Source organism: Martelella mediterranea (assembly GCF_021021415.1).
GTDB classification, from domain to species: domain Bacteria; phylum Pseudomonadota; class Alphaproteobacteria; order Rhizobiales; family Rhizobiaceae; genus Martelella; species Martelella mediterranea_C.
In genome coordinates, this window is the sequence record NZ_JAINWJ010000022.1 from 1 (window position 1) to 56,612 (window position 56,612).

A 56,612-nucleotide genomic window follows, 5' to 3' on the forward strand; every position below is an offset into this window, starting at 1 on the left:
CTTCTGCTGCCCGGATTTCTGTCTCATCTTTGCTTCCTTTGCGTGCGCTATGATGAGCCAAAACCCTCCCTTATCCGCTAAACCAAATCTGTCTCAAGGGCGTTGAGACGGAACAGGTTTCTACCGCATCAGCTCACTCTTCCGACGATCGCCGCCTGAAGCGCTCCAACGCGGCATTCAGATGGCAGGCGACCGCCGAGCGCGCCCAGTCACCATTATGCAGCTTGATGGCCTTGACGATCTCCCGATGCTGGCGGAGGCTTTCCTCGACATCGGCATCCTCGTAAATGAAGAAGCCGCCGATCACCTGCGGCACTTCGAGCAGATGTTTGCCCGATAGCCTCAGATAGGGGCTGCCCGAAGCTTCGTAGAGCATTTCGTGAATGACGCGATTGCCCTGATCCATCTTCTTGATCCAGTCGGCACCCTTGACGGAAAACTGCCTCTCCATTTCCTCGCAGGTCTGTTCCATCACCGCAATCTGCTCGTCACTTGCTTTCTTGGCGCAAAGATAGGCGCCGTGCCCTTCAAGAAGGACACGAAGCGCGAACACATCGGCAGTGTTCTCCATCCCCCAGGGTGTCACGAGCGCGCCGCGCTTTTCGCCGGGCATCAGAAGACCTTCGGATGTCAGCCGTGCGATGGCATTGCGAACGGGCGTACGGCTGACGTCGAAGTCCTGGGCAAGTGCCTCCTCCTTCAACTGGCTGCCGGGGAGATAGTATCCGGAAACCAGCCGCCGCCTGAGCTTGGAGTAGACAACCTCGGAAACTTTCATCTTCTCTTCCTTCTCCGCGCTCTCCGGCTTGCCGTCATCCCGAAAATCGGGGCCGGGCCGCGAAAGGCGCGATGCGCAAATCCAGTCGGTCGGAGCAACCCTTGTGCGCTCGAACGAACACACGGCGTCCAGCCTTGATCGGGAATGAGGTTAGCACAGTCTGGAAGCAAAATGGCCAAGTCTGCGCGTGGCCATTTACAGATCAGCCGTGTTCCTACTCTTGCGAACCGGCTGCGACAGCCTCGCGCTTCTTGCGCGACATCAGCCGGTTAAGGATCGGCAGGACAGTCGTTGCGAGGATCAGCACGATCAGGATGATCGAGATCGTTCCCTGGAAAATGCCGATAACGCCGTTGTTGGAAATCAGCAAGGCGCGCCGCAGATTTTCCTCTGCGATGGGGCCGAGGATCACAGCCAGAACCGCAGGCGCGGTCGGGATGTTCAGCTTTTCCATGAAATAGCCCAGAATGCCGAAGCCGAGCATCATCCAGACCTCGAACATGCTGTTATGGATGGCATAGACGCCAACCGTGGCGAGGATGAAGATCATCGGCGCAAGCAGCTGGGGCGGCATCTTCAGCACGTTGACGAAGGCGCGCGCGCCAAAGCGGCCGAGAAGCAGCATCAATCCCGATGTCACGAGCATGGCAAGCATGAATCCGTAAGTAATGTCGGCATTTTCCCGGAACAGCTGGGGGCCGGGCACCAGACCATGCACCAGAAGTGCCCCGAGGATGACGGCTGCAACCGAACTGCCGGGAATGCCGAGTGTCAGCGCCGGAATGAGTGTTGCGGCGGTATCGGCATTGTTGGCACATTCGGGCGCGGCGATGCCTTCAGGCGCGCCCTTGCCGTATTTTTCCTTGTCAGGGTCGCTGCGCCGCTGCTCGTTCCAGGCAAAAAGGGCTGCGACATTGCCGCCGAGCGCGGGGATGATGCCTGTAATCACGCCGATCAGCGATGCCTTGATCCAGACCGGAATGAGGCTCGACCAGCGAAAGCGCACCGTATCACCCTGCTGCACAGGCCTGACGTCCGTATCCGTCTTGATCGGGCTCAGCGCCAGATCGATCGCGGGCGGAATGGCATAAAGGCCCGTCAGCAGGACGATGATGTCAACGCCGCTGAGCAGTTCCAGCCTGTTGAAGGCGAACCGCTCGATGCCGGTCAGCATGTCGATGCCGATCATGCCCACGAACAGCCCAAAACCGGCGGAAAGAAGTCCCTTGATCGGATTGGACGACAACAGGACCGCGATGGTCATCATGCCGAAGATCGCCAGCCAGAAATAATTGGCGGCGCTGAACTTCAGGGCGATCATCGACAATGGCGGCGCAAGTACAAGCAGCGCGACGGCGCTGACGGCGGAGCCGATGCTGGACGATACGAGCGATATGCGAAGGGCAAGGTTTGCCTGCCCCTTCTGCGCCATCGGATAGCCGTCAAACACGGTGGCGACACCGGCCGGCGTGCCCGGAATGCGCAAGAGGATGGCGGGGATCGAACCGCCATACATCGCGCCGTTATAGATACCGGCGATCATGCCGAGGGCGGCCACCGGAGACATGGTGAAGGTCAGCGGAATGAGAACGGCAATACCCATGGTCGCCGACAGACCCGGCAATGCGCCGACCGCAATCCCGATCGCCGTGCCGCCAATCATCGCCAGGATGGTCATGGGCGCAAGCAGAAGGGGAATCGCGTCGAGGATGTGCTGGAAAACCTGACCCATCCTAGCCTCCGAAAGTCGAGAGCAGGCGTTCCGCAGGCAGCGGAACAGCAAGGAAGATGCGGAATACGACGATCAGCAGCGCGATGAACAGCACCGTGGCAATCACGAGGCCCTTCGGCTCCCGGTAGCCGAGGCCATACGCCACTGCCGGCAAGATGACGATCGCCGTCGAGTAGAAGCCGAGATACTGCATGCCGAACACGAGTCCGAGGCCCGCGACCGTCAACAGGACGGCGCCGCGAAATTGCTGCGGCGTAATCGAGATGACCCGGTCGGGATGACGCCCCAGAGAGGCGACGGATTGCAGACACCAGATTGCCGAAAGCGCAACCATCAGCGCCATAATGGCGCGCGGCATCATTCCGCCTTCGCCGGAATAACCCCAGGCCTCGAACAGGCCGAGCGCACTGAAGAGAAGCGAAACCAGGGCTGCCCCGGTTTCGACCTTAGCTCTTTCCATGACATCCTCCCGGAAGAAATGCTGCGGGGCGCAGAGGCCCCGCAGAGATGTTTACTGCTGTACCCAGGGTTCTGTTTTCCACAGTTCCTCGAAGGTTGCATTCAGAGACTGGAGTTCGGCCAGAAAATCCTTGGAGTCGAGGTAGGACAGAGCCAGATGCTGCTGTTTTGCCTTCTCCTGGAATTCCGGATCTTCGACGGCGGCCTTCACCGCGGCTTCCAGCTTGGCCTTGACATCATCAGGCAGGTTGGCCGGCGCGCCGATGCCGCGCATCGAGCCCATAATGATATCATAACCCTGTTCGCGGAAGGTCGGGACATCAGGAGCCCCGTCCCAGCGCTCGGCCGCCATCTGGCCGAGGACAACCAGATTGCCTTCGTGGACGTCGGCAATCGTCTCGGAAATGTTCATGCTGGCCATCATCACATGACCGCCAAGCACTGCCGTGCGCACATCGGCATTACCCGGAAACGGAATATGCTTCAGCTTGACACCTGTTTTTCGCTCGAACTCGAGAGCGGAAAGATGGTCGTCAGAGCCGAGACCGGTGGTGCCGTAGGTGACTTCGCCCGGATGCTCCTTGGCGTAGGCGATCAACTCTTCGAGCGAACTGATATTGCTGCTTGGCAGGAAGCTGAAGGCATCCGGATCGTCGATCACATTGGCGATCGGCGTGAGGCTCTCCAGCGAATAGCGGGCCTTGCGCTGGATGGGAATTGTCAGGAGGTTCGGCGTGTTGATGAAGCCGATCGTGTAACCGTCGGGCTTGGACTGCGCCAGTTCGGTGAAACCGATCTCGCCGCCAGCACCCGGCTTGTTCAGAACCACGATGGACGCGTCGTCGCCCAGGTATTTTTCGATAAAGGGTGCAAGCGTGCGCGCCGCGATGTCAGTACCGCCGCCAGCGCTGTAGGACACGATCATACTGATCGGGCGGTCGGGGTATTCCGCATGGGCCGCAGAGATACCCAAAGCCAGAATCGCGGATGCGATAGCGAGTGTCTTCATTCTTTTTCCTCCTTGTCGCCCGGCTCCTCCCGGGCATTTCTGGATACAATTCAACCTACTTGAAGCGACGAGAACTGGGAAGATTTTTTTGAATCTATCCGATAAAATTATAATATGTAATTGTTATTATTTGATATTTTTTATGTTTCCGTTCACACACGATAGTGCTCCTCAGATAAACGGGAGAAATTCGTATTGATTTTTGTCTCGATTTTTGTTCTTTCGTGAACCAAAGAGTACGAGGTTCAGGAGGAGGCTCGCTTGACTGATCTGCAGCCATCAAACACCGTGCGGTTATTGATTGCGGGCTATGGTGCCGCAGGTAGGGCCTATGCCGTCGGCTTTCGCCAGGCAGGCGCCGACGTCACCGCCATGGATCCCTTTGCCGATGGCGAATCACAAAAGACCGCCCTTGCAGCCGGCATTGTTCTGGATACGAAACTGCCGGACGATTTCGGCGCATTCGATCTGGTGATCATCCTTTCTCCTGCCGCCGCCACTCTCGGTATCATTCGGGAGCTGGCCGCCCGCACCGGAACCTGCCCCGTTCTGGATCTGACCTCATCTGCCCCCGGCGCCATGCAGGAAGGCGCGCTTATCCTTGGCGAGCGGTTCATCGATGGCACGGTTCTGGGCGCGGTCGGACTGGGCGGACTGGCAACGCCGATGGTTTTCGCCGGAAAGCAGGCAGAAACCGCCGCCGCCATGCTGCGGCCGCTTGGCTGCCGGATCTCGTGCATTGACGGAGCGCCCGGAAGCGCGAGCCAGTTGAAACTGCTGCGCAGCTTGTTCATGAAGGGGCTGGAAGCGCTTTTTGTCGAAACCCGGCTTGCCGCAGCCGCGCTCGGCCAGACCGACGGGCTGAGCATTGCGCTCGCCGACCTCGCAGGTATCGACATGCCGGCATTTCTTGATGAAATGATGCGCACCCACCCCAAACATGCCGGCAGGCGGACCCATGAGGTCGCAGCCGTGGAAGAAATGATGCAGGAGGCGGGATTCACATCCTACATGCTTCCTGCAACCCGACAGATGTTCACACGAACCGCAGCCGCTGGCACAGGTCCCGACATATCGCCGGAAGAGGCACTCTCCTGGCTGAGCCTTCATTTCACGCCCAAAACGGAAAACGCCGATGCAAAGGCGTAACGTCATCTGGGTAACCGAGCCTATCCATCCCGATGCCATGGCGATGCTCAAAGGCGCGGCCGACGTGATCGGACCCGGCCCCCTCCCTGAAGCACGCCGCGACGATGTCACCGCAATCGTCGTGCGCGCCCACAAGGTCGACAGACCGCTGCTCGAAAACCTGCCCGGTCTGAAAGTGATCGGCAAGCACGGTGCGGGCACCGACAATATCGACATGGATGTGGCAAGGGGGCGCAATCTGCAGGTCTTCCGCGCCGATGGCGCGAATGCGGAATCCGTTGCAGACCTGGCGGTGCTGTTCGCGATGCTGCTGTTGCGCTCGCCGGACCTGCATGATCAGTCGCTGAGGCACGACGCGCCGAAACGCTCCGACATTCCGCAGGGTTTCGAGGTATCGGAGCGCAAGATCGGCATTCTCGGGATGGGCGCCATCGGCCGAGCGGTGGCAGCGCGGCTGGTTGGCGGATTCGGCGCCGATGTGGCGGGCTATGACCCGGTCTTGACGCAGGAGACGTGGCCTGCGGGCGTGCGGCGCGAGGCCGACATTCCGGCCCTTCTGCAGCGAACGGATCTTCTGTTCCTGCACCTGCCATTGCTGCCTGAAACCCGAAACCTGATCGACAGGTCGCAGCTGTCCATGCTCCTGCCCGACGCGGTGATCGTCAACTGCGCGCGCGGCGGGATCGTCAACGAACAGGCGCTGGCAGACGCGCTGGCCTCGGGACAGGTCGCCGCCGCCGCCTCCGACGTGTTCGAAGTGGAACCGCCGGCGCGCGACAACCCGCTGCTTGCCGGCTCCGGCCGCTTCATCGCCACCCCTCATATCGGCGCGTCCACGAATGCCGGTTTGCGCCGCACCGGACTGATCATCGTCCAGAAGGTTCTGGACGCTCTCAACGCTTTGGAAGGAGAAAACGCATGACCATCGGGTTTTGTGTAAAGAAACGGCGCCGCGCGGTCAGCGCCGCGCTCGCGGAAGAATTCAGCAAGCTGCCCGTCGCCAATGCCAGCGACTGCATGTCGCGCATGTTTGCCGGCGGCTCCAGGTTGCGCCCCATCCATGATCCCAACGGTGTTCTGGCGGGCCCGGCGCTTACGGTGCGCGCGCGTCCCGGCGACAATCTCATGCTGCATCACGCGCTCGATATCGCCGAGCCGGGCGATGTCATCGTCGTCGATGCAGGCGGCGACCTCACCACCGCGACGATGGGCGAGATCATGGTCGGGATCGCCCAGCGCAACAAGGTTGCCGGCATCATCATCTATGGTGCCATTCGCGATGCCGAGGAAATCAACCGGATGAAGTTCCCGGTTTACGCCGCAGGCGTCACACATCGCGGGCCCTACAAGGACGGTCCCGGCGAAATCAACACGGCGATCGCCATCGAGGGCATGGTCATCGAGCCGGGCGACCTGATCATCGCCGATGGCGATGGCGTGCTCAGCATTCCCTATGACGAGGTCGAAACCGTCCTGGCCGCCACGAAGAAGAAGTTTGCCGCGGAGCAGGAAGAAATCGCCCGCATCGCCGCGCGAACCGACGACCGTAGCTGGGTGTTGAACACGCTCAACGCCCGTGGCTGCGAATTCGAATAGATGACGCCGTCATCGATCGGCATCGCCCAACGCAAGGCGGACCGGACGCCGAGACGACTGCGCCGCGCACTTTCACTTGATGATTTCGAAGTGCGCGCGCGCCGCCTGCTGCCATTGTCGATGTTCGGTTATGTCAGTGGCGGCGTTGAAACCGACAGCAGTCTTCGCGCCAACCGCGCGGCGTTTCAGGCTATAAGCTTCGAACCCCGGATCATGCGGGATGTGTCGACGCGCAGCCAGAAGACCCGGCTGTTCGGCAACAGCTACGGCGTGCCTTTCGGCATTGCGCCCATGGGCTTCAGCGCGCTCGTGGCGTATGATGGCGATGTCGCTCTCGCCAGGGGAGCGCGGAGCGCGGGCAGTTTCGCGATCTGCTCCGCCGCGTCGCTGACGCCATTGGAACGGGTGGCGCGCGAAGCCGGGAGCCGCTGGTTTCAGGCCTATGTTCCGGGCGACGACGACCGTATCCTTGCGCTGGTGGATCGGGTCGCGGCCGCTGGCTTCGATCATCTGGTGATAACCGGCGATGTCCCCGTGACAGGCAACCGGGAAAACAATGCCCGTAATGGATTTGACGCCCCCTTCCGCATCACCCCGCAACTGATCTGGCAGGGCATGACCCATCCCCGCTGGACGATCGGAACGCTCGGGCGCGAGCTTTTCAAGCGCGGTATGCCGCATTTCGAAAACATGGAATCGGTGCAGGGGCCGCCACTCTTTTCCCGCAATCTGGTGCGCTCGACGATCGCGCGCGACAAGCTCACATGGGAACACCTGAAGCTGATCCGCGCACGCTTTTCGGGCAAGCTCATTGTCAAAGGCGTGCTCTCGCCGGAAGATGCGAGACTGGCACGGCAAACCGGTTGTGACGGCATCATCGTCTCCAATCATGGCGGGCGACAGCTCGACGGCGCCATGGCCCCCATCGTGGCTTTGCCGGCGATCAGAAAGGCCGTTCCCGACATGACAGTGATGCTGGATAGCGGTATCCGGCGGGGCACCGATGTACTCCGGGCAATCATGCTGGGAGCGGATTTCGTCTTCGTCGGCCGGCCCTTGCTGTATGCCGCCGCAACCGATGGCGAGGCGGGCGTCAGCCATGCCATGGGGCTGCTGCGAGACGAGATCGATCGAGACATGGCCCTTATGGGGGTCGTGTCGCCGCATGACCTGCGCGCGCCATCAGCTTAGAGTATTCAGCAGTTAGGGTGGAGTCCGTGCAAATTGCCGATATTGGCGTAAAATTCTATTGCGGCCGCGTTCTTTGTCAGCACTTCGCCCTGAATGTGGGAGACCAAGCCGCCGCGTTCAGCGAATATGTGAGAAGGCCCGCGGATATTCTTCTTGGTGGTCGCTGCGTTGAATTGACGATCGCTGAATGTGGCACCTGATGTGCGGGCTACGAGCCTTTACGAACCCGCGGGTGGTTTCAGCCCCAGCGCCTGCAGCTGCATCACGACCAGCCCGAGGACGATCAGGCCGAGGCCGGCAAGGCGCGACCACGAGACGGGCTTTTGAGGAAGGCCGACAAGCCCCCACTGGTCGATGATCATCGATGCCAGCATCTGCCCGGCGATGACCGCCATGATGAAGCCGGCAGCGCCGAGCTTCGGCGCAAGCATGAGCGCGCCGGTGATATAGACGACGCCGACAACGCCGCCGATCCATATCCAGCGGGGCGCTTGTGCAAGGTTCGCAAGCGTTGGCGCCTGTACCTTCGCCAGCAGCATGACGGGCACGATGCAGGCGAAGCTCACGCAAAGAGATATGAGCGTACCCCATAGCGGATGGCCGAGCGTGCGCCCGAGGGCCGCATTGGCCCCGGCCTGAAACGGCACGACAGCGCCGGTGATGATGGCGGCAATGATGAGAAGCAGTGCATTGGTTTGCATTGTGATCAACCTCCGATGCACACCGGATGCACTATTTGCTTTGTGGATGGAAATTCCGATGTAATATATCAAATATGCATAGAGTGAATAATCTTCGCGGCATCGACCTCAATCTTCTCGTGGTCCTCGATGCCCTCCTGGCCGAGCGACATGTGTCGCGGACGGCCACCCGGCTGAACATGAGCCAGCCCGCCGTGAGCCATGCGCTGGCGCGCCTGCGCGTGCTTTTCGATGATTCCCTGCTGATCCGCCGCGGCGGGCAGCTTGTCCCTAGCTCGAAGGCACTTGAGATCATGCCCGCGCTGAGCGCAGCCCTGCGGCAGATGCGGGAGGTTCTTGGCCCGGGCGGCTTCGACCCTGCTGAGGAAAAACGGACCTTTCGCCTCGCCATGTCGGATTATGGTTCTGCCGTTATCCTTCCCGGTCTGCTGAAAATGCTGCGGCTTGAAGCGCCAGGCATCGACCTGGTGATCACCCAGTCGAGCCGGGAAGCCATGCTGCGTCTGGTGCTGGACGGGGAGTGCGATCTTGCCTTTGGCGTTTTTCCCGATCTGCCTGAACGACTGGAAGCCGGTCAGCTTGCCGTCGAGCGCTTCGCCTGCCTTGCGGATCGGGAGAGTATGGCGGGCAGGGAATGCCTCGAGATGGAAGACTATCTTTCCCGTCCCCATGTTCTCCTGGCGATGAAGGACGGCGCAAACACCGAAATCGACACGGCGCTGCGCGCCGTCGGCCAGCAACGGCGCATCGCGGTCACGCTGCCGCATTGGGGAAACGCGCCGCGTCTGATCCACGGAACGGATCTGGTTCTGACCGTCGCGCGCAATGCCCTCGTCCCTTATGAAAATGACCCGCGCCTCATTGTCTTCGAGCCACCGTTTACGATACCGCCCTTTCCCTTCGTTCAGGTCTGGCATGAAAGGCGGGGCGGGGATCCGGCCCATCTGTGGCTGCGCAACGCCGTCGCGGGCGTCGCGTTTCCACCGGGGCATTAAACGAGACCGCGCCACGGTCGATAACGGTTACCTCATGACCGCGGTTGCAGGAATGACGAAGAAGCCTGCCGGTGGCCGATGATCATGGCGCCAGAGAGGCGCTGCCCCGCATCGAACGCCCGATTTGTTCAACCGACGTCTCGTCTTCTGCAGAGTCGTCCAACGATGCCTGGCACGATGTCTTGCCCATACTGGACGCGCCGGCGTCGGTCGCATAACCTGAACCCAAACGGAAACCCGCCATCCGGTGTGGTTCAATCCTGCGCCTGTCGGCGCTTTATTCATGACCAGCTTACGCGAGAAGGAATTGTCGTGCGTTCATCAGCAGGCACGCCGGAAGGCGGACAGAAGGTCAAGCGGTCGCTCGAGGCTCGGATCTACGCGATCTACTCGACGCTGACGCCCGCGGAAAAGCGGCTTGCCGATATTCTGCTGCAATATCAGATGGACCTGCCGAGCTATACAGCCGGCGAACTGGCGGAGCGGGCGCATGTCTCGAAGGCGACGGCGGCGCGCCTGATCCGCACGCTCGGCTACAAGACCTATCCGGATGCCAAGCGCCAGATACGGGAAGATCAGCACTGGGGCTCGCCGCGCGCAGGTCTGGAAGGCGAGAACGAGGCATTCGCGAAAAAGCCGTCCATCGCCACAACGGTTCAGATGGATCTCGACAATATCCGCGCCACCGCCGAGGGGCTGCCGCCGGAAACGCTTGCGGCGGTCAGCAATGCCATCGTCTCGGCGCGCCGCGTCTGGATCATGGGGCTTCGGAGCGGCTATGGACTCGCCCATCAGGCCGCCCACTATTTCACGCTCATGAAGAATGATGTTCAGGTGATCCCGGTCGGCGGCGGCAGCTATTCCCATGAGATCGCCTCGATCGACAAGGGCGATGTCCTGCTTGTCATCGCCTTCCGGCGCCGGCCGCGGCTTCTGCCGACAATCCTCAAGGAAGCGCGGGCGGCCGGCGCGACCACCGTCCTGATCACCGATCTCAGCGCTTCGGCCAGCGCCAAGGCAGCCGAACACGTGCTGCGCTGCCGGTGCCAGTCGCCATCGCCGTTCAATTCCTTTTCGGCCGCCCTCACGATCATCAACTATCTCGCTTGGAGCGTGGCGACCGCGATGGGCGATGCCAGCTTGAAGCGCTATGAGCGGATCGACTGGCTGGTCAAGAGGCTGGACGACGTATCGACCCCGCAGACGCCGGGCGGCCCTGTGTAGGGGTAGCCGGGCGCCTTATTCGGCCGCGAGCAGATGCGTTCGGGACGGCGAAGCCCATATGCCGCCGCGCGAGGTGGAGAGGCCGCAGCGTACCAGCATTTCGGCGAGGCCGACCGCCGCGGTGACGCCGTCGACGACGGGAATGCCATGGCGCGCCTGAAGCTCTTTTGCAAAGCCCGTCATCCCGGCGCAGCCGAGCGCGACGCCTTCCGCGCCGGCGGCGATACCTTTTTCAATAAAGGCCGAAATGGTGTCAAAGGCTCCGCTTTCAGGGTCTTCCAGAGCAAGGACGGGGATGTCCGAGGCGAAAACCCGACGGCAACGCCCGGCAAAGCCATAGCGCAGGATGTTGTCCTCGATGACCGGTGCGGAACGGGTGAGCGTCGTCACCACGCAGAAGCTGTGGGCGAGAAGCGTCACGGCGTGAAAGGCGGCTTCGCCGATGCCGATCACCGGCCGTGTGGCGATGGCGCGCGCGGCGTCGAGACCGGTGTCGTCGAAGCAGGCGATCACATGCGCGTCGGCGCCTTCGGCCTCGGCGGCGGTGATCGCCTTCAAGAGGCCCGGCACGGCGAGCGCCCCGTCGAACGGACCCTCGATGGCATCCGGGCCATGGCGGGACTGGCGCTCCAGGATGTCCGTTCCGGAGCTGGCCACGGTGCGCGCTGCCTCGGCAATGCGGGCGGTCATGGCGGTCGTGGTATTGGGGTTGATGACGGCGATGCGCATCGTTTTCTGCTCTCTCGAACGTGTTCAGGCTGCTGTCGGCCGCGGGTCGATCAGCGCTTCGTAGGGGATCGGGGCGTCGGTGAGGTGGCCGTCGCAGATACCGCGTTGCCAGCGGGCAGAGGCATCGGCATCGATGCGGGGCGTGGTCCACATGCCGTTGGCGCGATAGATATTGGTGAGTTTCACCAGCAGGTCTGGCGCGAAACGCGGGAAGGTTGCCGCCAGGAAGGCGCGATAGTCCTCCGCATCGTGGGCGAGGATCCAGTCCATGCCGCGAGCGAGCGCGCGGGCAAAACGGGTATGGGTTTCGCGCCGTTCATCGTCCGGTTCGCCATCGCTATAGTAGACGCTCCACGGGATATTGCCGCCGGTGACGGGAAGCGGCTGGACCACATGGCCGCCGCCGGCCGCCTCGAGCGTCACGGCCGAGGGGAAATCGATCACCAGATAATCGCCCATGCCGCCGGTGAAGAGGTCGGTCAGCATCTTGCCGTCCAGATCCTGCACGAAATTGACCGTCCGGGGATCGACGCCGTTTTCGCGCAGCAGCATCTTGATGAACAGACCGACGCTGGCGCCGTTGCTGCCTTTCATGGACACGGTGCGGCCGGCAAGGGCCGCCCATTCGAAATCCGCCGGCCGCTCCCTCCCGACGATTGCCAGCGGCGCGCGGGCCGCGACCTGGGCGAAGGGGACATAGCGCTTGCCGCGTCCGTGAAACATCGACGGTACCCAGATGCCGCCAAGGGCTGCCTGCGCCTTGCCCGTGCCGATATCATCGAGCACACGGTCCCAGGGGGAGGGGACCTCGGCGGTGACCTTGAGGCCTTCCTCCTCGAAGAAGCCCTGATCGACCGCGACATATTCGGGCAGATAGTTGAGGCTGTGGCCGGTCGCGCAAATGTGGAATGTCTGCATGATCTTCTCTTTGTCGGTGCCGTCAGGCCAGGCGTCGGCCGCCTTCGGTGTCGAAGAGCAGGGCGTCCTCGCCGCGGTAGTTGAGCGAGCAGGCTTCCCCGATCGCCATTTTGAGATGGCCGGAAACACGCACGAAAACGAGATCGGTTTCCAGCAGCCGGTCGTGATCTTCCTCGCCGGTCATCAGCCGGCAGCCGATCACGGTCTCGGCGCCGAGGCGCTCGACCACCGAAACGCGGGCGGGGAGCTGTCCCTCGCCGACGGCATGGATCGACAGCTTTTCCGGACGGATGCCGAAGGTCACCTCGCGCCGTTTCGGCAAGGGGCCCGGATGGTCGACGGCGAGGCGGCCGGACAGCCGCAATTCGTCCTCCCTGATCGTTGCCGGGATGAGGTTCATCGGCGGCGAGCCGACGAACTGGGCGACGAAGGTATTGGCGGGCTCATCATAGATCTCGTCGGGCGTGCCGACCTGCTGGACGATGCCCTTGTTCATGATGATGATCCGCGTCGCCATGGTCATGGCTTCGACCTGGTCATGCGTCACATAGACGAACGTCTTGCCGACCTTGTGATGCAGCGCCGAGATTTCCGAGCGCATCTGGGTGCGCAGCTTGGCGTCGAGGTTCGAAAGCGGCTCGTCGAGCAAATAGAGCGAGGGGTTGCGCACCAGCGCGCGGGCGAGCGCCACGCGCTGACGCTGGCCACCGGAGAGGCTTGCGGGCCTGCGGTCAAGCAGCGGCTCCAGTTCAAGCTGCCGGGCGATGCGGAGCGTGCGCTCGGCAATGTCGGCGCGCTTCATCAGCCGTGCGCGGGCGATCATGTTGACGACGGGCAGGTGATACCACGGGCGAAACGCATCCATGATCAGCGGAAAGGCGATATTCTCGCGCACCGTGGCATGGGGGTAGAGCGCGTAGGTCTGGAACACGAAGGCGACGCCGCGCCGGCGCGGCTGCCAGTCATTGGCGATTTCGCCGTCGAACAGCAGTTCGCCGGAGGTGATGTCGCTGAGACCGGCAATCATCCGCAGAAGCGTGGACTTGCCGCAGCCGGAGGGACCGAGAAGGACGAGAAACTCGCCATCATGGATGTCGGCGTCGAAGGTCTTGATAACGGTGTTGTCGCCGAACGACTTGGAGACGTTCCTGAAGCTCAAGGCGGGCATGGCACTATCCTTTGACCGCGCCGGCCGTCAGGCCGGCAACGATCTTGCGCTGGATGAGAAGGAAGAAGACGATGGCCGGAATGCTGAACACGAGGGCAGCGCCCATCACCGCCGACATCGGGGTTTCATACTGGCCGACGAAGGACGCAAGCCCGACGCTTGCCGTCCATTTGTCGCGGTCCATCAGGAAGGTCGAGGCAAACAGAAACTCGTTCCAGCCGGCAAAAAAGGCGACGACGGCGGCTGCGGCGATGCTCGGCATGATCAGCGGCAGAATGATCATCGTCAGGATCGAAAAACGCGGGCAATTGTCGATGATCGCGGATTCCTCGATCTCGTAGGGCACCGCGTCCATCGCGCCCTTGAGCACGAAACAGGCGACCGGCAGCGAAAAACCGACATTGGCGAGCACCAGGCCGGCGAGGCTGTTGAGCAGGCCGAAGGTGATGAACATCGCATAAAGCGGCACCAGGATCAGCGCTTCCGGCACCACCTGGGTGACGAACAGCAGGAAGCCCACCAGGCCCTTGCCATGAAAGCGAAAGCGGCTCAGCGCATAGCCCGCCAGCGATCCGAGCACGAGGCTCAACACCGTGCCGCCGGCGGCAACCAGCAGCGTATTGAACAGCCAGAGCCCGATCGGTACGCTGCCGAGATCATGCAGAAGGGCCGGAAAATGCTTCAACTGCGGAAAGAACGACTGCCCGGAACCGTAAAGCTCGGAGTTCGCCGAAAGCGCGGTGGCCGCCATCCAGTAGACCGGAAAGCCTGCGCAAACGAGAAGCACGCCGATCAGCAGATAGCGAAGCGGTTTGAGGGTGAGGCGTTTCTTCGTCATCAGCGCGACATCCACTTCATGCGACGTTGTTCGAACAGGAAATGAAGACCGGCGATGGCAAGGGCCAGAACCAGCCCGACCGCGCCATAGGCGCTGGCAAGCCCGAGCTCGTGGTTCTCGAACGCGACCTGACGGATCTTGACCACGAGCGTGCTGGTGGAACCGACCGGCCCGCCGCCGGTGAGCAGGTAAATGATATCGAAGCGGCGGATCGACCAGACGCAGACAAGAAGCGCGGCGAGCTGGATGGCCGGCCGGATATGAGGCAGCGTCACCATGCGGAAGGTGCTGAGGCCATCGGCGCCGTCTATGGTGGCTGCCTCGCGCACTTCGCCCGGCACGGATTGGAGCGTCGCGAGCACGACCAGCATGACGAAGGGCGCGACCTGCCAGACGGTGACCACCACCACGGCCGCAAGCGCCAGGTCGGTGCTCGTCAGCCAGGCATAGCGGCCAAGCCCGAGCGCCTCGGTGATCCGGTTCAGCACGCCGGAGCGGTCATTATACATCCACAGCCAGATCAGAGAGGCGGCGACATTCGGCACGGCCCAACCGAACAGAAGAATGCTGCGCACGATCGCCCGACCCCGGAACGGCCGGTCGATCGCCAGCGCCGAGATGACGCCGAGCGATACGCCGAAGATGACAGCAAGCACGGCATAGACAAGCGTGACGCGGACGGACTGGAAGAAGGACGGGTCCGAAAACAGCCGCTCGTAATTGCCAAGGCCGATGAACCGGCCGTGGTTTGGGTTGATGATCCGCGTATTGGTGAGGCTCATATACATCTGCCGCCCCAGCGGCCAGAACATGAACACCACCAGATAGAGCATGGGCGGAAGAATGAAGCCGTATGCGGCGAGCCGCGGCAGGCTTATGCTGCGTTTATGACCCTTCATCATCACTCTTCCGCCCTTTCGCTCAGAACTGCCGGTCGACCTGCGTCTGGGCCTCGGCCAGCGCGTCTTCCGCGGAGGTATCCGTCAGAATGGCCTTTTCCACGGCCTGCATGACGAAGCGCATGATCTGCGGCGTTTCCACCTCATAACCCGGGATCAGGGTGCTGCGCGAGGTTTCGGCAAGCTTGGCGAAGGTCGGTGCCCAGGGGTTGGCGGCGGCGAACGCCTCCGTCACCGGCACATCGGTCGCCAGCGTATCGGGACCGGAGGCATCACGCAGCGACTGCTGACCCTCGGGGCTCACGAGCCATGCCAGGAAGGCGATGGCTTCGTCCTGATGATCGCTGTGCGAGCTCACGCCCAGGAAGATCTGCTGATGGGCGCCGGGATGGGCAAACGGCAAGGCGGTGGCGCCGATATCGGCGCTTGGCAACGCGCCACCCGAGGCAATGTTGAGCGTGCCGCCGGAATTGTCGATCGAGAAGGCAACCTGCTTTTCCTTGAAGCGGGTGCGTTGCGTCGGCATGCTGTCGCCGATCGGGATGATGCCGGAGTCATAGGTTTCCTTGAACGCCTCGACCGCAGCCACCGCTTCCGGCGTATCGATCGTGAGGTTACCGTCTCCGTCGACCCAGTTGACGCCGTAGCCATAGGCCCAGTTCTGGAAATCCATGAACCAGCCGGTGAAATCGTTGATCTGGTGACGGGCGGTGAAGCCGATCACGCCCGGGTTCTTTTCCATGGATTCCTTGGCGGAGGCGATCAGTTCCTGCACGGTGGCTGGGATCGCGACACCCTCTGCCTCGGTTACCTCGGTGTTGAAGATGAGCGCATAGACGGCGCGCTGCCAGGCGATGCCATAGCGCACGTCATCGATCACGCCGTTGTCGTTGGTGCCGTTGAGATCGACGCCGTCGACAGCACTGCCGACATCGACCAGAAAGCCGGCATCGGCCATGGTGTAGAACAGGCCTTCCTGCATGATCGCGATATCGGGACCCTGGCCGGCGCCCATTTCCGTTGTCAGTTTGTCGGCGAACTCGGCCGAGGGAATGGCCTCCTGCTCAAGCGTCACATCCGGGTTGACCTCTTCGTATTTCTTGATCGCGGCCCAGAGATTCTGGCCGCGCAGCGCGTCGAGCCACTGAGAGTTGGCGATGACCAGCGTGGTCTTGTCGCCGGATTGGGCGAAGCTCGGGTCGGTCGTGCCGAGCGTGGCCGCAAGGCCGATGAAAAGGGCGGAGGCGAGGAGGCCCCGTCTGCGAATTCTGTCTATCATGTTTGTTCTCCTGCTGAAGTTTGCTTTTTGTTTTGAGTCTTGAGAAGGGGTTCAGTCCGCTTTCACGCGGTGAGGCGCAAGCGGTGTGTGGCAGCTGAGGTTCTCGGCCCCGTCTGCCGTCACCAGGTAGCAATCGCCGACATTGCAGCCGGCGACTTCCGGCTCCAGCCATTGAGCATGGAGCACGAAGGTCATGCCTTGTTCCAGAAGGTCGTGATTGTTGGACTGGATGTTGTAGTTCTGGAATTTCTGCATCGAAACCGAATGGCCGACATTGGGATTGTGCGGCCCGAGCGTCGCCGGATAGACATGCATCAGTTTCCGGCCCTGGCGCTCCCAGTCTTCGTCGGGCACGTGCTTGCGCGGAATAAGCCGCGGTTTGCCGTCGTCTTCGGAGACCCAGTTATAGGGCATGGTCCGGCTGTCGGCGGAGGCGAGATAGCCGCGTTCGATATAGGGCTCGAAAGAGGCATTGGCGACATCTGATACGAGTGCACCCGGACGGACGACGGCGGCGGCCTTTTCCACGCCCTCCACGCACATTTGAAGGACTTCCTCCTGCTTGTCGGTGATATCGCCAACGGCGATCATCCGGGCGATCTGGGCGGTGTATCCCTGATAGATCACGGCCGAGATATAGAGGTTGATCAGGTCGCCGTTGCGCACGACATGGCCATAGGGCTTGCCGCAATGGGTGCCGAAACGGTTGATGCCGATCTGGTAGCCATCACCGGTCTCCCCGCCGCGCGCCATCTGGGCATAGGTGAAGGCGGCATAGATCTCGTGGTCGGTCACGCCGGGCCGGATCACATGATAGGCGGCCTGAATGCCGATATCGGCGAGCTGGGCGGCGGCGCGCACCACCGCCTGCTCGCGCGGCGAGCGCACCTTCTGCATCCGGTCGATGATCGAGGAGCCATCGGCAAAGGCGCTTTTGGGCAGATGCGCTTTCAGTCCGTCCCAGTAAGGCTTCGAGGTGGCATCACCGACGAGGCCGATCTGGGCGACGGAAAACCCCTCGCGTTGAAGAAAATCGCCGACCGCTTGCACCACCTTGTCGACGGTTTTGCCGGGGCGGTTGTAGGTCTCGCGGCCCCATGTGCCGACCTGCCAGATATCCTCGACCAGAACCGGTTCGCCCGCCGGCGGCAGCAGGACCGAACTGCTGAAGATCGAAAACATTGTCAGCGGCTTGTCGTCATCCGTCGGAACCACCAGAACGCCCTCACGCGCCCAGTCGCAGACATAGCGCAGATAGGAGTTCGACACCTTGTAGGAGCCGATCGAATCGGCATGAATGAGGGTCACGTCATACCCGGCAACCGTCGCTTCCCGCCGGATGCGGCGCAGCCGGTCGACGAATTCGCTTTCCGGCAGCGGGCCGACCGGCTCGAACTCGAAGGATGGCTCGAAACCATCCAGAAGACGCTCAAACCGAAGATCGGCTCGGAAGGCGGAAGGGGCGGGACTGAGGGCGGTCATGCTATGTCTCATCAATGCTTGGGATGAGAACAGACTACAGATGAAACTTTTTTTGCAAATAGCGGGACTGCGTGAAATTTCAGCACTTTGGGCGTTGAGTGTGCAGAGTCTAATTTTTTTGCGATTTTTATTTCCAGACGACGCAGGTCTTTAAGTTAAAGCTATCGTCAGGCTGTTGGAAAGGCGGAGCTATTTCCGGATTCAGCGACATAGAGCTTGAAAAAAATATTTTATGAAAACGCGAAAAGTCATCATTTCCGCATTCGCGACTGCCTGTTTCGCAGTCAGTAGACCGGGAATAACGCACCAGAAATGACGTCTTGCCCAAACCAGATAGCCGGGCATGAGTATGGTTTCCTGATCGTTGCTCTTCAATCTTTCGCCGAAGCGGATATGCGTTGCCCTTCGAGACCTTGATGCTGACCGTTGCCACTATCCAATTGAAAGTTCCAAAGGTGGCTTTGTGCCTCCAGTGTGGCCGCACCGGTTCACTTGACGTTGACCTCAAACCTGTCATTCGAGTCCGGCTTCTGCTCGAACGCCATGTTGAAGTCATCCTTCACAAGCCGCAATCTGGCCCCGTGGCCTCGCTAAAACCCGATTGCGCGCAGCAGCAGGAAACATGCGGCGGACAGGAGCGCTGCTGCGGGCACTGTGATCACCCAGGCTGCGATGATCGTCATGAAGTGGGAGCGGCGGACGAGTTTGCGGCGGGCGCGTTCCTGCCCGGGCAGCCTGCGATCGGTCGGGCTTTCCCGCGTCAGGCGACGCGCGCGTCGCTCCGTGTACCATTCCCGGAAGAAACCGACACCAAAGACCCCGCCGACTGCAATATGTGTGGAGCTCACCGGCAGTCCCAGCCAGGATGCGGCAATGACGGTAACCGCGGCCGACAGCGCCACGCAATAGGCCCGCATCGGATTGAGCTTGGTGATCTGGCTGCCGACCATGCCGATCAGCTTGGGACCGAAGAGCACCAGGCCGAAGGAAATGCCGAGCGCGCCGATCAGCATGACCCAGAGCGGTATCGAGACCTCGCCCGCCACGCTGGAGGACTGATGCACATAGGCGATCGCGGCAAGCGGCCCGACAGCGTTGGCGACGTCATTGGCGCCGTGGGCGAAGGAGAGCAGCGCCGCTGACACGACGAGCGGCGCGCTGAACAGTGATTTCAGGGACCGGTTCCGGTTTTCGAGCCCTTTGGACTGCCGCCGGATGAGCGGTACGGACAATAGGCCCATTGTTCCGCCAACGACCACACCGATCAGCAGCGCGGTGGAGAGGTCAATGGCCAGCACATGCTTCAGGCCCTTGAGCGCAAGGTAAGTGGCGAAGGCCGTGCTCATCACGCCGATCAGCACCGGCACCCAGGTCCGGGCCGCGGCGATCTTGTCGTCGACATAGATGACCCGCCATTTGATAAAGGCGAGCATCGCCGCGGCGAAAATGCCGCCGAGCAGGGGTGAGATCACCCAGCTTGCGGCAATCTTGCCCATTGTAGCCCAGTCGACGGTTCCAAGCCCCGCAGCAACAATGCCCGCGCCCATTACACCACCGACGACGGAATGCGTGGTCGAGACCGGCGCGCCGATCCAGGTGGCAATATTGACCCAGATCGATGCCGCCAGCAGCGCCGCCATCATCGCCCGCACAAATACTGCCGTGTTGGAAAGCGCAGAGGGGTCGATGATCCCCTTGGAGATCGTGGCAACCACATCGCCGCCTGCCAGCAGCGCGCCGGCGCTTTCGAAAACGGCGGCGATGGCAATCGCGCCCAGCATTGACAAGGCCTTCGCCCCGACCGCCGGCCCCATATTGTTCGCCACGTCATTCGCGCCAATGTTGAGGGCCATATAGGCCCCGAAGGCGGCGGCAACGATCAGCGCCAGGCTCTGCGGCTCGCCACCGGCGAAAATCGCGGCGGCCACGGCTGCAAACGAAACGAAGACAAGGCTGACGCCGACCCCCACCAGGGGGCGCGAGGCGTACATGGAGGCTTCCTCAAGCCGCGAAAGACGGTTCAGGTCCTTGTCGAGCGTCTTCCATTGCCGGGTGGCGTCATCGGTCAATATGATTTTCCTTGAAGTCCTGAAAACCGCCGGCTTGTGGCACGGCTCTCAACGTCACCGCGCCTGTTCGAGAAGTGCGGGAAGATCCTTCAGGATCGCCTGCAGCTGAGGCTCTTCCACGACCCGTGCCGCATCGTCGTGGTGCATCCATTTGCGCTCGCGCTCCCCCATTTCCGGAAATGTGTCGGCAAGCTCGATCACCTTGATTGCATAGACATACACATCCGTGGTCACCGGCAATCCTCCATCGACGATCTTTTTGTAGCGATAGCGTCCGATGCGCCTTGCTTCGGCGCCGCGATGAACCCCGGCCTCTTCCCACGCCTCTTCCAGCGCCGTGCCCGTTCCATCCGTGCCGGCCACCGGCCATCCCTTCGGGATGATCCAGCGCCTGGTCGTGCGCGAGGTGATGAGCAGGACCTCCGGTCCGGCATTTCCCTGTCGATAGCAGAGCGCGGCGATCTGCACATGTGCAGGCCGGCCGAGAAGAGGGGCGAGATAGCTATTCCAGATCCTTGAAAACATCGGGACACCGTTCAGGAGCGGTCAATATCCCCGCTGCTTATTAAAATGCCAGCCCGATCACAAGGTTAGTGGGGCAAAAGTCCCATCTTATCGCTGGATTGTGACCGAGGCGGTTTCCGGCATCATGACCATGCAAGTGCTTGATGCCGTAGCTCAGTGCGAGCGGGACTTGTTGATCGAGCGAACGCAATCCGGTCTTGAGAGAGCAAGTGCGGAGGGCAAAGCCTTCGGCCGCTTCACGATGCTCAACGATAAACAGCGGCTCTGGTGAACTTGATCAGGCGCTCGTGTTCTCTGTCGCTGGCCCCGGATGGTGGCAGGCGAAACTGTGTTGAGGGTCCCCCGCTCGGATCCGTACGCAGCGCCGGCACCTTGTTCGCGCATATCGCGGTTGCGCGGGGGCAACGGGTGCGGAAAACGCAGCCTGACGGTGGATTGAGCGGGCTCGGCAGATCACCTTCCAGCGGCACGGCCTTCTTGTTGCGTTCGATTTCGGGATCGGGGATAGGCACGGCCGAGAGCAGGGCCTGCGTATAGGGATGCTGCGGCGCGAATGGACAGCCTTGCTTAAGGCGCGCCATGTTGGGCGGGTTGCCCGGAATGGAACGGAGCACATCGTCAGTGCGGTCAACGCGCGGTATGGAGCCGATAAGCCTGCGCGTATAGGGGTGGGTCGCATTCCTGAACAACGCATCGACCGGCCCCTTTTCCATGACCTGTCCGCCATACATCACCATCTTGAACGCGAGAGCGTATAGCGAATGGCTTCGGCGAGCTTGGTCTTCCGACTGATGAGGGAGAGTTGCCCGGCGCCTCTCCTGTCGGGCAGGGTACGCGCGACGCCCACCGGCGCGTCTCCCCTAAGGGGTGTTCAAGCTGGAACACCGCGAGCCCGCGCCGCGCACAGAATGCTATACCGTCGTCAGAGGCCTGAGGTCGCGCGCCAGCAGGATGTTGGGCGTTCTTGCCAGTTCTTCGATGAAGCGATCCACGAAGAGGTTGACGCGGCGGCTGGCGGCAAGCCCCGGCGCACGGATCAGGTAGAGCAGCTTCGGGGAGAGCGGACGGTCGGGCAGAATGATTTCGGCCTCACCCCGCGCCAGAAGATCAGCGATGAAATAGCGCGGTGCCTTTGCAAAGCCGAGGTGGTTCTGGACGGCATGCAGAATGAGGTTCGGCATCTGGGCAGCGAAGGCGACGTTGACCGGGGCGGTTGCACCATCGGCAAACACGACCGCGTTCTCGTCCGGGTCGTCCCGGTATTGAATGTAATCCAGCGGGCGCAGGTCCTCGGGAGTTTGCGGTCGGCCCACCCGCTCAAGATAGCGGCGCGAGGCGACAAGACAGAGCTCGACCTCGGCGAGTTTGCGCACCATCCCGTTTCCGGCGCCATCGGTTGTCGCCTGGATCGCCAGATCGAGTTCCGCTTTGGCAAGATCGACCAGCGTATCGGTGGCCTGGAATTCGATCTTCAGCCCGGGGTGGGTGCGGCGCAGGTCGGCGAGGACCGGAACCAGCAGGCTCTGGGACATCAGCAATGCGCAGGATAGGCCGAGACGGCCGTCCGGCGAGGATTGCAGCGCGGCCAGCGCGTCCTGCATTTCGGACAGCCGGGCCAGAACCTCGACGCCGTGTCTGGCGGCCAGGCGCCCGGCCTCGGTCGGATGGATCCCGTTCCGGCCGCGCACGACGAGCACGAGCCCAAGCGAGCGTTCCAGGGCGGCGATCTGCTGGCTGACGGCAGGCTGGGTTATGCCGAGACGTCGTGCGGCGGCAGACAGCGAGCCGGTTTCGCAAGCGGCCACAAGCGATCTGAGGGCGACGATATTTTCCATAAGCATTCCTAATGCGCGCCATAAGAGATTGCGCAATATCGTGAATATAGCATTAGCGTTACTTATCGATCCAGACAATGGCTATGATGAAAGGATCGAAGATGGCCGTTTCCAGACGAATGTTTGCGCGCAACGCGCTATTGGCGCCGGCGGTGCTCGCGCTCTCGGCGACGACGCGTTTTGAAGACGTGGCGCACGCCGAGAGTAGCGAAATGCCAGACACGCCGCGGTTTCAACGCCGGATGATCGGGGAGATCGAGGTTATCGCCCTGATGGATGGGATGATCGAGCGGCCCAAGGAGATGATTTCAGGCTATGACGAGGCGAAGGCGGCCGCAGCGGCCAGACTGGCTCACAAACCGCATGATCCCGCGGCGATCAGGATTGGCATCAACGGTTATGCGATTCGCACCGCGGACCGGCTAATCGTTGTCGATACCGGTTCGCCGTCGGGCCTGGCGCCGACTCTTGGCGGATGGCACGCATCACTTGCGGCGGCGGGCATTGCCGCGGACCAGGTCGACACCGTTTTTCTGACCCATCTGCATCCCGACCATGTTGGCGGCATGACCGATCCGAAGAGCGGCACGGCGCGGTTGCCCAAGGCGGAGGTGATCGCCTCCGAAGCGGATTGGCGCTTTACTTTCGATGACGCGATTTATGCGTCGATGCCCAAGGCGGTGCAGCAGGGGCTCGATATATCCCGCGCGATGGTCACGCCTTACACGGCGTCAAAGACGCTCGTCGTGCCGGGGGCCGAAATCGCGCCGGGCCTCACGACCGTGGCGATGCCCGGCCACACGCCAGGTCATATGGGGCTCAGGATAGACAGCGGCCGCGAAAGCGTGCTGATCTGGGGCGACCTGCTGATCGTGCCGGCCTACCAGTTTGCCAATCCGGATTGGGGCTTCGCGCTCGACACCGACAAGGCCGCAGCCGCAAAGACGCGCGCCAAGGTGCTGGACATGTCGGCAGCGGACGGGATGATGGTCGCCGGCATGCATCTGGACTTTCCGGGCTTCGGCTATGTTGAACGCGCCGGGCAGGGATATGGTTTTGTTGCCGCGCCCTGGGATTACCGGGTATGAGGATATGCCCGCGCTCTTCGTGGAGCGCGGGCCGTCGCGGTGCCGGTGGCAAGATCGCGGATCGAATGCTGTTGCCCGTCACGCTCGTCAGACCTTTATGCCGAACAGTTTTTCCGCGTTCCGGAACGCGATTTTTTCCTTGGCCTCGCGCGGCAGGTCCACGGCCCGGAACCAGTCGGTTCCTTGCTTCATGTCTGCAAACGGGTAATCGATTCCAAACATCACCCGATCCACACTGATATACCTCAGCAGGAGATGAAGCAGTTCATCCTGGAAGAACGCGCTGGTCGTGTACCAGAAATTGTCACTGAAATATTGCCCGAGAGGCTTGTTCAGCGCGTCTTCGGTCGACTCGCTCATATCGCCCACGATACGCTCGTAGTAGAACGGAAGCCCCTCTCCCATATGGCCGATGATCATCTGCAGGTCAGGGTGTCTGTCGAATACGCCCGTGATGATCAGCCGAAGGCATTGCGTGAGCACCTCCTGGTGCCAGCCATAGCCTGAACCGCTGAAAATGTAGTTCTGGAACTCCTGATCATAGCCTGGCCGCGTCGTGCGGTAGTAAATGTCGAAGACTTTCTCAGGCGGGAAGCCCGGATGCAGGTAAATCGGCACGCCAAGCGCCTCGGCGCGCGCCAGAAGGGGCTCGAAATCGGGGTGGTCGAGGAATTTCTCGCCGATGAATCCATTGGTCATCGCTCCCACAAAGCCATCTTCCCGAACGGCGCGTTCCAGTTCGTCCGCTGAGGCTTCCGGGTCCTGCAGGGGCAGGGTCGCATAGGCCTGGAACCGTCCCGGATAGGCTTTCATCGGGCCATCGGCGATCATCTTGTTCAGACGAACCGCAAAATCGATGCCCTCCTGACCGGGGACATCCTGCACGCCCGGCGTATGCGCGGAGAGGATCTGAACATTGATCCCGGCCGCATCCATTGCCGCGATGCGGCCAGTGCCGATTTCGTCAAGGCCGGTTCCCTTGAGGTACGCGACGTGTTCGTCATTGATCGCGTTCAGCGCGATCAGTTCGTCGGTGGTGTAGGTCTCTTCCGTCGCGATAAACGGCAGGTCCCGGTCACGATACGCGATGACCGACGGCTCCGCCGCGGCGGCGCGGGAAACAATTGCGGGGGCGGATAATCCGGCGCCAACGCCAAGGACCGTCGCGCCGCTCAGAAACGTGCGGCGTCCCATCGCCAGATTTCTTTGGTTTTTTTTGATCGATTTCATGTCAGTTTCAACTCCGATGTTGTTTTGCGCAGTTCGGGGTCTCGCACCGATTGGCCTCGTTCGATTGGGGATGCGCGTGCGTCGACCGTCCGCACAGCCGCCGGTGCGGATGCGTCAGACCTTTATGCCGAACAGTTTTTCTGCGTTTCGGAACGCGATTTTTTCCTTGGTCTCGCGCGGCAGATCCACTGCCCGAAACCAGTCGGTTCCTTCCTTCATGTTTGCGAACGGGTAGTCGGTTGCAAACATCACCCGATCAGGACTGATGTATTTCAGCAAGAGAGCGAGCAGTTCATCCTGAAAGAATGCGCTCGTCGTGAACCAGAAATTGTCATGGAAATACTGCTCGAACGGCTTCTCCAGGGTGTCTTCGGTCACTTCACCCATCTTCTCCACGATGCGCTTGTAGAAGAACGGAAGACCCTCCCCCATGTGGCCGACAATGACCTGCAACTTGGGAAATCTGTCGAACACCCCGGACGTGACCATGCGCAGGCATTGCGTAACCGTTTCCTGGTGCCATCCATATGCCGAGATGGAGAGAACCTGGTCCTGGTATTCCCTCTGATACTCCGGCCGCATATTGCTGTAGTAGATCTGGAAAACCTCGTCGGGCGGCAGGCCGGGATGGAGGTATATCGGCACATGGAGCGCTTCGGCGCGCGCCAGCACGGGCTCGAAATCGGGATGATCGAGGAATTTTTTCCCGATGATCCCGTTGGTCAGACAGCCCACGAAGCCATTCTCCCGAACGGTGCGTTCCAACTCGTCCGCCGAGGCTTCCGGATCGAGCAACGGCAAGGTCGCAAACGCCTGGAACCGGCCCGGATAGGCAGCCATCGGTCCATCAACGAGCATTTTGTTGAGCCGATAGGCGAAATCGATGCCCTCCTGACCCGGGACATTCTGCACCCCCGGCGTATGGGCAGAGAGGATCTGGACATTGATGCCCGCCTCGTCCATTGCGGCGATGCGGCGCGGACCGATTTCGGCAAGACCGGTCTTTTCCAGAAACAGTCTGTTGTTCAACGTCATCAGTTCACGGGTGGAAAAGGTTTCCTCCGTGCCGATGAATGGCAGGTCCTTGTCACGCAAAGCGATGTCGGAAATCTCTGTTGCCGCGGCGCGCGAGGCAATGCCGGGCGCCGACGATCCGGCGCCGACATCAGGTGCGTGAACGCCGGTTGGAAGGGTGGGACCTCCCGTCATAAGGGACATCAAGGGGTTCAGGATCGACTTCATCAGTTTTGCTCCAGTGTTTTGCGTCGTTCGGTTTTGGCCCGCCCCGGGCCATTCAGGAGAGCAGGTCACTTCGCTTCGCTTGTTGTTCTGTTGCCGCCATGGGTCGGGATAAGGATTTGAAAGATCAGGCCGCTCGGCGCGTTGTCCGAAAGAGAGATGGCGCCGCGATGGGCGTGGACGATATCGGCGACAATGGAGAGGCCGAGCCCGAAATCTTCCTTGCCCTCTCGTGCATCCCCATGGGGCCGCGCCTCATCGCCCTTGAAGAACGGCTCGAAGACCCGCTCTCTCAAATGTTCCGGAATGCCGGGACCGTTATCGGTGACACGGATCTCGCAGTCCGCCTTGCAGTTTCTGAGGCTGACGGTGACCTCCGTCGCGAACTTGACGCTGTTGTCGCAGAGATTGGTGACCGCCCGCATGATGGCCATCGGCTTGCAATCGATGACCATCCGGTTGGGACCCTCGAACCGCACCGGAAAACCGACATCGCTGAACTCCGCGCAAACGGTCTGCAGGAGGCTTGCAACATCGGCGCGCTGTATCGGTTCGGTTGCATAATCGTCCCTGAGATATTTCAGAACCTCGTTCAGGAGGCCGTCGATGCGCATGACGTCAGACAACAGCCCATCGCGCACCGGCCCTTCCTCCATGCGGTCGGCGCGCAGCCGCAGCCGCGTCAGAGGCGTTCGAAGGTCATGGCCGATGCCCCGCAGCATGCGCGTCCTGGATTCGACCATCACCCGTATCCGGCTTCGCATCGCATTGAGCGCATGGGCGAGCGCGACGATCTCGACAGGTCCGCGTTCCTCGAAAATCTCCGAACTGTTCGCGATGTCCGCATGCATGGCCGCTTCGGATATCCGCTTGATCGGCTCGGTGATGACGCGAATGGCGAATATGAAGAAGAACGCGATCAGAACGACGATGGCGACGGAATAATATGGCCCCTCGTTGAGGATGGCGCTGTTCAGGATCGTGTCCGGAAAGCCGGAAAGGACAAGAAGCGTGTCGTCGTCGACCTTTGCCGCAATCACTCTCTCCCCGTTCCAGAAGGTGCGCCAGCCGCCGACCGGTGGGCGGAGGTTATCGGCCGGAAACAGCACGTCGATCGCCATGGCCAGCGCGCCTTCGGGTTCCGACGGTCCGGTGAAACTCTCGCTGATCGAAAACGGCTCCAGCGAGAAATTCCAGCCGGCAGCGCGCGATGCCGAAAGGATGGCTTCGCGCGTATCGGGCGGGGACGCTTTCAGGAGTTCCGCCATCGTATCCACGCGCGTGACGATATCTTCCATGTCTGGCGCGGCATCCCTTGCCCACTGCTCCAGGGCCCTGCCGACGAGGGTGACGACGATCAGCGCCACGATGATGATGAGCGTGATCTGGCCTCTGATCGTGTTGGGGAGGAAACGCTTCAGCCTCATAGTTCCTCGACATTTGCGGTAAACATGTAACCGCCCAGACGGATGGTCTTGATCACGACCGGGTCGCGGGCATCATGTTCGATCTTCTGCCGCAATCGGCTGATGTGAACATCGATGCTGCGCTCGATCGGGCCGGCCAGACCGGCATGAGTGACGCCCAGGAGTTCCTCCCGCGTCAGAACGCGGCCCGGGTTTCGGCAAAAGGCGAGCAGGATATCGAACTCGTGCGTCGTCAGGCCGACGCGTGCGTTGGTCGGATCGAAGAGCTGCCGTCGGATGGGGTCCACCAACCATCCCTCAAAACGCAATTGCTTTTGTCTCGGTTCCTTCAGCGCAGGCAGGGCGGCGCGGCGCAGCAGGCCGCGTATCCGGGCGATGAGTTCCCGTACGCTGAACGGTTTGGTGACATAGTCGTCCGCGCCGATCTCGAGACCGACGATCCTGTCAATCTCGGCATCGGCCGCCGTCAGCATCACGATCGGAATATTCGTTGCGACCCTCAGCCGCCGACAAAGACTGAGGCCGCTTTCGCCAGGCAGCATGACGTCGAGGATCACCAGATCGTAACTGGAGGAGCGCATGCGTGCATCCATTGCGATACCGTCCCGGGCGATCTCCGCGATCATTCCGCTTTCCATAAGGCTATCGCGCAGCATCGCGGCGATCTGGGCGTCGTCCTCGACGATCAGAATTCGAGAAGCGTCCAAGCTCCGGCTCCTTCACCATTCATATGGCACTGTGTCTGTCTCTGAATAACACGGCGCAGCATGCGCGTTGGCTGAAGCAATATTAAGATTTGTTTCAGAGCCCGCGGCTGTCGGGCCGTCCCGAAACAAAACTTCACACAAGCAAACATCCCGGTGGCCTGCGTCGTGGCACAAGATGGGCATTGAAACCGCCTGTCCGGAGTTGGCCATCGGCGGGCGCGGAAGACTTGCAGTCGCCATGTCGCGCCACAGCGGATGGCGGAAGCATGCAATCCCCCACTACGTCCAGTTCAACAACCAGTCATTGAGAGGATGGTCCTCGTGCAAACCTCATATTCAGCGTCGAAGGATGTCAACCGGCCTCCCCTGGGAAAGCTCGCTTCGCTCGTACCCATCGACGGAATGGCCGGCGGAAGCTGGGCTCCTCGCGGCCGTACCTTCCCTTTGCATCCGCCGCTTGTGCTTGGAAAGCTGGTTCTCTTGTCCAGCATGCTGTTCGTCATGTTTCCGCAGATTGACCTCACCGTTTCGCGGCTCTTCACCGACGGCACGCATTTCTATCTTTCCGGTGATCGCCTGCTGGTGCTCGTCCGCGATGCCAACCGCATGCTTCCTTACTTTGTCGTGCCCGTGATGATCGTCCTGATGGTGGCGAGACCGGTCAGGCGTTCGGCGCCTCTGATCTCGAAGCGCGCCCTGTTCGTTCTGCTCGCTTACGCGCTGGGATCGGCAGTCATGGTTCACGCGTTCAAGTTCTTCTTTGGCCGGGCCAGGCCCCAGCATGTGATTGAGTTTGGCGGCGCGATGGAGTTCACGCCGGCATGGCAGTTCGCATCTATGTGCGAGAGCAGTTGCTCGTTCCCATCCGGGGAAGCCGCATCGGCGGCCGCGTTCATGGCCGTGCTGGTGTTCGTTCCGGACGCATACCGCAAATACGCCGCCGCGATGATCGTTCCGCTCTCCATCTTCGTCGCCCTGAACCGCGTCGTCATGGGCGCCCACTTTCTCTCGGACGTCGTGCTCGGCTGGCTGCTCGTCTGCTGGCTGATGTTCTGGCTCCACGGAAAAATGGGGCTGAAGACCGGCGCGTGATGGCGACGGATCAACACGACAATTTCCCGGTCACACTTGCATCTGCATGCCAGCGGCCGAGCCCCTTCCTCCTGACGTTTCCCACCTGAACTTGCTGTCGATCAGCAAGACTTTCCAGCGCCGCCGCGCAAATTTCGCGTCAAATCAAACAAGGATGTCAGCACATGGAAATGTTCCTTCCAGCCGCTCGAACCCAACCAGAACGGCTTCTCTCAGCTCCGGACGTTTCGGTGATCATACCGACATTCAATGAGCGGGATAATGTCGGCAAGCTTGTCGGCCATTTGATCGCCACCCTCAACGGCCTGAACTGGGAGGTGATATTCGTGGATGACGATTCGCCCGATCGCACCGTCGAGGTGCTGCGCGATATAGGCCATTATGAGCCGCGGATACGCTGCATTCGCCGGGTCGGCCGACGCGGGCTCGCCGGTGCTTGCATCGAGGGCATATTGTCCGCGCAGGGCGAGATCGTCGCGGTCATGGACGCCGATCTCCAGCACGATCACCGCCTCCTGCCGAAACTGGTCGCCGCCATACGGGAAGGAAACGATCTCGCCATCGCCACCCGATATAGCGCGCCTCGCCAGGAAACGGCGCTCTCGCCATTCAGGAGCGCCATGTCGAGGATCGGGACTTACCTTGCGCAACGCTTGATCACGGCACAGACGACCGATCCCATGAGCGGCTTCTTAGCGACACGCCGTGATCTGGTCGAGGCGATGGCGCCCCGGCTGAGCAATGGGGGTTTCAAGATCCTCTTCGATATCCTTTCAAATGCGGAACCGGATGTCCGGATAGCCGAACTGCCCTACCGCTTCGCCACCCGTTCGGCCGGACACAGCAAGATGGATCGTCGCGTCGCCCTTCAATTCCTGGGGCTGCTCTTCACCAAGGCAACGAGAGGTCTGGTCTCCCTGCGGCTGGTTTCTTTTCTCCTGATCGGCGCCGCCGGCCTCGGCGTGCACATGGCGCTGCTCATCCTGGTTCTTGTGGCAGGCGTGAATTTCGCGGCCGCTCAGGCGATAGCAACCCTCATCACCATGGTCGTCAATTTCTCGGGCAATAACCTGTTGACCTATTATGACCAACAGCTGCGTGGACGAAGCTTTTTCCGGGGATTGCTGATCTATGTCGCGATATGCGGCATGGGAGCCGTGGTCAATGTCGGTATCGCGACGGCGCTGTTCACGGTGGCCGGCCCCTGGTGGGTTGCGGGTCTTGCCGGCGCCTTCGTCAGCGGCTTGTGGAACTATCTGGTGACGCAAACCCTCGTCTGGAACCGCCCGGGTGCGCTATGACCATCGGCTTTCTCCCTTTCCGCCGGAGGCCTGCGAGATGGTAACGCCAGCGCGTCCGGGCAATGGCAAAGCGGGCGGCAGTGCCGTTCAGAGACAACAGTCTGCCCACCCCTTTTCCGTCGAAACGCTTTCCGAAAAGCTCACCGCATCGCCGCGACAGATCGCGGTCGCGATCGTGCTCGCCTTCACGCTGGTGCGTCTTGTGTGGGCCTATGTGGTCGGCTTTGGCATCGACGAAAGCTATACGATCGGCCAGTCGCGGTTTCTCGCGCTGTCGTATTTCGATCACCCGCCTTTGCACTACTGGATCGCCCATGCGGCTGGCGTTTTCTTCGGAACCAGTTGGGCGGTGCGCATTCCCACGGTCCTGTTGTTTGCGGCGACGTCGTGGTCGATCTTCTGCCTCACCGAGCGCCTGTTTGGCGGCGTGGCGGCAGTGTTTTCCGTCCTTTTCCTCAATCTGTCGCTGTTCTTTCTCGTCTCGGCCGGCGCCTGGATCGTTCCGGATGGTCCTCTCATGCTCTTCCTGGCGTGCGGCGCTCAGGTCATGGCAAGGATTCTTTTCCCGTCGCCGGAGGAGAAAGCGCCCGCGATAATCTGGTGGATCCTCGCTGGCGGGCTGTTCGGCCTTGCGGGTCTCGCGAAATATTCGGCGCTCTTCACACTCGCCGGTCTCGTCTTCTTCGTGATCGCAACGCGGCATCGGCGGCAGTTGTCAACGGCGGGTCCATATGTCGCGTGCTTCGTGGGTCTGATTGTTATTCTGCCTGTACTGGTCTGGAATATTCAGCATGACTGGGCCTCGTTGCGTTTCCAGACCGGGCGAGGCAGCCCGCAGTTTGCCCCTTGGGCCTTTGCCCGCATGGTGCTGGGGCAGATCGTCTGGCTGGGCCCCTGGATCGCCATTCCCCTCATGCAGTCGGCCGTGCACGCCTTTCGAAAGGGGCGAATGGAAAGAGAGCTGTTCTGCCTTGCCCTCGGTGTTCCGGCGATCGGTTACACAACGCTTCAGGCGCTCTGGAGCGGCGCCGGGTTTCCGCATTGGCCGATGCCGGGCTGGCTGTTCGTCTTTCCATTGCTGGGCGCCCGGTTGAGCGGCCGCATCCGGCCTGCCATCCGCTATGCGATCGCGACGTCACTCGTGACGCTCGTGCTCCTGACGGTTGCCGCCGCGCTGGGCGCCTCGGGCGCGCTTCACCGGCTGGCGCCCTCTCTGCATGGTCCGACCGCCGACCTGATCGACTGGTCTCCGGTGGCGGAGGTCATCACGCCCCTGAAAATCGGGATGCTGGATGGACCCGCAGTCGCGGGGTTGGGCTGGGCCGAGGCTGGAAAGCTGGATCTTGCGGTGGGCGATATCGCGCCCGTGATTGCTCTGGGACGGGACAAGCGCGGATTTGGCACACGGTCGGATCCGCGACTTGCCGGCAGGCAAGGCCTTGTTATCGTCGCCAGCGAGAAAGCGTGGGCAAAAAAGGGGAAGGGCCTTTCATGCCTGCCAGAAGATCCCCGCCCCGCTGCGCGCCTGCCTGTGGGCCGGGCAGGGCAGGCGGAATTGACCCTGCTTGTCATCCCCGTCGAGAGATGCAAGGGGACGACCCAATAAAATGGTCCAGCCGAGATGGGCCGCCGGCTGCGCGTCTTTCACACTCACGCTGAGCGACGGCGGACCCCTATGCGGAAATCGACGTCCGCGACCATGGTTGCGCGGTCTCGTTTCCCGACAACGAACCGCCCGGGCTCGTTGTCGTGTTGAAACGCGATAATGAACAAACGCAGCGGTCTGGGTGATCAGAATTTGTAGCCAAGCGAAAGCGAGACCTGCGGCTGCACCTTGCGTTTCACGATCGGGCTGTCGGCGGCATCGCCCACGAGCACCCCGACACCGGCGCCGGCCTGTATCAGCCAGTGTTCGTCAAAGAAATAGGTGGCGGACACGTCGAAGTCGACACGCTGCAGGCCGGCCTTCGCCTTGTACTGCGGCAGGCCGGAGGCCGCGGACTGGGCGGCGTTGATGCTGAAATAGCTGTCCATATAATTCTTGTCGGCGATTGTCGCCCCGACACCGGTCGCGACAACGAGCTTGTCACCCATATGCCAGCCGTAATTCATGCCGATCTCGCCCTTCAGCCCCTCGCTGCCGCGGATGGTCTTGTCGAGCGCACCATAGATCTCCCAGGCACCCCATTCATAGCCGGCCCGGAGCCCCGCGGTGATGCCATAGTCGACATCGCCGAGGCCCTTGAGCAGGTCTCCGTCTTTTTCCGAACGTCCGGGCTCGTAGCCGAGACGGGCATCGACCGTGAAGCCGCCATCCTTGTAGACTGTGGCGGCCAGGCCGCCCGGATCGAGCTGAAGCCAGTTGGCATAGCCGATCGACACGATCGGGATACCGCCGATCTTCATCTTGTCGCCGCCCTCATACTCGGGTTCGAAGGTCACGCCGCCGCCGAGGATGACTTCCCATCGCGACTCGAACGCATCTTTTTCGAGCGGTTGCGGGCCGGAAATGGCGGGCGGCGGGACATCCCGGACGGCGAAATCCGCCGCATAGGTCCCGTCCGCAAGTCCGATCAGGGAGACGACGCCCGTCAACCCGATTGCCGTCGCAGCGAAATGATCTAATTTTACCATCTGTCCTCAAAGCTCCGATGAAACACCAACGTACCGGCGGAACCGGCACAACCTGGGAGGTCAGCCTCACAGTGACCGAGGGCGTGGCGGGACAGTGTTTTCTTTGATGACAAAAGATTGCGGGCGCGCCACATATGTGGCGGTAAAGCGTTCTCAGGATGGCTTTGGGGCAGGGATGTCAGGTTAACCGCGCTGTTGTCAGTCGCGGCGCAATAATCATGTGCGCGGATATGTTGTAGCTTCGGCGGTTGCCCTGTTTCCCGCTCTGAACCCCCACGCGTCATCTCGACGTCCAATCGAAGTCCGCGCCGAATGATCGAAGATATTGCTTGCCAAACCGGGGCATCCGCCGCATCAATTCATTTCTGGAACTTGGCGCCAGCCGGACGCTTTCGATGACGCAGGTTAAGTCCAAAAGCTCTGCCGAGAAGCAACCTGACCTCTTGCGCGTGCACGCGACGGCAAGTCGTTTTGATCCCCATTTCCACAGCACTTACTCGATCGTGGCGATCAAGCGGGGGGCGGCTGAGATCAGATCGGCGAGATGGAGTGAAACCGCCCGGGCTGGCGATATCTTCTTTTTCAACCCGTTTGAAGTCCACGCGGCGCGCTGCTCCGGGGATAATGCGGAATACGTCACGTTGTACCCATCCAGGGCGTTCCTTATGAGTTGTCTCGCGATCGAGCGCCGCGAAGGACCCCTCAGCATCCAGACCGCCATTCTCAGGAAGGGCTCGGCGACAACAGAGCTTATCGATGTCCTGAATGCGGCGAGGGTTGAAGACAAAACCATTGAGGGTTCACTTCGACGGATGTTTTCAGCGTGCGTCTTCTCGACGAACTCTGCGGACGAAGGCGTCGGGGCGCTGGCGCGAAGGGCCTGCATGCTGATCCGGAAGAACTTCACGCGGGCGATGCGGACCGAAGATCTCGCGCGCGAACTGGGGGTGCACAAGAGCCATCTCGTCCGGACTTTCAGTAGTGCGGTGGGCATGGCGCCTCAGACCTATATGCGTCAGGTGCGGGTGGCGAAGGCCAGGGAATTCATGACCGAGGGCGTTCCGCTCAGCGAGGTCGCGCTGATGCTGGATTTCAGCGATCAGGCCCACTTCACACGCGAATTCAAGAAGGTCTACGGCATGCCACCCGGCGCATTCTCGCGCGTTCTTGGCAAATATCGACGATAGGCCGGCGCTTGCCCCATCCAAGCGCCGTGACGGGATTCAACTGCCCTGGCGGCGCCTGGCCACCGCCAACACGATATGCAAATCCTGTTCAATACGCCAAGCGATGGGTCACGTAACTTCGGCACGCAAACGTCGAGGTTCCCAAGATGCAACAAGATGATCTTCCGTATTTGGTAAAATTCCCTGACGCCACGGGACAATTTGGGCGGTTTGGCGGCAATCATTATCCACCGCAAGTATGGCCGGCCCTTGAAGAACTCACATCAACCTATCTGTCGCTGCGAGACAGGCCGGACTTTCAGCACGACCTCGATACGGTTCGCGTCGGTTTGCAGGGGCGCCCGACGCCGGTCCATTTTCTCAAGACCACCACGGCGGAAGTCGGCGGCGCGCGCATCTACATAAAGCGTGAGGATCTGAACCACACGGGCGCGCACAAGATCAATCACTGCGTGGGATTCGCGCTGCTCGCCCGCAATATGGGTAAGCGCAAGCTGATTGCTGAAACGGGCGCGGGACAGCACGGGGTCGCGCTCGCCGCTGCCGCCGCCTATTTCGGTCTCAAGTGCGAGATCCATATGGGCGAAGTCGACATGGTGAAGCAAGCCTCGAATGTCGGGCGCATGCGTCTCCTCGGTGCGCGAGTGGTCGCGGCAAGCGCTGGGCAGTCCGCCCTGAAAGAGGCGAGCGACGCCGCGTTCAGCGCCTATATCGAGCAGCATGAGCACGCCCTCTACGCGATCGGTTCGGCGATAGGGCCGCATCCCTTTCCCATGATCGTGCGCGATTTCCAGTCGGTTGTGGGACGAGAGGCGCGTAGTCAGTTCCTGTCTCTGAACGGAGGGCAGTTGCCCGACCATGTCGTGGCCTGCGTGGCGGGCGGATCGAACGCAATGGGCATCTACTCCGGTTTCCTGGATGATCCCGCCGTTACGCTCCATGCCGTCGAACCGCTTGGCACGTCAAATGAGACCGGGAAACACGCCGCGACACTCTCCTTCGGAACGCCCGGGACGCTTCATGGTGCACAATCCCTCGTTCTGCAGCGGGAAGACGGAGCACCTTCAAAAGTGTCGTCCGTCGCATCGGGCCTCGTCTATCCCGGGGTCGGTCCAGAGATCGCGATGCTGCATGAGGAAGGCCGCCTGAAGGTTGCGGCCATCTCGAACGAAGAGGTGATTGCCACCTTCTTCCGCTTTGCAAAGTCGGAAGGCATCATACCGGCGCTCGAGAGTTGCCACGCGCTGGCATTCGCGATCAAATTGGCAAAGCGCCGCCCGCCCTCGGAAACCATCCTGGTCAACCTGTCCGGCCGGGGCGACAAGGATGTCGATTTCGTTCTGAACGAGTTTCGGGATGCGGACGGTTCCGCGCGCTAGCCAGCCGCTATCCCATTGGGGGCTACGCCTCGGAGACGATAGCGGCCATTCGGTCAAACGCTCCAGGCCGTCTCCAGCAAAGCCAAGGCTCGAGCGTTGCTTCCGGCGCCGGCCTCTTTCGCAATGCTATTCCGCTTCCGACCAGTGAGGATAGGTGACATAGGCGGTCAGCGCGCCTTCCGCGTGGGAGCGAATGATCACGGCGTTCCCCTTCGACATATAGATAATTTCGCCGGGGCCAGCGGTCAGGGTCTCGCCGGCGGCTTCAACCGAAACCCTTCCTTCAAGGACCACCATCACGTCATCGACGACAATATCGGTCTCCAGGACCTGGTCGGGGCCGTAGCGGCCATATCCGACCGTGATCGGCCCTCCTTGTTTTTGATCCGCCATGTTGGCGGCGAAAATGTCGGCGTCCTGCCCGGGCGAACGTTCGAAAACGGCATCGGCAGGTCCAAATCTGAGGACTTTCATTTCTTTCCTTTCCGCGTTCTCGCTATTCACGTTTTGCGATTTCGGCGTCGGCCAGTCCTGACATCTGTTCCCCCATCACTTTCAGAAACACGAGCGCCCGCTCACGGTAGAGCGCATGTTTTTCAGGCATCCTGTCCCAGGATTGCTGAAGGGTGGTGCCGGGGGTGGCGATCTTCATTCCATCACTGGCAAACAGAGCCAAGGCGACCTGATCGATGATATTTGACGTCATTCCTGAAAATCCTCTTTGGTTGGATCGGTCAGCTAGCAACGGACATTGGCAATTCTGGGGTCCCGCCAGCCTCGACATCCATGACCCGGTCGCTCTCTGCCGGTTCAGGTTTCGGTTTCAAGGCGGCGGGGAGCACAGACTGCGCGCAGGTACTCGGTCGGCGTTGTCGGCTTGCGACCGAGGAGTTTCTCCAGGTCGCCGCTCTCGCCGTCCCATGCGCCGGCGTTGACGCCCTGCACCCATTTCAACATGAAAGCAGCAGCCGGTTCGGGCAGCCCTAGTGCCATCAACCGGGCGACGTAATCCTGCTCCGAAAGGACGTTGAACGGCACGGCCTTGCCGCTGATCTCCGAAAGAATTTGTGCAATGTCTGCGAAGGACACGGCCGGACCGCCGTAGAGCGCGTAGTCCTTGTACGCGTGCCCGTCTTCGCTCAGCACGACGGCGTGCGCTTCTGCCAGATCCTCACGGCTGGCGTAAGCCGCCTTGCCCGTCCCGGCCGGCGCAAGGACGCCTTTTTCCAGAGGGGCTCCGCCTGCATAGTTTTCAATATTCTCGAGAAATGGCGGATGACGCACCAGCGTGTAAACCAGGCCGGACGCCTTCAGGCTTTTTTCGACGAAGCGATCCTCTTCGGTGACCTGCGGCATGTGGAAGCCGGAACCCGCCTTTTGGATGATCGGCATGAAGACGATATGTCCGACGCCGGCCTGCTTCGCAGCACTGATGACATTCTCGTGCTGGGTATTGCGATCGGTAAAGGCGGTGGCGGAGACGAGCATGACCTTGCCAATGCCCGCGAAGGCGCGCACCAGCCCCTCATGATCGAAGTAGTCGCCCTGGCGAATTTCGATCCCCTTGGCGGCGAGATCCGCCGCCTTGGCCGGATCACGGGCAAGACCGACGAGATCGCTGGCGGGCACGCGTTTCAGAAGATGCTGCAGGGTCATGCGGCCGATATTACCGGTCGCGCCGGTGACGAGGATCCTGGTCATGGATTTTCCTTTCGGTTTATGCGGTTGGTGCGGCGCGGAGCGTCGACATCGTCGTTCGACCCAGTTAAGACGCTGCAGACTTTCGTTCCAGTACCCACTATTTTGTAAGTATCGAATTTGGGAGATCAAAATGACCGAGACGCATTTCCGGTGTGGCCTGGAAGCGGTTCTGGCCATCCTCGGCGGCAAGTGGAAGCCGCTTATCGTCTATCATCTCGCTGGCGGCCCGAAGCGCACCGGGCAACTGCGCAAGCTCGTCACCAATGTGAGTGAAAAAATGCTGATCCAGCACCTCAAGGAGCTGACGGATGACGGCGTCGTTCGCCGCATCGATTTCCAAAAAGTGCCGCCACACGTTGAATACGAATTGACGGAGTTTGGCCGAAGCCTGGCCCAGGTGCTCGCGCCGCTATGCGAATGGGGGACGCACCACAATGCGGAGGTCGCAAAGATCGTGCAAAACCGGGATCATGGGACGAGGGTGGCTTAGCGTCTCGCTGGCAAGGGGTAAGATCCCCAGAAGTTCACGCCGCGAGAAATATTGCCCTGTTGCAAGTTTGTTATCCGGAAAGGCCTCTATTTCAGCTCTCGGGCGGTTTCGGTGATCTGGTTGCGAAACCATTGATGCGCCTGCGAGGAATGCGTCCTCTTTCCCCAGGTCATGTAGAACGGAAATTCACATTCGAACGGCGCGGGAATCGAGATGATATCCGGCGAGAAAATCCGGGAAAAGCCTTCCGAAGCAGTCAGCACCAGCTCCGTCTGCGCAATGACGCGGTCAATGGCGCCGAGGCCCGAAATCTCGATATGCGGCTTGATCGTTATGTTCATGGCATCGAGCGTCGGCAGGAAATAAGGCTGCCACTCGGGCGCCGGTTGCGCGATGATGTGTTGCGCGCTCTTGTAATTGTCGAGCGTCATCGACTGTCGCGCCCACTTGCTTTCCTTCCAGACGAAACACGCATATTTCTCCGTCATCAGTCGCTTGCAGTAGATGCCGCTCTTGGAGCCTTGCAGCGGCGAGATGACGACATCACACGCACCGGATTCAAGCAGCTGGAGACCGTGACCGCCAACGGTCATCACGGACAGCTTGACGTTCGGCGCGCGCGCATTGAGCTTGTGGATGAGCAATGGCAGGAAAATGCTGCGCTCGTAGAAATTGCAGCTCAGCACAAATCGTTCACTGGCCGATGCCGGGTCGAATTCCTTTTCTGCGGCGAGCTCTTCAAGCTGCGCGATCAGCGACTTGGCGCCCGCGACGATGGTTTCGCAGCGATGCGTGGCGGTGATGCCGCGGCCAAGACGTACGAACAGCTCGTCATTAAAGACCTGGCGCAGTCGTTCGATGACGTAGCTGATCGAGGACTGGCTCATGTCCAGATGGTCGGCCGCCTTTCGAATCGAGGAATATTTGTGAACCGTGACCAACACGCTCAGCGCGTGGAAGTCGATTTTCAGCAGATCCGGGCGATCCATGGAAATACCTTCATACTCCGACTATTCGTCATTTGATTGATCGAAAATACCGAATTTAGATATCTAAACAAGCTGGTTGTTCGGCTTGGGCAAGCCTGTAATCTCCTATCGCATCGAAATGAAAAGCCGTTGGTTTCGGAGGAGAAATCCGGATTTGACGTTTCGGTCACAGGGGAGGAAAACATGCAGATACGTACCCGCAAGGGATCTCTTGCCGCGTCCATCAAAATGCCGCGCCGTCAGTTCCTGGCAGCCAGCGCGGCCTCGCTGGCCAGTCTGTCCGCGCCGGGCATCGTCCGCGCTCAGGACGCAACGATCAGGATCGGCTACATCACATCGCTAACCGGGCCGCGCGCTGAATTCAGCGAGCCGGCCACCTGGAACGTCGAAAAGTTCCGCGAGAAATACGCCAAGGGAATTGATATCGGCGGCAAGAACTACAAGGTTGAGATTCTTGTGCGCGATACCCAGTCCAATCCGGCGCGCGCCGGGCAGGTTGTCTCCGATCTCATTCTGAGGGAGCAGGTTGATATCCTGCTGGCTGATGATGCGGACTCGCACATCACCGGCGGAGAACTGGCGGATCAGATCGGCGTTCCCTTCGTTTCGACGCTGACCCAGTGGGAGCCATTCATCGCCGCGCGCGGATCGACGCCGGACAAGGGATATCCTTTCACGTTCTTCTTCGGCTTCTCCGCCGGCGATCTGGCGAAGAACTATGTCGGCCAGTGGAACGCGACCCAGGCAAGAAAAGTCGTCGGCGACCTCTATATCGACAATCCGCCCGGCCACGCCTTCGCCGATACCGACAACGGCCTCGCAGGCGCGATCATCAAGGCGGGTTACGAGCGGATCCCCGGCGGTCTCTATCGCCTCGACACCGACGATTTCAGCAACCAGATCGCCAAGTTCAAGGCGGCAAATGCCGATATCATGACCGGTTTCGTGTTCGCGCCGTCGTTTGTGACGCTGTGGAACCAGGCCGCCCAGATGGGCTATTCGCCGGAGATCGTCACGGTCGCGGCGGCGTTCCTCTTCCCGTCCGGCGTCGAGGCGCTCGGCGAGCGCGGCAATGGCATGTCGACGGAAGTGTGGTGGAGCCCCGGCGTTCCGTTTTCCTCGTCGCAGACCGGGCAGAGCGCGGCCGAGCTTGCGGCGCAATGGTCGGCGGATACCGGGCGTCAGTGGACCCAGCCGATCGGCTATATGCATGCACTCTTCGAGGTCGGGTTCAACGCGCTGGCGGCATCGGGCAATCCGAAGGAGCCGGTCGCGGTACGCGACGCGATCAACGCGCTGCAGTTCAGCTCCATTCTCGGACCGATCGATTTCGTGACATCGCCGGTCAAGAGCTGCGCCATTACCGACATGGCCATGGGGCAGTGGATACGCACGCCCGACGGCCCGTTCGCGTTTGACCTGCTGATCACGTCCAATCCGACGGCGCCGGCGATCAAACCCCAGGCTGATTTCAAGCTCCTTTCCGAGCTGAAGGCCTGAGGCAGGCCACGGGGCGGTATTTCGGAAATGCAGAATACCAATGATATCCTTCGCGTGGAGGGGCTCGACAAGGCGTTCGGTGCAATCGACGTTGCGCGCGACATCTCCTTTTCGGTCGCTCTCGGAGAATGTCTGGGAATCCTAGGACCGAACGGGGCGGGTAAAACCTCCCTGTTCAACCTGCTGGACGGGTCGATCCGGGCGGATGCCGGCAAGGTCCTGCTCGACGGGGTCGACATTACCGATCTGCCGGCACACAAGCGCGCCGGCGTGGGCATTTCCCGCGCATTCCAGGTTCCGCAACCCTTCGCCGATATCCCGGTTTTCGAAAATGTCCTGGTCGCGGCGCGTTTCGGCGGCGGCATTTCCCATCGGCAGGCGATCGGCTTCAGTTGCGAAATCCTCGAGCAGACGGGGCTCTACGGCAAACGACACCGCAATGCCGGCGCGCTGTCGCTGCTCGACCGAAAGCGGCTTGAGCTTGCCAAGGCGCTGGCGACCAGACCCAGGGTCCTGCTGCTCGACGAAATCGCCGGCGGGTTGACCGAGATGGAGGGCCGGGAGCTGGTGGCGCTTCTTCAAACGCTGAAAACCGGGGTGGCGATCGTCTGGATCGAACACGTGGCGCACGCGCTGACGGCGGTTGCCGACCGGCTGATGGTGCTTCACTTCGGGCAAAAGCTCATGGAAGGGCCTGTTCGCGAGACGCTGGAGAGCGCGGAAGTGCGGGAGATCTATCTGGGGATCGAAGTCGATGACGCTCGTTGATATCCAAAAACTGAATGCGTTCTACGGCGATTTTCAGGCGCTGTTCGATCTGGACTTCACCATCGATGCCGGCGAGACCGTCGCCGTTATCGGGGCCAATGGCGCAGGCAAGTCCACCTTTCTGTCGGCGATCCTCGGTTCCCTGAATTCCATCAGGGGCAAGATCGAATTCGACGGCGCCGATATCACCGGCAATCGCGTGTTTATCAATGCGCGAGCGGGCATCACGCTGGTGCCGGAAGGTCGGCGGCTTTTCCCATCCCTCGATGTCGAGCAAAACCTTCTGATCGGGGAAATGACCCGTCGCAGGGGCGCGTGGTCGCTTGAGGCGGTCTATGCCCTGTTTCCAATCCTGCGTGAGCTTAGTCATCACCGGGTTTCCCAGATTTCGGGCGGCCAGCAGCAGATGGTGGCCATTGGCCGGGCATTGATTTCAAATCCGAAATTGCTGTTGTGCGACGAAATCTCGCTCGGGCTCGCGCCAAAAGTGATCAAGGAAATCTATGCCTGTTTCGACCAGATCAGACAAAGCGGCGTGTCGATCATCCTCGTCGAACAGGACGTCGCCAAGGCGCGGGATGCGTCCGACCGGCTCTATTGCCTTCTGGAGGGGCGTTTCAGTCTTTCCGGACGCAGCGACAGTTTTTCCATCGATGAAATCTCGAACGCGTATTTTGGGGCGTAGCCAATGGATTGGGTTTCGACAATCGTAAACGGACTGCTGCTCGGGTCGCTCTACGGTCTTTATGGCTTGGGACTGGCCTTCGCGTTCGGGATCATGCGCATCGTGAACGTCGCGCATGGCGAGTTCATCGTGCTGGCGGCCTATACCGGCTATTTTTTCAGCACCGCTTTTGGCCTGCCGCCGGCGGTCAACATAGTCGTCGTTGCCCTGCTTGGCGCGGGCGTGGGCTATGCGCTTCAGGCCGGGCTGCTCAACCGGGTGATCGGCGCCGATCCGCTGCGGCCATTGATCCTGACCTTCGGTCTGTCGATCATTATGCGCAATGCGATGGCGGAGCTGTTCGGCGCGGACCTTCGCTCGATTGACACCGGTGCGCTGAAGACGGCGAGCATCAATCTGGGCGGACTGTCGGTCGGCGTGCTGCCATTGATCATTTTCGCGGTGACGGCGGCCTGTTTCGCCGGGCTTTTCCTGTTGATCGGCAGGACCAGATTCGGGCGCAACATCCGCGCCGCGGCCGACAGCGCCGAAACGATCGAGCTGTTCGGCGTCGATCATCGCAGGATCTATGCAATCGCCATGGCGGTGGCGATCGCCTTGTCCTGCGTGGCAGGCGTTTTGATGGGTATGCGGTCGGGTTTCACGCCGTTTTCCGGCGTCGACAGACTGCTCATCGCCTTGCAGGTGGTGATCATCGGCGGCGTCGGCTCGATGTTTTTTGCGTTCTTTGGCGGGCTTCTGCTTGGCGTCACCCATTTGATCGGACTGAAACTGGACCCGGGCAGCGGGCTGCTGTTTCCCGATCTGGTCTTCCTCGCCGTTCTGCTTTTCCGTCCTCAAGGCTTTGCGGGAGGCAAATCATGACCGGCACATCGCCAATCAATCCTTCCGACAGGGGCACGCGGTCCCTGCCGCTCTCCGTGCTGATCGTTCTCGCCATTATCGCAATGGCCTGCGTTGCCGCGGGACCCTGGCTTCTCGGGCAGGGGACGATGCGGCTCGTCAGCGAGATCCTGCTGGTCCTTGCCATGGCGCAGATGTGGAACCTGCTTGCAGGCTATGCCGGACTGGTATCCTTCGGCCATCAGGCCTTTGTGGGGGGCGGCGCGTATGCTGCCTTTGCGGTCTCGAATAATCTGGGGCTCAACCCCTATGTATCGCTTCTCGCCGCACCGATCGTCGCCGCGGCAATGGCCGCCGTTCTCGCGCCGCTGCTGTTTCGGCTGCGCGACGCCTATTTCGCCATCGGCATCTGGGTCGTGGCGGAGGTTCTTGCCATCCTGTGCAGCAAGGTGCCGGGCCTGGGAGGCCAGCTCGGCATGACGCTCAAGAGTATCCGCAATCTTGATTTCAACACGTTCTCGGTCGCGATCTTCTGGATCTCCGGCGCGGTCGCCATCGGATCGCTGGTTACAGTCTGTGTTGTCTTGCGATCGGATCTCGGCCTGGCGTTGAGCGCGGTGCGCAATAACGAACGCGCGGCGCAAAGCCTCGGGATCGATGTTTGGAAGATCAGGTTCGTCACCTTCGTCATTTCGGGTGCCGGCGTCGGACTGGCGGGCGCCGTCTACTTCGTGTCGTCCCTGCAGGTCGTGCCCTCTGCCGCTTTCGATCTCAACTGGGCCGTGATGATGCTGTTCATCACCATTATCGGCGGCATCGGGCGTGTCGAAGGTCCGATCATCGGCGCGATCATCTATTTCACGCTTCGCGAACTCTTCGCGGAATACGGCAACTGGTATCTCGTTTTGACGGGGCTGGTCGCGGTCGTGACCATGCTTCTGGCGCCGGAAGGAATATGGGGTCTGATTTACAGACGCTTCCGGTTCGAAATCTTCAGTGTTCGCCATAGGATTCCGGATGATTGGGCGGACCACAAAAACAATCACACAGCGGATGCTGCATGAGCGATGCGCAACGCCTGCTGCAGGCAAGTCAAACAAGGAGGAGAAAGTCATGACGAAATTCGATCTCATACTCGGCGGCAAGAAAGTCGGCGCCGAGCAGTATGCCGATGTTCTCAACCCGGCCACGAACGAGGTCGTCGGACAGGCCGCTGTGGCAACGCCGGAGCACCTGGACCAGGCGGTTCAGGCCGCCAACGCCGCCTTCGCAACATATTCCAGACTGGATGACGCCGCCCTTCGCGACAACTGCAACAAGGTCGCCGATGTGATCGAGGCGCATGCCGAGGAACTGGCAAAGCTTGTGACCCTGGAACAGGGCAAGCCGCTTGACGGCCTCGGGTCGCGGTTCGAGGTTGGCGGGGCGGTAGCCTGGGCGCGCCATGCTTCAAGCCTCAGCCTCGAACCCGAAGTCGTGCAGGACGACAATGAAGGCCGCGTCGTCGTCTATCAAAAGCCGGTTGGCGTCATTGGTTCGATAACGCCCTGGAACTGGCCGCTCCTGACGGCAATATGGCATCTGATGCCCGCGATCCGGTCCGGCAATACCGCGATCATCAAGCCTTCTCCCTACACGCCGCTTTCAACGTTGCGCCTGATCGAGCTGATCGACAGCGTCTTGCCCGACGGGGTCGTCAACTGCGTCACCGGCGGCGGCGAAATCGGCGGGGCGATGTCCAGACATGAAGGGATCGCCAAGATCGTGTTCACCGGCTCTTCCGCCACCGGAAGCAAGATCATGTCGGGCGCGTCCGAGACGATCAAGCGGCTCACCCTGGAACTTGGCGGCAATGATGCGGGGATCGTCCTGCCCGACTGCGATGCCAAACAGATCGCGGAAGGCCTTTTCTGGGGGGCGTTCATCAATAACGGCCAGACATGCGCCGCGCTCAAGCGCCTTTATGTCCATGACGCGATTTACGACGATGTCTGCCGGGAGTTGACGGCCTTCGCCAAGGGCATCGTTGTCGGCAACGGCATGGATGCGGGAACGCATCTCGGTCCGATCCAGAACCGCATGCAATACGACAAGGTGGTCGAACTTGTCGAAGACGCCAAGGCGCAGGGCGGCCGCGTGTTGCTGGGCGGCGATGCGGACGGCGCGGGCGGCGGCCTTTTTTATCCTGTAACGTTGATCGCCGATGTGGCGAACGGCGTGCGCCTCGTCGACGAGGAGCAGTTCGGGCCGGTTCTGCCGATCATCCGGTTCAGCGACATCGACGAAGTGATCGCTGACGCCAACGATAATCCCAACGGTCTGGGTGGTTCTGTCTGGACCGGCGATCTGGAGTATGGGCGCAGCCTGGCGCGAAGGCTCGAATGCGGGACGGCCTGGATCAACAATCACGGCCCGGTACGGCCGGATGTGCCGTTTGGCGGGGTCAAGCGCTCCGGTCTCGGCGTCGAGTTCGGTAAGTGGGGCCTTTCGGAATACACCGACCTCCAGGTCATCAACGGTTGAGGCGACCGATGGCGGACTATGATTACATCATTGTCGGCGGCGGCTCCTCCGGCTGCGTCCTGGCAAATCGCCTTTCTGCGGATCCGTCGAACCGGGTTCTTCTGATCGAATGGGGCGGCTGGGACAAGAGCTGGTTCATCCGGGCTCCGGCGACGTTCTTTCGCGTGATTGAAAAGGGCACCGACGTCTTCCACTATACCAGCAAGGGAGATGAAGGTCTTTCCGGTCGCCCGACGATCGTGCCCCAGGCCAAGGTCATTGGCGGGGGCTCTTCGATCAACGGAATGGTCTATATCCGCGGTCAGGCCGCAGATTATGACCACTGGCGGCAGCTTGGCTGCACCGGCTGGTCCTATGAGGATGTCCTGCCGGTTTTCCGCGATCTCGAAAATCACGAATGCCTGTCGAACGCGTTCCACGGCGCCTCGGGCGAGCTTCACGTCTCGCGCGGTCGCGACGCGCATTTTCTGGCGCGGGCTTTCGTGCGCGCCGGCCAGGAAGCCGGAATTCCCTATAACGACGATTTCAACGGGAGCGACCAGCAGGGCGTCGGGTTCTTCCATACGACCACCCACAAGGGCGAACGCTGGAGCAGCGCCCGGGCCTTCCTCGAGCCGGCCAGGGCTCGTTCGAACCTGACGATCATGACCAGCCACCGGGTTGACCGGATACTGACGGAGGGTCGGCGCGCCGTCGGCGTGCTGCTGGCAAATGGCAAGTCAGTGCGCGCGCGCCGCGAGGTCGTCCTGACCGCGGGGGCGATCGCAACGCCGATCCTGCTGCAACGCTCCGGCATCGGAAACGGACAGGAACTGCGCAAACTCGGGATCGACGTGGTTCACGATCTGCCAGGCGTTGGCGAAAACTATCAGGATCACCTCGAATCGACGGTGCAGTTCGAACTCAAGCAACCGCTGTCGATCCTCGGCCAGGACAAGGGGTTTGCGGCCTTGAAGCATCTGGCCCGATACCTGACCACAAGGTCCGGGCTGATGGCCTCGAACATTATCGAATCGGGCGGTTTCGTCGACACGGCGGGGACGGGGCTTCCCGACATCCAGTTTCACGTATTGCCCACATTCATAGGCTTTGTGGATCGCGACCAGGAACCCGGCCACGGAATTGCCATCGGCCCCACCTTTCTGCGTCCGCGCTCGCGCGGGCAGGTCAAGCTGTCATCGGCCGATGCCGATGCCGCGCCGGATTTCCGGCCGAACTCGCTGTCGGATCCCGAAGACCTGGAAACCCTGGTCAGGGGAACCGAACTGGCGATCAGGATCGGCGATCAGCCCTCGCTCAGGAAACTGGTCAAGCGCCGGGCCTTGCCCAAACCCGGGATCGAGAGCGATCCGGCAGCCTTGCGCGAATACGTCCGTTCCGTCGCCAAGACCATCTATCACCCGGCCGGGACGGCGAAGATGGGACCGGATTCCGATCCCATGGCCGTCGTCGATCCAGAATTGCGTGTTCACGGGATGGAAGGGCTCAGGATTTCCGACTGCTCCGTTATGCCGACGCTGGTTTCCGGCAACACCAATGCGCCGGTCATGATGATCGCCGATCGCGCCGCCCGTTTCATGCTGGCCGCTCGCTAGAACGCGCTCGGCAAGCGTCGGCGCCGGCCGTGCATCCGCGCTCGCGCACATGGCCGCGTTCGCGTTTCGGCGGCCCGCATTCCGGCTGGACCCGTGCGACGCCCCCACAAATCGACCATTGATTTTCACTGAAGAAAAGGAATGAAAGCAAATGAGTGTTGAACGGATCGGGCTGGTCGGCCTTGGCAATATGGGCAAGCCGATGGCGCGCCATCTCATCGCAAACGGGTTTGAGCTTCAGGTGTTCGATCTCGACCGGGCGCTTGCAAGGGACTTCTCGGCGGAGATCGGCGCTACGTCCGCCGAGAGCCTGCAGGAACTGGGCAGGGCATCGGATATTGTGATCACGATGCTGCCGACCGGCCGCGTGGTGCGAGACGTCGTGACCGGCGAGAACGGCCTTGTCGCCGGGCTGGATTCGGGAGATGTCGTCATAGACATGAGTTCATCCGAGCCCAGCGGATCACGCGCCCTGGCGAGAGAACTGGCGAAAATCGGAATTGACTTTGTGGATGCGCCGGTTTCCGGCGGCGTGCCGGGCGCCGTCGATGCGACGCTGACGATCATGGTCGGCGCGAAGGACCAGGCATTGTTCGATCGGGTGCGTCCCGTGCTGTCGGCGCTCGGCAAGAAGATCATTCCGACCGGTGATGTTGGTACCGGGCATGCAATGAAGGCCCTGAACAATTTCATTGCGGGCTCCAATTTCGCTGCCGCCAGCGAGGCGTTGATTCTGGGCGCGCGCTTCGGCCTCGATCGCGCGACCATGCTGGATATCATCAACACCTCCACCGGGCGAAATTTCGCCAGCGAGAAACTTCTGGGACAGCAGGTACTGACCGAGAAGTACAGTTCCGGGTTTACGCTGGGTCTGCTCTCGAAGGATGTCGGCATCGCCGCAGCCTTGTCGAAGGAGCTGGAGGCAGGCTTGCCGACCGTGGCCCAGACCAATGCCTGGTGGCAGGCGGCGCTTGAGGGCGCGAACGGCGCGGACGACCATACGACCGCATATCGTTACTGGAGCGAGTGCGCGGCGAACGGCCGCAAGAGCTAGAGAGCGCCTGTCGGCATTTGAGCGGGACCCCACGCCGTGGCCCCGCTCATTGCGGTCTCCGGCCCCTGTCCCCGATATCTTGCCTTTACGCCATGGCGTTCAGCGGCCGTTGTTGGTCCAGCTTCAGGGCCCGCCATTCCGTCGGGGAGGCGCCGGTATGCTTGCGAAAGAAGCGTGAGAAATAGGCCGGATCGTCGAAACCTGTCTCCCGTCCGATATCCTCGACCGAGCGGATTGTGAACATCAGCAGCCGCTTCGCCTCGATGAGCCGCCGTTCGAGAATCATGGCCTTGACCGACTTTCCGAAGGCTTCCCGGGCTGCCTTGTCGAGCAGATGTCGCGTGGTTGCCAGCTCCTCCGCATAGCGGGCGACCGGCCAGTCTTCACGGTAATGCCTGTCGATCATCCGGCGCAGCGCCACGCCGAGCGCGTGGGAAGGTGAGGGCTGCTGCGCGTCGGCCCTGCCCATGCGCTTGGTCAGGGCCAGAATCGTCTGGACGAGTCCCGCCAGAACGTGCCGGCTTTCGCCGTCGCGCATTCTGTATTCGGCAAGCGTCATGTGCGCGAGCTGGTCAAGATGCTGCCACTGCGCGTCGTCTTCGCGGCTGGCGATGAACAGCGGGCGCTCGATCGCCGCACCGAGCCTTTCGTGGATTGTCTCGAGACCTTCATCCGCAAGCGAGATCACGATTGCATCGGTATTCGCGCCAACCGAAAATCCGTGAACCACGCCGCTCGGCATGAAACTAATGGCCGGCGCGGAGAACTCGAAGCTCCGATCTTCGTAGCGATAGGTTCCGCCCCCCCGATACCAGAAGGTGATCTGCGCCATATGCATGTGTTTGTGTGGAGCGACCTCGCCGAAGTGAACGCTCTTGCGCTCCATCACGGTCTCGACATGCATGAAGTCGATCTCGAGCGAGCGGCTCGGCTCGCCATAGACGAAGAAATCAGGGATTTTATCGGTATCGGCCATCGCCCGAAAAAGTACCAGCGATTTGCCCGGTTTGTCCATAGGCAGCGCTGCCAGACGGAGTTAACAATCGTCATGGTTTTGCCGGGAGGAAAAAATGCTAGCCGAAGACTATAGATCCGATAAAAAGCGCCCTTTTACCGGGGCTGAATATATTGAAAGCCTGCGCGACGGTCGTGAGGTCTATATCAATGGAGAGCGGATCGCCGACGTTACCGCGCACCCCTCCATGCGCAACTCCGTCCGCTCCCTGGCGCGGCTTTATGATGCGCTTCACGACGAAAAGTCCAAATCCTGGCTAACATCGCCGACCGATACCGGTTCGGGCGGCTATACCCACAAGTTTTTCCGCGTGGCCCGTTCCGTGGATGATCTCGTTGCCCAGCAGGGGGCAATCGCCGACTGGGCGCGGATGTCCTATGGCTGGATGGGGCGCACCGCCGATTACAAGGCGGCCCTGATGAATACGCTTGGCGCCAATGCCGAATGGTATGGCGATTTCGCCGACAATGCCCGGTCCTGGCACAAGCGCGCGCAGGAATCCGTGCTGTTCATGAACCACGCCATCGTCAACCCGCCGATCGACCGGCACAAACCGGCCGACGCGGTAAAAGATGTTTATGTTCATATCACCAAGGAAACGGATGCCGGCATCTATGTGTCGGGGGCCAAGGTGGTGGCGACATCATCGGCGCTGACCCACTACAATTTCCTTGCGCAGAGCTCGGCGACCGTCAGTGAGGATCCGTCGCTGTCGGTAATGTTCATCCTGCCGATGAACGCGCCGGGCGTGAAGATGTTCTGCCGTGTTTCCTATGAGGAGGCCGCCAATACGGTGGCGCAGCCGTTTGATTACCCGCTGTCGTCGCGCTTCGACGAGAATGATGCCATTCTCGTGCTCGACAATGTCTTTGTGCCCTGGGAAGATGTTCTGGTGCTGCGTGACGCGCGCAAGATCCTGTCCTTCCACCCGGCTTCAGGTTTCATGCATGGCTATTGCTTCCAGGGTTGCACGCGGCTCGCGGTGAAGCTCGATTTTCTGGCAGGTCTTCTCGCCAAGGCGCTGCGCTGCACCGGTGGCGACGCATTTCGCGGAAACCAGGCGATGCTCGGCGAGGTGATCGCGATCCGCCATCAGTTCTGGGCGTTTTCCAACGCCATGGCGCGCAATCCGGTGGAGTGGGCGAATGGCGCGGTCCTGCCCAATCTGGAGGCCGCGCTTTGCTATCGCACCTTCATGTCGGAGGCCTATCCCAAGGTCATCGATCTCATTCGCCGCACCGTCGCCTCGGGCCTGATCTATCTGCCGTCCTCGGCCAAGGATTTCGCCAATCCGGAGATCGATCGCTATCTCGCGCAATATGTGCGCGGCTCGAACGACATCGGTCATATCGAACGCATCAAAATCATGAAACTGTTGTGGGATGCCACAGGGTCGGAGTTTGGCGGGCGGCACGCGCTTTATGAGCTCAATTATGCCGGCGCGCCGGAGGAGGTCCGCCTGCAGGTTCTCAAGGGGGCCGAGCGCGGCGGAATCCTGAAGGAGATGGAAGCGCTGGTCGACACCTGCATGTCCGATTACGACGAACATGGCTGGACCGGGGATACCTGGCTCGACCCGCTGGAGACGCGGCGCGATCTCGGCCAGGCCGCCGAATAGGAGCGCATCATGGAAACGGTGGAAACAGATGTTTCGGCAGTCGAATTCCGCAATGCCATGGCGCGGGTCTGCGCGCCGGTCAATGTGGTCACCACCAACGGACCCGCCGGGCGCGGCGGGTTCACCGCGACGGCGATGTGCAGCGTTACCGACCAGCCGCCGACATTGCTGGTCTGCATGAATGCCGGTTCGGCGCAATCCGCGATGTTCATCGAAAACCGGCGCTTCTGCGTCAACGTGCTGACCCAGGAGCATCGGGACCTGGCAAGCCTTTTTGCAGGCGGCGAAAAGAGCATGGAGGCCCGCTATGCGGCCGCCGACTGGGTCGATCTCAAATCCGGCAACAAGGCGCTTGCCGACGCAATCGTCTCCTGCGATTGCCGTCTCGTGGATGCGCGGCTGGTGGGAACCCACAATATCTTCATCGGAGAGGTCGACGAGATCCGCTCCCGGCGCGATGGCCACGCGCTGTTGTATTTCGACCGGAATTTCGTTCATGTGCCGACGCAGGCCGGCAGTTTCGGCGGCTGAAAAAAACAATGGCAACGGCCGCGCGATGCGGCCGTTTTGCTTTGCGTAAACGCAATAAGCCAGAGCCGCGTTTTCTGCCTCCCACCCCGCAAAAAATCCATGATCTCGTTTGATCCAGGGCAAATCCCGGCGTCACGCTTCCATTATAATGCACATGTTAATTAAATCCGGGAGGAGAGAATGGGTAAGCTTGTACTGGCCGCCAAGGCGACGCATGTGCCGACCATGGTGATGTCGGAAATGGAAGGTCCGCTCAAGGGCGCGCGACAGACGGCCATTGACGGCCATAAGGAGATTGGTCGGCGTGCGCGCGCCGCAGGCGCGGATACCTTTGTGGTGCTCGACACGCACTGGCTGGTCAACGCCGCCTATCACATCAATGCCAATCATCGTTTCGAGGGTTTGTTCACCTCGCATGAATTCCCGCAATTCATCAAGGATCTGCCCTATGCCTATGACGGCAATGCCGCGCTTGGCGATCTGATCGCCGAAACGGCGCGCGACAGGGGCGTCTATACGCTGTCGCACCAGGTGGATTCGCTCGATCTGGAATATGGCACGCTGGTGCCGATGCGCTACATGAATGGCGATGCCGCGCTGAAAGTGGTCTCGGCCGCGGCCATGTGCACGGTGCACAGCCTGGAGAGTTCTCGCAAGCTTGGCGCCGCGATCCGCGCCGCGATCGAAGCCTCCGACAGCAATGTCGCCCTGATCGCTTCCGGTTCGCTCTCGCACAAAATCTGGCCGAACGACATCTATGCGGAAAACAACGGCACCTTCACGATCTCGTCGGAGTTCAACCGGCAGGTCGACCTGCACGTGCTCGATCTCTGGCAGAAAGGCGAAATCGGGACGTTTTTGAAGATGTTGCCGGACTATGCCGAGTATTGCGATGGCGAGGGCGACATGCACGACACCGTCATGTTGTTCGGCGCGCTCGGCTGGGACGACTACAAGGGACGCGGCGAGGTGGTGACCGACTATTTTCCGTCTTCCGGCACGGGTCAGACCAATGTGATCTTCTCGGTGCCCGAATAGGCCGGCCGCCGAAAAAAGCGGGCGGATTTGCAGCCGCCCGCTTTTTTCTCAGTGATGGCGCGCGCCGAGATAGATCGCCTTGACGTCTTCGTCATGTGCCAATTCGTCGGCCGGACCTTCCTTGACCACGCCGCCGCCTTCCAGCACATAGCCGTAATCGGCGATATTGAGCGCCGCGCGGGCGTTCTGCTCGACGATCAGAATGGACACGCCGCTATCACGCAGGGCCTTCACCTTTTGCAGCACTTCCGCGACGATCAGCGGCGCGAGGCCCAGGCTTGGCTCATCCAGCATCAGCAGTTTCGGCCGCGCCATCAGGGTGCGGGCGATGGCCAGCATCTGCCGCTCGCCGCCCGAAAGCGTTCCGGCGCGTTGCGCACGCCGTTCATAAAGCCGCGGAAACTGCTCATAGGCCGCTTTCAGATCGGCATCGCGACTTCCGTCATGGACATTGCGCCGGGAGAAGCCGCCAAGCACGAGATTGTCGGCAACGCTCATCGTGCCGAAAAGCTCGCGCTGCTCGGCGACAAGCCCAAGGCCCGCCATCAGCCGGTCCTCGATGGCCAGCGTGGCAATCTCCCGGCCGCCAAGCGTGATTGCGCCGCGCGCGGGCAGCAATCCCATGATGGCGTTGAGAAGGGTGGTCTTGCCCGCGCCGTTCGGCCCGATGACGGTGACGATCGAGCCGTGCCTGACCTTGAGGTTGAGCCCGTCCAGCACCTGAGCCTTGCCGTAACCGGCCGAAAGACCGCTGACAGTCAGCAGATCGCTCATTCTTCCACTCCCAGATAGGCCTGCTGGACCTTTTCATTCTGCTGGATTTCCGCGGGCAGGCCCTCGGCGATCTTCTCGCCGAAATTGACCACGACGAGCCGATCCACGAGATTCATGACAAAATCCATGTCGTGCTCGACGATCAGGATCGTCATGCCTTCGTCCCGCAGGTTCGAAAGCAAGCCATGCAATTGCTGCTTTTCCTTGTAGCGCAGCCCGGCGGCGGGTTCGTCGAGCAACAGGATCGCGGGATCGGCGGCAAGCGCGCGTGCGATTTCGACGATGCGCTGCTGGCCGAGCGCCAGATTGCCGGCCGGAACATGCAGATGCCCGGCAAGGCCAACCCGCTCGATCTGCCGTTTCGCATTGGCGAGCAAAGCCGCTTCCTCGCGCCGGTCGAGGCGAAACAGCGCCTTCAGCGCGCCGTCGCGGCCACGCCGGTGGGCGCCGACGGCGACACTCTCCAGAACGGACATGTCGTTGCGCAACTGGACATGTTGGAATGTGCGGACAACGCCCAGTTCGCAGAAGGCCGATTGCGGCGCGTTTTCGACCCGTTTGCCGCAGACCGTGAGCGTGCCCTCATTGGGCTTGAGAACGCCGGTCAGCAGGTTGAACAGGGTGGATTTGCCCGCGCCATTGGGGCCGATGACGCCGAGAATCTGACCGGCATCCAGCTCGAACGTCATGGCGTTGACGGCCGTCAGCCCGCCGAAACGCTTGGTCAGGCCGTCGGCAACCATCACCGGGCGCCCGGGTTCGGGTTTCTCACGCACGTCAAGCGCCAGCGCGTCGTCGGGAACGGCCCGCGGCGCCGCGCGCGGCAGGAAACGGGCGATGAACGGGCTTATGCCGCCGCTGGCAAATTGCAGGATCAGGATCATCATCACGCCGAAGACGATGTTTTCGGCCGCGCCCGCGCTGCCGAGAAGGCCGGGGATGACATCCTGCACCGTGTCGCGGATCAGGATCAGGATCGAGGCCCCGAGAATGGCGCCCCACAGGCTCGCCGCCCCGCCGATGACCGCCATGAACAGATATTCGATGCCCGCGCCAAGCCCGAAAGGCGTCGGGTTCACGAATTGCAGCAGATGGGCGTAAAGCCAGCCCGATATCGCGGCCAGCACCGCGGCATGAACGAAAATCAGCGTCTTCAGCCGGGCCGTATCGACGCCGAAGGCCTCCAGCATCACCGTCTTGCCGCGCAGCGAGCGGATGGCGCGGCCATTACGGCTGTCGAGCAGATTTTTCACCGATATGAAGGCGATGCCGACAAAGACCCAGATCAGCCAGGTAAACGACCGGCCTTCGAGCGGCGCGCCGAAAACACTGATATGCGGCAGGCCGGACATGCCGTCATGGCCGCCGAGCGCGGTGATGTTGCCGACGAGGAAAAACAGGCTCAAACCCCAAGCCATGGTCGAAAGCGGCAGGTAATGGCCTGAAAGACCAAGCGTCAGCATGCCGATCAGCCAGGCGCCCAGCGCGGTGACCGCCATGGCCGCAAAGATCGTAAGCCATGGCGACAGACCGAACCGCGTCGTCAGCCAGGCGGTGGTGTAGGCGCCCATGCCGACAAAGGCGGCCTGCCCGAAGGATGTCAGCCCGCCAATGCCCGTCAACAGCACAAGCCCCAGTACGACGATGCTGGCGAGGCCGATGAAATTGGCGAGCGTGAGCTGGTACGGTGAAAAGAGGAAGGAAATGGCGAAGGCCGCAAGGACGATCGCGGGACTGGCGATGCGGCGGATCATTCCTCGTCCTCCTCGGCGTGAGACTTGTCAAGATTGCGCCACAGCAAGACCGGTATGATGAGAGCAAAGACGATGACGTCCTTGAAGGCGCTGGCCCAGAACGACGAATAGGATTCCACCAGTCCGATCATCAGCGCGCCGGCAGCAGCCAGCGGATAGGAGACCAGCCCGCCGACAATGGCCGCGATGAAACCCTTGAGGCCGATCAGAAAGCCGGTGTCGAAATAGATCGTCGTCATCGGGGCGATCAGAAGGCCCGAGAATGCGCCGATCAGGGCGGCAATCAGAAAGGCGAGGCTGCCGGCCGCCTCCGTGCGGATGCCGACCAGGCGGGCGCCATTGCGGTTGATCGCCGTGGCGCGCAACGCCTTGCCCATCAAGGTCCGGCCGAAGAACAGCGCCAGAATGATGATCAGGACAAGCGCGCTCGCGATGATGAACAGCGCCTGCTGGCGCAAGACAACGCCGCCCACGCGCAGGACGCCGGGGAAGATCGCTTCCGTACGCACGCCTTCCGCGCCGAAGGCAAGCAGGCCGAAACCCATCAAGACGAGGTGAATGGCCATGGCCACGATCAGCAACACCAGCACCGGCGCATGGGCGATCGGTCGGAATGCAACCCGGTACATGATCGGCCCAAGCGGCACGATGATCGCCAGCGTCAGCGCCATGCGATACCATGGGCCGAGGTCATAGGAGGCGGTTGCCACGGCGAGCAATGTGACAGCGGCCGCGACCCCGGCATAGACACCCGCAGCCCTGAGCGCGCGTCTTTCGCGACGGCGGACGAAGGTGGCGATTTCCATTGCGGCCGCGATGCCGCCACCAAGGCACAGCAACCAGACGGTCGCCGGAAGCTTCCCGGTCTCAAGCGCCGCCAGGCTCAAGGCCGTGAGCGAAACGATCTCTCCCTGGGGTATCAACATTATGCGGGTAACTGAGAACACGGTAACCAGGGTGAGGGCCAGCAATGCGTAGATCGCGCCGTTGGTTAATGCGTCCTGAGCCAGCAAAGCAGCGATCATGCCGTTCATCTGGAAGCTCATCCGGTTTTCAATAGAGGTGACGCGGACAGGCGACATGCCGCCGCCGGTCCTGTCATGAAGAAAAGGATGCGCATGCCTTGGAGCGCATCCTCCGGCTCATAATTCAGTCCTGCGGGACGTAGATCCACTTGCCGTCTTCGATCCGGACGAGCGCCTCGGCGCGCATGTCGGTTCCGTTATGATTGGTCGGCGACATGTTGAAGACGCCCTGACTTCCGACAAGCTCTTCGGTCTTTTCGATATTGTCGCGCAACGCGGTGCGGAACTCGACAGTACCGGGTTCGGCCGTTTCCAGCGCCTTGGGGGCGGCGGCGGCAAAGATCAGATAGGCATCCCACGCGGTGGCGCCGAAGAGCGAACGCGAGCCTTCGCCATATTCGCCCTCATAGGTCTGGACGTATTTCAGCGCTTCCTGCTTGACCGGGTTATCATCGGGAAGCTGTTCGGCCACGAGCGCGGGCGACACGGCGAGCATGACGCCATCAAGCCCCGATTTACCGACGCGCAGGACATCCGGGCTCGCCATGCCCTGATTGATGTAGATCGGTCCGTCATAGCCGAGATTGCGCAGTTCCAGCACCGGCGTCACGCCGGGGGTGCCGGAGGAGCCGATGACGACGGCATCGGGATTGACGGAGATCACGCTCAATGCCTGCGCGGTGACGGTGGTATCCTTGGCGTTGAAACGTTCATCGCCGACGACCTCGATATCATAGTCCGCCGCAGCCTTTTTGAAGGCGCCGATGAAGCTGTCGCCGAAGGCATCATTGAAGCCGATAAAGGCGACCGTCTTGTCGCCGTCCTTGTTCATCTGGCCGAAGACATAGG

The 56,612-nt window shown here is 61.2% G+C and carries 53 protein-coding genes and 3 pseudogenes (1 of these 56 running past the window's edge); 25 read left to right on the top strand and 31 right to left on the bottom strand.

From position 1 onward, the window contains the following. Positions 1–133 precede the first annotated feature (133 nt). The 4 genes from K7H91_RS14305 to K7H91_RS14320 all read right to left on the bottom strand — a co-directional run bounded on the left by K7H91_RS14305 (position 134) and on the right by K7H91_RS14320 (position 3,978). Positions 134–778 carry a GntR family transcriptional regulator gene (locus K7H91_RS14305; protein WP_230720945.1) on the bottom strand — a complete coding sequence of 215 codons (645 nt, stop codon included), beginning with the start codon at positions 776–778 and terminating at the stop codon, positions 134–136. Positions 779–992: 214 nt separating this feature from the next. Beyond that, entirely contained in the window at positions 993–2,510 is a 1,518-nt protein-coding gene (locus K7H91_RS14310; protein WP_230720946.1) for a tripartite tricarboxylate transporter permease, read from the bottom strand. A 1-nt stretch (position 2,511) separates the two neighbouring features. Beyond that, on the bottom strand, positions 2,512–2,970 hold the full coding sequence (locus K7H91_RS14315; protein ID WP_230720947.1) for a tripartite tricarboxylate transporter TctB family protein: 459 nt from the start codon (positions 2,968–2,970) through the stop codon (positions 2,512–2,514). A 51-nt stretch (positions 2,971–3,021) separates the two neighbouring features. Next, on the bottom strand, positions 3,022–3,978 hold the full coding sequence (locus tag K7H91_RS14320) for a tripartite tricarboxylate transporter substrate binding protein (protein ID WP_230720948.1): 957 nt from the start codon (positions 3,976–3,978) through the stop codon (positions 3,022–3,024). Between the two features lie 261 nt (positions 3,979–4,239). Here K7H91_RS14320 and K7H91_RS14325 point away from each other — a divergent pair, with 261 nt between their 5' ends. The 4 genes from K7H91_RS14325 to K7H91_RS14340 are packed head-to-tail and all read left to right on the top strand — an operon-like array spanning position 4,240 to position 7,914. Then, complete coding sequence (locus tag K7H91_RS14325; protein ID WP_230720949.1) at positions 4,240–5,127, top strand: DUF1932 domain-containing protein; 888 nt, start codon at positions 4,240–4,242, stop codon at positions 5,125–5,127. Next, a complete protein-coding gene (locus K7H91_RS14330) occupies positions 5,114–6,049 on the top strand; it encodes an NAD(P)-dependent oxidoreductase (protein ID WP_230720950.1) in 936 nt (311 codons plus the stop codon). Before K7H91_RS14325 ends, K7H91_RS14330 begins: the two co-directional genes overlap by 14 nt. Beyond that, complete coding sequence (locus tag K7H91_RS14335) at positions 6,046–6,723, top strand: RraA family protein (RefSeq protein WP_230720951.1); 678 nt, start codon at positions 6,046–6,048, stop codon at positions 6,721–6,723. The genes K7H91_RS14330 and K7H91_RS14335 overlap by 4 nt, the downstream gene beginning before the upstream one ends. Continuing rightward, positions 6,724–7,914: an alpha-hydroxy acid oxidase gene (locus tag K7H91_RS14340; RefSeq protein WP_230720952.1), complete on the top strand. Its 1,191-nt coding sequence runs from the start codon at positions 6,724–6,726 to the stop codon at positions 7,912–7,914. A gap of 218 nt (positions 7,915–8,132) precedes the next feature. On the opposite strand, the gene K7H91_RS14345 is transcribed toward K7H91_RS14340, so the two are convergent. Next, complete coding sequence (locus K7H91_RS14345) at positions 8,133–8,615, bottom strand: DMT family transporter (RefSeq protein ID WP_230720953.1); 483 nt, start codon at positions 8,613–8,615, stop codon at positions 8,133–8,135. A 74-nt stretch (positions 8,616–8,689) separates the two neighbouring features. On the opposite strand from K7H91_RS14345, the gene K7H91_RS14350 reads away from it, so the two are divergent. Next, a complete protein-coding gene (locus tag K7H91_RS14350; protein WP_230720954.1) occupies positions 8,690–9,610 on the top strand; it encodes a LysR substrate-binding domain-containing protein in 921 nt (306 codons plus the stop codon). Between the two features lie 312 nt (positions 9,611–9,922). Continuing rightward, a complete protein-coding gene (locus K7H91_RS14355) occupies positions 9,923–10,834 on the top strand; it encodes a MurR/RpiR family transcriptional regulator (RefSeq protein ID WP_230720955.1) in 912 nt (303 codons plus the stop codon). Between the two features lie 15 nt (positions 10,835–10,849). Here the strand turns inward: K7H91_RS14355 and K7H91_RS14360 are convergent, their stop codons facing one another. From K7H91_RS14360 to K7H91_RS14400, 9 genes are all read right to left on the bottom strand, one after another. Next, the gene (locus tag K7H91_RS14360) at positions 10,850–11,563 is read right to left on the bottom strand and encodes an aspartate/glutamate racemase family protein (RefSeq protein ID WP_230720956.1); all 714 of its coding nucleotides are present in this window, start codon (positions 11,561–11,563) and stop codon (positions 10,850–10,852) included. Between the two features lie 24 nt (positions 11,564–11,587). Then, the gene (locus K7H91_RS14365; protein WP_230720957.1) at positions 11,588–12,481 is read right to left on the bottom strand and encodes an ABC transporter substrate-binding protein; all 894 of its coding nucleotides are present in this window, start codon (positions 12,479–12,481) and stop codon (positions 11,588–11,590) included. A 22-nt stretch (positions 12,482–12,503) separates the two neighbouring features. Next, entirely contained in the window at positions 12,504–13,649 is a 1,146-nt protein-coding gene (locus tag K7H91_RS14370) for an ABC transporter ATP-binding protein (RefSeq protein WP_230720958.1), read from the bottom strand. A gap of 4 nt (positions 13,650–13,653) precedes the next feature. Beyond that, positions 13,654–14,487 carry a carbohydrate ABC transporter permease gene (locus K7H91_RS14375; RefSeq protein ID WP_230720959.1) on the bottom strand — a complete coding sequence of 278 codons (834 nt, stop codon included), beginning with the start codon at positions 14,485–14,487 and terminating at the stop codon, positions 13,654–13,656. Next, positions 14,487–15,386, bottom strand: coding sequence for a carbohydrate ABC transporter permease (locus K7H91_RS14380; protein ID WP_230720960.1), 900 nt, complete (start codon positions 15,384–15,386; stop codon positions 14,487–14,489). The genes K7H91_RS14375 and K7H91_RS14380 overlap by 1 nt, the downstream gene beginning before the upstream one ends. 22 nt (positions 15,387–15,408) lie before the next feature. Continuing rightward, the gene (locus K7H91_RS14385) at positions 15,409–16,665 is read right to left on the bottom strand and encodes an ABC transporter substrate-binding protein (RefSeq protein ID WP_230720961.1); all 1,257 of its coding nucleotides are present in this window, start codon (positions 16,663–16,665) and stop codon (positions 15,409–15,411) included. A gap of 51 nt (positions 16,666–16,716) precedes the next feature. After that, on the bottom strand, positions 16,717–18,147 hold the full coding sequence (locus K7H91_RS14390) for a M24 family metallopeptidase (RefSeq protein WP_230720962.1): 1,431 nt from the start codon (positions 18,145–18,147) through the stop codon (positions 16,717–16,719). 590 nt (positions 18,148–18,737) lie between these two features. Next, entirely contained in the window at positions 18,738–20,216 is a 1,479-nt protein-coding gene (locus K7H91_RS14395; RefSeq protein ID WP_230720963.1) for an inorganic phosphate transporter, read from the bottom strand. Between the two features lie 54 nt (positions 20,217–20,270). Continuing rightward, positions 20,271–20,741 carry an NUDIX hydrolase gene (locus tag K7H91_RS14400; protein ID WP_230720964.1) on the bottom strand — a complete coding sequence of 157 codons (471 nt, stop codon included), beginning with the start codon at positions 20,739–20,741 and terminating at the stop codon, positions 20,271–20,273. 115 nt (positions 20,742–20,856) lie between these two features. On the opposite strand from K7H91_RS14400, the pseudogene K7H91_RS14405 reads away from it, so the two are divergent. After that, positions 20,857–21,003, top strand: a pseudogene (locus K7H91_RS14405) (recombinase family protein); the annotation flags it as partial. Here K7H91_RS14405 and K7H91_RS25840 read toward each other — a convergent pair. The 3 genes and pseudogenes from K7H91_RS25840 to K7H91_RS14415 form a co-directional block, all read right to left on the bottom strand. Beyond that, a pseudogene (locus K7H91_RS25840) lies at positions 20,987–21,289 on the bottom strand (oligopeptide/dipeptide ABC transporter ATP-binding protein); the annotation flags it as partial. The pseudogenes K7H91_RS14405 and K7H91_RS25840 overlap by 17 nt on opposite strands. Positions 21,290–21,346: 57 nt before the next feature. Next, positions 21,347–21,478: pseudogene (gene oppD, locus K7H91_RS25845) on the bottom strand (oligopeptide ABC transporter ATP-binding protein OppD); the annotation flags it as partial. A 174-nt stretch (positions 21,479–21,652) separates the two neighbouring features. Then, complete coding sequence (locus K7H91_RS14415; protein ID WP_230720965.1) at positions 21,653–22,576, bottom strand: LysR family transcriptional regulator; 924 nt, start codon at positions 22,574–22,576, stop codon at positions 21,653–21,655. Between the two features lie 101 nt (positions 22,577–22,677). On the opposite strand from K7H91_RS14415, the gene K7H91_RS14420 reads away from it, so the two are divergent. Then, complete coding sequence (locus K7H91_RS14420) at positions 22,678–23,664, top strand: MBL fold metallo-hydrolase (RefSeq protein WP_230720966.1); 987 nt, start codon at positions 22,678–22,680, stop codon at positions 23,662–23,664. Positions 23,665–23,751: 87 nt separating this feature from the next. Here the strand turns inward: K7H91_RS14420 and K7H91_RS14425 are convergent, their stop codons facing one another. The 4 genes from K7H91_RS14425 to K7H91_RS14440 form a co-directional block, all read right to left on the bottom strand. Continuing rightward, positions 23,752–24,858, bottom strand: a complete 1,107-nt coding sequence (locus tag K7H91_RS14425; RefSeq protein WP_230720967.1) for an amidohydrolase family protein — start codon at positions 24,856–24,858, stop codon at positions 23,752–23,754. A 150-nt stretch (positions 24,859–25,008) separates the two neighbouring features. Then, on the bottom strand, positions 25,009–26,136 hold the full coding sequence (locus tag K7H91_RS14430) for an amidohydrolase family protein (protein ID WP_230720968.1): 1,128 nt from the start codon (positions 26,134–26,136) through the stop codon (positions 25,009–25,011). A gap of 65 nt (positions 26,137–26,201) precedes the next feature. Continuing rightward, positions 26,202–27,560: an ATP-binding protein gene (locus tag K7H91_RS14435; protein WP_230720969.1), complete on the bottom strand. Its 1,359-nt coding sequence runs from the start codon at positions 27,558–27,560 to the stop codon at positions 26,202–26,204. Further along, positions 27,557–28,267 carry a response regulator transcription factor gene (locus K7H91_RS14440; protein ID WP_269066229.1) on the bottom strand — a complete coding sequence of 237 codons (711 nt, stop codon included), beginning with the start codon at positions 28,265–28,267 and terminating at the stop codon, positions 27,557–27,559. The genes K7H91_RS14435 and K7H91_RS14440 overlap by 4 nt, the downstream gene beginning before the upstream one ends. Positions 28,268–28,756: 489 nt before the next feature. Between K7H91_RS14440 and K7H91_RS14445 the strand changes: the two genes are divergently transcribed. From K7H91_RS14445 to K7H91_RS14455, 3 genes are all read left to right on the top strand, one after another. After that, positions 28,757–29,359, top strand: a complete 603-nt coding sequence (locus K7H91_RS14445) for a phosphatase PAP2 family protein (protein WP_230721036.1) — start codon at positions 28,757–28,759, stop codon at positions 29,357–29,359. 164 nt (positions 29,360–29,523) lie between these two features. Continuing rightward, positions 29,524–30,660 (top strand): glycosyltransferase, encoded by a 1,137-nt coding sequence (locus K7H91_RS14450; protein ID WP_230720970.1) that lies wholly within the window; start codon positions 29,524–29,526, stop codon positions 30,658–30,660. A 37-nt stretch (positions 30,661–30,697) separates the two neighbouring features. Further along, entirely contained in the window at positions 30,698–32,266 is a 1,569-nt protein-coding gene (locus K7H91_RS14455) for an ArnT family glycosyltransferase (RefSeq protein WP_230720971.1), read from the top strand. Positions 32,267–32,451: 185 nt separating this feature from the next. Here the strand turns inward: K7H91_RS14455 and K7H91_RS14460 are convergent, their stop codons facing one another. Next, entirely contained in the window at positions 32,452–33,294 is an 843-nt protein-coding gene (locus tag K7H91_RS14460; protein WP_230720972.1) for a MipA/OmpV family protein, read from the bottom strand. A gap of 395 nt (positions 33,295–33,689) precedes the next feature. Here K7H91_RS14460 and K7H91_RS14465 point away from each other — a divergent pair, with 395 nt between their 5' ends. Both K7H91_RS14465 and trpB read left to right on the top strand, forming a co-directional pair. Further along, positions 33,690–34,481, top strand: coding sequence for an AraC family transcriptional regulator (locus K7H91_RS14465; protein WP_230720973.1), 792 nt, complete (start codon positions 33,690–33,692; stop codon positions 34,479–34,481). Between the two features lie 170 nt (positions 34,482–34,651). Further along, positions 34,652–35,860 (top strand): tryptophan synthase subunit beta, encoded by a 1,209-nt coding sequence (gene trpB / locus K7H91_RS14470; RefSeq protein ID WP_230720974.1) that lies wholly within the window; start codon positions 34,652–34,654, stop codon positions 35,858–35,860. 126 nt (positions 35,861–35,986) lie between these two features. Here the strand turns inward: trpB and K7H91_RS14475 are convergent, their stop codons facing one another. The 3 genes from K7H91_RS14475 to K7H91_RS14485 all read right to left on the bottom strand — a co-directional run bounded on the left by K7H91_RS14475 (position 35,987) and on the right by K7H91_RS14485 (position 37,561). Further along, positions 35,987–36,334, bottom strand: a complete 348-nt coding sequence (locus K7H91_RS14475; RefSeq protein ID WP_230720975.1) for an ethanolamine utilization protein — start codon at positions 36,332–36,334, stop codon at positions 35,987–35,989. A 22-nt stretch (positions 36,335–36,356) separates the two neighbouring features. Then, a complete protein-coding gene (locus tag K7H91_RS14480; protein ID WP_230720976.1) occupies positions 36,357–36,566 on the bottom strand; it encodes a hypothetical protein in 210 nt (69 codons plus the stop codon). A 104-nt stretch (positions 36,567–36,670) separates the two neighbouring features. After that, entirely contained in the window at positions 36,671–37,561 is an 891-nt protein-coding gene (locus K7H91_RS14485; RefSeq protein ID WP_269066232.1) for an SDR family oxidoreductase, read from the bottom strand. Positions 37,562–37,691: 130 nt separating this feature from the next. Between K7H91_RS14485 and K7H91_RS14490 the strand changes: the two genes are divergently transcribed. Continuing rightward, the gene (locus K7H91_RS14490) at positions 37,692–38,051 is read left to right on the top strand and encodes a winged helix-turn-helix transcriptional regulator (protein ID WP_230720978.1); all 360 of its coding nucleotides are present in this window, start codon (positions 37,692–37,694) and stop codon (positions 38,049–38,051) included. An 86-nt stretch (positions 38,052–38,137) separates the two neighbouring features. Here K7H91_RS14490 and K7H91_RS14495 read toward each other — a convergent pair whose 3' ends face one another. Further along, positions 38,138–39,040 carry a LysR family transcriptional regulator gene (locus tag K7H91_RS14495; RefSeq protein WP_230720979.1) on the bottom strand — a complete coding sequence of 301 codons (903 nt, stop codon included), beginning with the start codon at positions 39,038–39,040 and terminating at the stop codon, positions 38,138–38,140. A 183-nt stretch (positions 39,041–39,223) separates the two neighbouring features. Here K7H91_RS14495 and K7H91_RS14500 point away from each other — a divergent pair, with 183 nt between their 5' ends. The 8 genes from K7H91_RS14500 to K7H91_RS14535 all read left to right on the top strand — a co-directional run bounded on the left by K7H91_RS14500 (position 39,224) and on the right by K7H91_RS14535 (position 48,008). Continuing rightward, complete coding sequence (locus tag K7H91_RS14500; RefSeq protein ID WP_230720980.1) at positions 39,224–40,540, top strand: ABC transporter substrate-binding protein; 1,317 nt, start codon at positions 39,224–39,226, stop codon at positions 40,538–40,540. 27 nt (positions 40,541–40,567) lie between these two features. Continuing rightward, positions 40,568–41,308, top strand: coding sequence for an ABC transporter ATP-binding protein (locus K7H91_RS14505; protein ID WP_230720981.1), 741 nt, complete (start codon positions 40,568–40,570; stop codon positions 41,306–41,308). Beyond that, the gene (locus K7H91_RS14510; protein ID WP_230720982.1) at positions 41,295–41,993 is read left to right on the top strand and encodes an ABC transporter ATP-binding protein; all 699 of its coding nucleotides are present in this window, start codon (positions 41,295–41,297) and stop codon (positions 41,991–41,993) included. Before K7H91_RS14505 ends, K7H91_RS14510 begins: the two co-directional genes overlap by 14 nt. A gap of 3 nt (positions 41,994–41,996) precedes the next feature. After that, positions 41,997–42,857, top strand: a complete 861-nt coding sequence (locus tag K7H91_RS14515; RefSeq protein WP_230720983.1) for a branched-chain amino acid ABC transporter permease — start codon at positions 41,997–41,999, stop codon at positions 42,855–42,857. Beyond that, complete coding sequence (locus tag K7H91_RS14520; protein WP_230720984.1) at positions 42,854–43,900, top strand: branched-chain amino acid ABC transporter permease; 1,047 nt, start codon at positions 42,854–42,856, stop codon at positions 43,898–43,900. Before K7H91_RS14515 ends, K7H91_RS14520 begins: the two co-directional genes overlap by 4 nt. 49 nt (positions 43,901–43,949) lie before the next feature. Continuing rightward, positions 43,950–45,359, top strand: a complete 1,410-nt coding sequence (locus K7H91_RS14525; RefSeq protein WP_230720985.1) for an aldehyde dehydrogenase family protein — start codon at positions 43,950–43,952, stop codon at positions 45,357–45,359. An 8-nt stretch (positions 45,360–45,367) separates the two neighbouring features. Beyond that, positions 45,368–46,954: a GMC family oxidoreductase gene (locus tag K7H91_RS14530; protein ID WP_230720986.1), complete on the top strand. Its 1,587-nt coding sequence runs from the start codon at positions 45,368–45,370 to the stop codon at positions 46,952–46,954. 151 nt (positions 46,955–47,105) lie between these two features. Next, positions 47,106–48,008: an NAD(P)-dependent oxidoreductase gene (locus K7H91_RS14535; RefSeq protein WP_230720987.1), complete on the top strand. Its 903-nt coding sequence runs from the start codon at positions 47,106–47,108 to the stop codon at positions 48,006–48,008. An 85-nt stretch (positions 48,009–48,093) separates the two neighbouring features. Here K7H91_RS14535 and K7H91_RS14540 read toward each other — a convergent pair whose 3' ends face one another. Then, positions 48,094–48,984: a helix-turn-helix domain-containing protein gene (locus tag K7H91_RS14540; protein ID WP_230720988.1), complete on the bottom strand. Its 891-nt coding sequence runs from the start codon at positions 48,982–48,984 to the stop codon at positions 48,094–48,096. Positions 48,985–49,078: 94 nt separating this feature from the next. Here K7H91_RS14540 and K7H91_RS14545 point away from each other — a divergent pair, with 94 nt between their 5' ends. The 3 genes from K7H91_RS14545 (at position 49,079) to hpaD (ending at position 52,210) form a co-directional block, all read left to right on the top strand. Then, on the top strand, positions 49,079–50,641 hold the full coding sequence (locus tag K7H91_RS14545) for a 4-hydroxyphenylacetate 3-hydroxylase family protein (protein WP_230720989.1): 1,563 nt from the start codon (positions 49,079–49,081) through the stop codon (positions 50,639–50,641). Positions 50,642–50,650: 9 nt separating this feature from the next. Beyond that, on the top strand, positions 50,651–51,172 hold the full coding sequence (locus tag K7H91_RS14550) for a flavin reductase (RefSeq protein ID WP_269066230.1): 522 nt from the start codon (positions 50,651–50,653) through the stop codon (positions 51,170–51,172). Positions 51,173–51,352: 180 nt separating this feature from the next. Then, positions 51,353–52,210: a 3,4-dihydroxyphenylacetate 2,3-dioxygenase gene (gene hpaD / locus K7H91_RS14555; RefSeq protein ID WP_230720990.1), complete on the top strand. Its 858-nt coding sequence runs from the start codon at positions 51,353–51,355 to the stop codon at positions 52,208–52,210. 48 nt (positions 52,211–52,258) lie between these two features. Here hpaD and K7H91_RS14560 read toward each other — a convergent pair whose 3' ends face one another. The 4 genes from K7H91_RS14560 to K7H91_RS14575 all read right to left on the bottom strand — a co-directional run. After that, a complete protein-coding gene (locus tag K7H91_RS14560; protein WP_230720991.1) occupies positions 52,259–52,984 on the bottom strand; it encodes an ABC transporter ATP-binding protein in 726 nt (241 codons plus the stop codon). After that, positions 52,981–54,738, bottom strand: a complete 1,758-nt coding sequence (locus K7H91_RS14565) for an ABC transporter permease subunit (RefSeq protein WP_230720992.1) — start codon at positions 54,736–54,738, stop codon at positions 52,981–52,983. Before K7H91_RS14565 ends, K7H91_RS14560 begins: the two co-directional genes overlap by 4 nt. Then, complete coding sequence (locus tag K7H91_RS14570) at positions 54,735–55,772, bottom strand: branched-chain amino acid ABC transporter permease (protein WP_230721038.1); 1,038 nt, start codon at positions 55,770–55,772, stop codon at positions 54,735–54,737. The genes K7H91_RS14565 and K7H91_RS14570 overlap by 4 nt, the downstream gene beginning before the upstream one ends. Before the next feature lie 115 nt (positions 55,773–55,887). Beyond that, positions 55,888–56,612: the 3' portion of an ABC transporter substrate-binding protein gene (locus tag K7H91_RS14575; protein WP_230720993.1), read on the bottom strand. The gene runs 445 nt beyond the window's last position; the window shows 725 of its 1,170 coding nt (coding positions 446–1,170); its start codon lies beyond the right edge, outside the window; its stop codon occupies positions 55,888–55,890.

Bases quoted from the DNA above. Each gene is read 5' to 3' on its own strand.
- K7H91_RS14515 (WP_230720983.1), top strand. From the start codon at position 41,997: ATGGATTGGGTTTCGACAATCGTAAACGGACTGCTGCTCGGGTCGCTC.
- K7H91_RS14415 (WP_230720965.1), bottom strand. From the start codon at position 22,576: ATGGAAAATATCGTCGCCCTCAGATCGCTTGTGGCCGCTTGCGAAACC.
- K7H91_RS14445 (WP_230721036.1), top strand. From the start codon at position 28,757: ATGCTGTTCGTCATGTTTCCGCAGATTGACCTCACCGTTTCGCGGCTC.
- K7H91_RS14560 (WP_230720991.1), bottom strand. From the start codon at position 52,984: ATGAGCGATCTGCTGACTGTCAGCGGTCTTTCGGCCGGTTACGGCAAG.
- K7H91_RS14500 (WP_230720980.1), top strand. From the start codon at position 39,224: ATGCAGATACGTACCCGCAAGGGATCTCTTGCCGCGTCCATCAAAATG.
- K7H91_RS14310 (WP_230720946.1), bottom strand. From the start codon at position 2,510: ATGGGTCAGGTTTTCCAGCACATCCTCGACGCGATTCCCCTTCTGCTT.
- K7H91_RS14375 (WP_230720959.1), bottom strand. From the start codon at position 14,487: ATGACGAAGAAACGCCTCACCCTCAAACCGCTTCGCTATCTGCTGATC.
- K7H91_RS14565 (WP_230720992.1), bottom strand. From the start codon at position 54,738: ATGATCCGCCGCATCGCCAGTCCCGCGATCGTCCTTGCGGCCTTCGCC.
- K7H91_RS14345 (WP_230720953.1), bottom strand. From the start codon at position 8,615: ATGCAAACCAATGCACTGCTTCTCATCATTGCCGCCATCATCACCGGC.
- K7H91_RS14390 (WP_230720962.1), bottom strand. From the start codon at position 18,147: ATGACCGCCCTCAGTCCCGCCCCTTCCGCCTTCCGAGCCGATCTTCGG.
- K7H91_RS14380 (WP_230720960.1), bottom strand. From the start codon at position 15,386: ATGAAGGGTCATAAACGCAGCATAAGCCTGCCGCGGCTCGCCGCATAC.
- K7H91_RS14510 (WP_230720982.1), top strand. From the start codon at position 41,295: ATGACGCTCGTTGATATCCAAAAACTGAATGCGTTCTACGGCGATTTT.
- K7H91_RS14520 (WP_230720984.1), top strand. From the start codon at position 42,854: ATGACCGGCACATCGCCAATCAATCCTTCCGACAGGGGCACGCGGTCC.
- K7H91_RS14455 (WP_230720971.1), top strand. From the start codon at position 30,698: ATGGTAACGCCAGCGCGTCCGGGCAATGGCAAAGCGGGCGGCAGTGCC.
- K7H91_RS14370 (WP_230720958.1), bottom strand. From the start codon at position 13,649: ATGCCCGCCTTGAGCTTCAGGAACGTCTCCAAGTCGTTCGGCGACAAC.
- K7H91_RS14450 (WP_230720970.1), top strand. From the start codon at position 29,524: ATGGAAATGTTCCTTCCAGCCGCTCGAACCCAACCAGAACGGCTTCTC.
- K7H91_RS14400 (WP_230720964.1), bottom strand. From the start codon at position 20,741: ATGTTTTCAAGGATCTGGAATAGCTATCTCGCCCCTCTTCTCGGCCGG.
- K7H91_RS14535 (WP_230720987.1), top strand. From the start codon at position 47,106: ATGAGTGTTGAACGGATCGGGCTGGTCGGCCTTGGCAATATGGGCAAG.
- K7H91_RS14425 (WP_230720967.1), bottom strand. From the start codon at position 24,858: ATGGGACGCCGCACGTTTCTGAGCGGCGCGACGGTCCTTGGCGTTGGC.
- K7H91_RS14570 (WP_230721038.1), bottom strand. From the start codon at position 55,772: ATGAACGGCATGATCGCTGCTTTGCTGGCTCAGGACGCATTAACCAAC.
- K7H91_RS14475 (WP_230720975.1), bottom strand. From the start codon at position 36,334: ATGAAAGTCCTCAGATTTGGACCTGCCGATGCCGTTTTCGAACGTTCG.
- K7H91_RS14545 (WP_230720989.1), top strand. From the start codon at position 49,079: ATGCTAGCCGAAGACTATAGATCCGATAAAAAGCGCCCTTTTACCGGG.
- K7H91_RS14495 (WP_230720979.1), bottom strand. From the start codon at position 39,040: ATGGATCGCCCGGATCTGCTGAAAATCGACTTCCACGCGCTGAGCGTG.
- K7H91_RS14480 (WP_230720976.1), bottom strand. From the start codon at position 36,566: ATGACGTCAAATATCATCGATCAGGTCGCCTTGGCTCTGTTTGCCAGT.
- K7H91_RS14460 (WP_230720972.1), bottom strand. From the start codon at position 33,294: ATGGTAAAATTAGATCATTTCGCTGCGACGGCAATCGGGTTGACGGGC.
- K7H91_RS14330 (WP_230720950.1), top strand. From the start codon at position 5,114: ATGCAAAGGCGTAACGTCATCTGGGTAACCGAGCCTATCCATCCCGAT.
- K7H91_RS14320 (WP_230720948.1), bottom strand. From the start codon at position 3,978: ATGAAGACACTCGCTATCGCATCCGCGATTCTGGCTTTGGGTATCTCT.
- K7H91_RS14530 (WP_230720986.1), top strand. From the start codon at position 45,368: ATGGCGGACTATGATTACATCATTGTCGGCGGCGGCTCCTCCGGCTGC.
- K7H91_RS14305 (WP_230720945.1), bottom strand. From the start codon at position 778: ATGAAAGTTTCCGAGGTTGTCTACTCCAAGCTCAGGCGGCGGCTGGTT.
- K7H91_RS14365 (WP_230720957.1), bottom strand. From the start codon at position 12,481: ATGCAGACATTCCACATTTGCGCGACCGGCCACAGCCTCAACTATCTG.
- K7H91_RS14340 (WP_230720952.1), top strand. From the start codon at position 6,724: ATGACGCCGTCATCGATCGGCATCGCCCAACGCAAGGCGGACCGGACG.
- K7H91_RS14540 (WP_230720988.1), bottom strand. From the start codon at position 48,984: ATGGCCGATACCGATAAAATCCCTGATTTCTTCGTCTATGGCGAGCCG.
- K7H91_RS14420 (WP_230720966.1), top strand. From the start codon at position 22,678: ATGGCCGTTTCCAGACGAATGTTTGCGCGCAACGCGCTATTGGCGCCG.
- K7H91_RS14435 (WP_230720969.1), bottom strand. From the start codon at position 27,560: ATGAGGCTGAAGCGTTTCCTCCCCAACACGATCAGAGGCCAGATCACG.
- K7H91_RS14465 (WP_230720973.1), top strand. From the start codon at position 33,690: ATGACGCAGGTTAAGTCCAAAAGCTCTGCCGAGAAGCAACCTGACCTC.
- K7H91_RS14505 (WP_230720981.1), top strand. From the start codon at position 40,568: ATGCAGAATACCAATGATATCCTTCGCGTGGAGGGGCTCGACAAGGCG.
- K7H91_RS14550 (WP_269066230.1), top strand. From the start codon at position 50,651: ATGGAAACGGTGGAAACAGATGTTTCGGCAGTCGAATTCCGCAATGCC.
- K7H91_RS14360 (WP_230720956.1), bottom strand. From the start codon at position 11,563: ATGCGCATCGCCGTCATCAACCCCAATACCACGACCGCCATGACCGCC.
- K7H91_RS14430 (WP_230720968.1), bottom strand. From the start codon at position 26,136: ATGAAGTCGATCCTGAACCCCTTGATGTCCCTTATGACGGGAGGTCCC.
- K7H91_RS14485 (WP_269066232.1), bottom strand. From the start codon at position 37,561: ATGACCAGGATCCTCGTCACCGGCGCGACCGGTAATATCGGCCGCATG.
- K7H91_RS14525 (WP_230720985.1), top strand. From the start codon at position 43,950: ATGACGAAATTCGATCTCATACTCGGCGGCAAGAAAGTCGGCGCCGAG.
- K7H91_RS14385 (WP_230720961.1), bottom strand. From the start codon at position 16,665: ATGATAGACAGAATTCGCAGACGGGGCCTCCTCGCCTCCGCCCTTTTC.
- K7H91_RS14315 (WP_230720947.1), bottom strand. From the start codon at position 2,970: ATGGAAAGAGCTAAGGTCGAAACCGGGGCAGCCCTGGTTTCGCTTCTC.
- hpaD (WP_230720990.1), top strand. From the start codon at position 51,353: ATGGGTAAGCTTGTACTGGCCGCCAAGGCGACGCATGTGCCGACCATG.
- K7H91_RS14350 (WP_230720954.1), top strand. From the start codon at position 8,690: ATGCATAGAGTGAATAATCTTCGCGGCATCGACCTCAATCTTCTCGTG.
- K7H91_RS14335 (WP_230720951.1), top strand. From the start codon at position 6,046: ATGACCATCGGGTTTTGTGTAAAGAAACGGCGCCGCGCGGTCAGCGCC.
- K7H91_RS14490 (WP_230720978.1), top strand. From the start codon at position 37,692: ATGACCGAGACGCATTTCCGGTGTGGCCTGGAAGCGGTTCTGGCCATC.